The sequence below is a fragment of the Paenibacillus mendelii genome, assembly GCF_024498075.1.
In the GTDB taxonomy this organism is placed as follows: domain Bacteria; phylum Bacillota; class Bacilli; order Paenibacillales; family Paenibacillaceae; genus Paenibacillus_Z; species Paenibacillus_Z mendelii.
Genome location: NZ_JANHOF010000027.1, coordinates 1 through 53,774 on the forward strand (window position 1 = coordinate 1; position 53,774 = coordinate 53,774).

Consider the following 53,774-nt stretch of genomic DNA (forward strand, 5'->3'; position numbering starts at 1 on the left):
ACGGGGCACCGAAACCGTCTCTTCATGAACCTTCACCTTCTTATCTATTAGTGTATCTGAAGTTGGTGAAGTGTCCAAGTGGATTAGGGGGCTATATAGAAAAAGGGCGTTACAGCTCCTTTTTTCGTTGGCCTAGTGCAGGTAAGTCCGCTTTTTACCGTTACAATGAGAAGTCCCGATAATTTCGGCACTGACGAGTGATCAATGTTCGTGGTCACCTCCCACATATACGCGGATCTAGAGATGGCTGCGGCAGCTTGGTATTGAATTCGGGTATGATTAGCGACATAATACAACATGAGGTAAATAATTCCAGAACAGCAAGCAGGGAGTGGAAAAGATGGATAATGATCTATCCATGCTGCGCGAGGCCATTCAATTCTATGATCTGGACCCAGCAACACTTCAAATTGAGGATCGGCTGCATGGCATGTATCACAGTGATTATCATTATAAAATACGAGTTGAAGAAAAGTGTTACTCGGCACGATTCATCGGCAAACGTCGATATGAGCATGATGTTTTCTTCGAATTAACCGATCAGGTGTTAGCGGAACAGCTGGATTTTATCGATCATTTGAATCGTCACGGCATTCCCTTCATGCGCCTCCAACCGGCTTCAACGTCCAAGTTTGTGACAGTGAGCTGGAAGAATGTTGATTACCGCTTCCTATTATTTGAGTGGATCGAGGGCAGGCATATTACGCACTGTACCGAAAGCGTATCCTTCAAGTTCGGTGAGATGGCGAGGAAGTTTCATGAAGTCGCTCTCCATTACAGATGTTCGCTACCGAAACAATCTCAATTTGTAGGCACCAAGCAGCTGCTCGCTCTTCTCGAGTGTGCATGCTCAGCGGCAAGCTTGACGACAGAGAATTGGGATTTACTTCAGAATTATATTCATCTGGCCAATAAGCATATCAATCGCGCGTATGCAGGTGAACTTGAATTTACGATGCAATCCGATATGAACCCGCTTAATATACTATGGGATGAAGATGAGAATATCGTTGGTATCATTGATTTTGAACATATTGGATATTGCGATCGAGTTGAGGGATTGGCTTGGTTAATAAAATGGTATTCGCGAACAAAGGGGTTGAAATCGCATGAGGTCTCGCCTGCACTCACAGAAAGTCTTCTCTTGGGGTACAGGGCACAGGACTTTCTAAGACAAGAAGACCGACAACGGCTGTCATCTCTATTATGGCTTACAGGCTGCTTAAACTGGGGATTTGTGGATAAAACCAAGAAGATTCTAGAAAGTAAGGACCATAGTCAACTACATGAGCATCTAGCAAAATTTCGAGATCGCGGTTTGAATCTTTCTGCATTGATTTCAATATAATGGGAGATCTGAATGCTTGCCATACAGCGTGAAATTGATTTTAATAGGGAAGAAATTGAAGTGCGGTTGAAAAAGAAATGCATTCGCGGAGAATGAGGAGACGTCATATGAACAAGAGAACAACAGGTGTCGTATTTATATGTATTGCTGCATTTTTATATGGAATAAGGTACTTGAGCGCGGCGATATTTGCTTCCAATGTGTCATCGTGGAATGCCAACCTCTTCAGAGATATGTTAGGGTACGTAGGCAAAGGTCCGCTGATCTTAAGCATCCTATCTCTGGTTGTTGGAATTATCTACATCCTGATTGCTGAGTTTGGTCAATCGATGAAGGGAGCTTCCAGTCCACTCACCGATAAAATCAGGGAAAACTGGAATAAAGAGAAGTAGCTCTCATTAATGAGCTTAGGTCAAGTGATAAGCACTAACCCACAGAGAGAATGCCTCTGTGGGTTCTTGGACCTGCATGCATCATCGGGCTAACCTTAGTAAGCTAATTTCGAGGCGCCCAAAGCATGATGGAGACGCCAACCACGCAAACGGCTGCTCCGATCCAATCGTACATGTCGGGTGTTTTCTTATCGATCCCCCATCCCCACAGCACAGCCAGAACAATAAACACACCTCCATAGGCGGCATAGACGCGGCCAAAGGTTGGAAAGCTTTGCATCGTTGGAATGATCCCGTACAGCACTAGGATTAAACTGCCTATAAGGCCATACCATAGGGGCTTGGACTCCCGAAGCCAGAGCCAGACCAGGTAGCCTCCGCCGATTTCAGCGAGTCCGGCAATGACGAAGATGAATATAGACAACAGCACAGGTAAAGTGCTCCTTTCCGAAGGGGAGAAGTTGATTCCTTTAAGTGGATTTTGCATGATATGATGGTAATAATCAACATAAGGATAGTCTATTACAAAGTGAAATCAGCATTTCATTAGAATGAAGATGAACGAGGAGGGGATGAATACGATGACTCAACCTGCGCGAACCATCATGGACAACCTTCGATCGCAAGACCGGACGGTACAGAACGAAGCTTATTATACCATTCTAGAGCAGACGGATCAGAACGTGGATTGGGCATATGAGATCTGGGATGAACTTGTACAGGATTTGAGCCATGCCGATAATCATAGCCGCTCAATCGCTGCGCAGATTTTGTGTAATTTGGCCAAGAGCGACCCTGAGGGAAGGATATTCGATGACTTTGCTGCTTTGATGGAAGTGACCAAGGACAAGCGTTTCGTCACGGCAAGACATTGCCTTCAATCGCTTTGGAAAATCGGAATGGCCGGCCAGCCTCAGAAAGAATTGGTGATGAAGGGTCTAGCGGAGCGATACCGGAATTGCATCGAAGAAAAGAACAGCACCTTAATCCGGTTCGATATCATCCAAGGTTTATGGAATCTATATCAATATGAACCCGACGAGACCATTAAGCAGCTAGCGCAAGATTTGATTGATAGGGAGGAGGATGTGAAGTACCGCAAGAAGTATGCGGGCGTATGGAAAAAGAAATAAAGGGAAGAAAACGGAATTTCACAAAGGACAAGCTGCTGCAGACCTGTAAGGAGGATTGAGGGTCGATGAAAATTGATTCATTCCTGATTCCAAATGAGTTGTCCGCTCTGATTCGTGAGGGTTGGGAGAAGATTCATGCCCCATACTCCGGTGCAGCAACCTATCGTGTTGAACAAGTTTCAGGGATTACGGGATATCTCAAGATTCTACCGGTCCCGCATCGCGAGCCTCTTGAGCAGTACAGCCAGAAATTACAATGGCTCGAGACAAGGCTGCCCGTTCCAGCCGTGTTACATTATTCGAAGGATGAGCGGTTTGAATACCTGTTGATGTCAGAGATAGAGGGAATCGATGGATCAGACTCCGTGTTCAAAGAGGATCCGGCGTTCATAATACGGAAGCTTGCCGAGGCCTTAAAGCAGGTCCACGCAGTCGAAATTAACGATTGTCCCTTTGACTACACGCTGAGTAAGCGCCTGGATGAAATCAAACATAAGATCGAAGCAGGATCAATCGATAAGAAGAAGTTAGAAGAGGAGTTCGGGGATCGGTTCGACAATTTGTATCAGTGGTTGATACAAAGCCCTTATTCATCATCTGAAGAACTTGTGTTTACGCATGGCGATTATTCGGTACCGAATATCATTATCCGCGGCAAGGACATTAGTGGATTGATTGATCTGGCCGATGCAGGGGTAGCGGATAAGTATAGGGATCTTGCGGCCATGCATTATAGCATTATCCGCAATCACGGTGAACAATGGACCGGCTTATTGTATGAGGAGTATGGGATATCCAATGTTGATTTAGAAAAAATCCGATATTATGAGCTATTGGAAGCCTTCAGTTGTTATGGATAGAACGGCAGTAGGAAAACAATAGATATGCGAAAAATCAAGCGGAAATCACCCGTAAGGGCGAATTCCGCTCTTCACTATATGCTGGGAGTTGCCGGCTGTACAGGGAGCAGGATATGGCTGGGGTAACGCTCCGAATGATAGATTCGGTTCAACGCCGGCATCATGTCTGCCGCTCCTTCTTCGGCGATTACGCCTCCGGTGTGGGTATTCGGCTCGAATCGCGGGAAGCTGCTGCTTGATATCTCCACGCGAATACGGTGCCCGGGCAAGAATACATTTGCCGTCGCCCAGAGGTCGATAGGAAACTCGTAAACTTGCTCCGGCTCCAGCAGCTCTTGCTTCTCGAATGAATGTCGATACCTCGACCGCACAATGCCTTCCGTGAGGATGAGGGCACGGCCGTCTGGATACACATCGATGAGCTTCATGATCCAATCCGTGTCCTTCGCCGAAGAAGAGGCATATAACGTTGCGGTAATAGGACCGGCCACTTCCAGTGGTTCTGCCATAGGCTCTGACGTGTAGCACAGGACGTCGAGCCGTGATTCGATCTGTTGTTGATCCAGCGGCCCGGAATTCTCCGATTCTCCGTCCGGGGGTAGCAGCGTCTGTCCGCCTCTGGTAGGAACGGGGAGGCGCGGATCGCAGAGATATCGGTCCTCAAGCTCCTCTCCAGGGCATACCCAATTCAATGTCCCATCGCCGTGCAAGGTGTTCGCCTTCCCTCCGCTGTGCAAATACATAGCTGTCATTAGCGTCTCGGCAGGCGGCCACTTCTCAGTCGTCTTCCACACATTGTCGCCCATTAAGAAATACTGGACATTAGGTTCAACCGCCCAGCCGTTATCGATGTTCCTCAGCCAATAATCGAAGAACCGCAGCATGATCCCATCGCTGTCAATCGCCAGCATAGATGAGCGTTCACCAAACTGAATGTCCGGAAATACCCCTGTAAATGAAGAATGAGACCACGGTCCGATGATCAGCCGGTTGTCTCCCGTCATCTGCTTTCCTCTTGTTTTGCCCAGATCATTATAGCTATCGACGGTCATGCCGAGAAATAAATCAAACCAACCGACGAGATGAAGAATCGGGAGGTCTAGATCTGGAAGAGTCTCACTTGCGGAAATTTGTTTCCAGTAGTCATCATAATCGGGATGACGCAGCATCTCCAGCAACCAAGGCGTATATCGCTTTATCAATGGATGTGCAATCGCCGGCCGATAGCTCAAGGCATCCCGATAGTTTTCGACAAACGTAGTGAAGACATCTTTATCCTCCGCGGGTGCGCTTCCGGCTTGGATGTGCCGATCCATCACATCCACACTAAGCCCTAAACTCCATAACGTTATGGCGGACTGAAAGCCGCCGCCCTGCCTTGCTACAGGATAAAAGTTGGGCGTCGTGAAGAAAGGCGCGATTGCCTTCAGATGAGGCGGTTTCTCCATCGCTGCCAGCCACTGGGTCATCCCGACATAGGAACTGCCGAACATGCCGACAACACCGCTTGACCACTGCTGGGCAGCAGCCCATTCAATCGTATCGTAGCCATCGTCCCGTTCATCGGTCAGCATATTCGTGCTTCCGTCCGAATCATAGCGTCCTCTCGTATCTTGAATCACGACCACATAGCCATGCGCGGCGGCGCGGTGTGCAAATTCGCCTGCCGATATGTTTTTACTGTAAGGTGTTCTAGCCAACAGTACCGGTGATGGCGGAGCATCCTGCTTCCGATATAGATCGGCGCGTAGAATCGTTCCGTCTCTCATCGGTATTTCTACATTGTGTTCTGTAAGTATGGGAATCGTCGTCATGCGGCAGCACGCCCTTCCTGAGCACCTATATGTATGTTCTTGATCATATTAGCAGCGTAAGTTCAATAGTGGGGGAAATCACAGCAGGATGGATAGATTCGTTATAAACGTACTCTACCATAAGCGGCATGGTAAAATATACAAATAAAAACGCCAAATGGCCCCCACCTCTACGGTGGGAGCAGGAGCTTGTTTGCCAGTTATTTCGGCATCTGTTCGCAGCCCTTATCCCGCTGCCGCTGCCGAATCTTCATGTTTTTGCTGTCGTTCCTACTTCACCCTCACGCTCTGTCTCGGGCTTGGCAACCGGTTTGCCCGCTTCCACTAACGATTTGTTGCCCAACAGGAAGAACGCTTGGATAAATAATAGCGCGCCTGACACGATCAGCAGCCATTCGATATCCACTACATCCGCCAGCGGCCCGAAGACGAGCATGCCCATCGGCATCGTTACGCTGGAGATCATCCCCATTACGCCGAATACCCGGCCCATATAATCCACTTCTACCTTCTCTTGCAGCAGCACGGTCGCGGGCGTGTTGAACAGGGGCATCGAAACGCCGGCCAAGCCCATAAACGCAATGTAAATCCAAAAATTCGGCACGACCCCCAAGGCAACCGTGCATAGCCCGAACATCAGACAGGACAGAGTCATCGTATGGATTTTGTTGCTGAAGCCGCCCCAGGAAGCGATCAGGGCGCCGCCCAGCATCATGCCGATGGAGAAGGCTATCTCAATCGCCGTCAATCGCCACACATCTTCACCGAATGTCCGGGTAACCTGAAGCGGCGTCAAGAATGCGGCGGGCGCTACCAACAGCATGAAGAAGGTCATGAACAAAAAGAACTTTTTTACATAACTGTGCTCTTTCACGTAGTCGAAGCCTTTGCGCATGTCGGCAAAATAGCTTGTCGTCTGCTGCTCGGCTGCTTTGGCATGTGTCTTGACCCGCACGAATAGTAGCAGGATCGCAACAGCAATCGCAGCCGTAACGACATCAATCAGGAAGATGATCTCGATGGAAGCCATCGTAAGCAAGGCTGCACTGAGCATCGGTGCTGTAAGCATGACCAGAGCCTGAATGCTGCCGTTGACTCCGTTCACTTTCGTAAGCTTATCCTCCGGGACAAGCAGGGGCAGGATCGCCCCGACAGCCGGTGTCTGTACCGCTGTGCCGAGTGCCCGAATCGCCGATGTGACAAAAAGCAGCCAAAGCGCATCATAACCGTTCATAAAGAGAATGGCTAATATTAACGTAGACAAGGCAATGAAAGAATCTGACAGGATGATGAGTTTTTTGCGATTGTAGCGATCAGCCCACACACCCGCAAATGGCGAGAGAAAAAAGGTAGGAAGGAAGCCGCAAACGATCGAAATCGTCATCATCACGCCCGATTGGGTTGTCAGCGTAATATGCCACATGATCGCGTATTGAACGAGCGCCGTCCCAAAAAGCGAGATCGTCTGGCCGGATAAGAAGAGGATGATATTCTTTTTCCAATTGTGGTCCACGATTATTAATTCTCCCTCTGGTTATGTTCATTGCTAACCTTTACCATTATAAACGATTTCACGACCTATATATCGTATTTCGTCAATAATAGCAATCCAAAAGAAACTTTTCCTACAGTCTCTTTCGCCTGCAGAGGCGTGGGCGGGGAGGTTGCAGCTTCGCTATTCGAACGGTTTCCCGGGACATGGGAGATACGAATGCTTATACGTTCTGGAAACATGTAATCTCCACGTACAAGCGGCAAGGCGCCTACGAAGAGAAGCTGATCCAAAACGAACATTGGAATGGACCTGTGTTTGTGCTCCAAGCCTAAGCTGTCATAAGGTAGGCAGGCAGCTTTCCGGATAAAATGCAGCATTCCTAGAAAGGCGAAAGCACTGCTCAGACACTGTTGACGATATTTCGACAACTGGACAAAAGCATCAAAAATAGCTTTACTCTAGCATGAATGTTTGGTAATCTGGTTCCAATATTCAAATGCGATGATGAGAAAAGTAAGTAAAGAAATCTTTCACAGAGAGCTCCGGCCGTTGAGATGGAGCAAAGACGTTCTTTACTGAAGAAAGCCTCTGAGCAGTGCAAAGGAACCGTAAATGGGGATGGTGCAACAGGAGCTCCTGTTACAGAGCTAGAGTATACGTATCTGCAGGATGGCAGATGCCGTACTTGAAGAGGCGGATATGGCGACATATTTGCGAATTTAGGGTGGTACCACGAGCATACAAATCTCGTCCCTGAGACTAACGTCTTGGGGGTGGGATTTTTTTATTTGCCTATATTTATGAATTCAACGTGTAACTGACGGCGCCATATTGCAATATTTTATTAGTGACTATAGAAGGAGTGAGTGATATGTCTCGGTTAAAAGCGGCAATTGTTGGAGCAACAGGAATGGCCGGACAGCAATTTGTTCAGGCCTTATCCAATCATCCGAGTTTTGATGTGGTTACGATGGTGACATCCAGAACGGTAACAAACTACGAAGAAGCGTTACGGGACCCAAGCGGATCGTCACGCTGGACTCAGAGTACGCCGGTTCCAGATGATATGCTGGGCGTTCCGGTCGTTTCGTCGAAGGAATTCCGTCCGGACGCAGTGGATGTGATCTTCACCGCGATTGAATCCGATCTTGCCCAGGAGCTGGAGCCTTGGTTCGCTCAGACGACCCCGACCTTCTCGACGGCATCTGCATTTCGTTACTTCGACGATACGCCGCTGCTCATTACCGGTGTCAATGACGATCATTCGGAATTAATCCGCAAGCAGCAGCAGGCTCGCGGCTGGCAAGGCTTTGTCCTGCCTGTACCGAATTGCACGGTTACCGGCTTGGCGATTACGTTAAAACCGCTGCATGAGCATTTTGGCATTAACAATGTTCTAATGGTCTCCATGCAATCGGTCAGCGGCGCAGGAAGAAGCCCGGGCGTCCGCACGCTGGACATTCTGGATAATATCATTCCCTACATTCCGAACGAGGAAGGGAAGGTTAGAAAAGAGCTTCTGAAGATACTCGGTCAATATTCAGACGAAGGAATCGAGCCTGCGGACATTAACATCAACTGTATCTGTACAAGAGCCAATGTGCTGGACGGGCATACCGAATCCGTGTTTGTCGGGTTAGATAAGCAGGCGGATTTGTCCGAAATTAGAGAGGTCATCGACCGCTATAATCCGTTCCAAGGTAAAAATCTGCACTCGGCTCCCGAGCAGATGATCCATATCTTTGACGATCCTTACCGTCCGCAGCCGCGCCTGGACCGCGAGCTCGGCGGCGGGATGACGACAAGCATGGGGAGACTGGAAGAGGAACCGGTCCTAGGCGGCGTTAAATATGTGCTGGTTTCGCATAATACGAAGATGGGCGCAGGCAAAGGCGCCGTTCTGCTCGCGGAATCGATGCTGGAACGGGGTTTGCTGAACAAGGGTACGAATTAGGAGCGATCATGGAGGGGCTGCCGGGAGGCAGCTCCTCTTGTCTATTAGGCCTCGCATTGGATGAGAATTACTTCAAGATGTGTGGGAAGTTCTGGAACATTAGAAGCTATAATCCCGTCTATGGATTGAGGTGAGATAGATGTGGATGAAGCGGATGAGGCTGGCTTCGTTGGCTCTAATTATTGTGGCTGCCACGAGTTGTGGTTCGGTGGAAAACAGAGAAGAATCCTCGCAATCGCGTACGGAAACCTGTAAGGAGATCGTCGAGTGGGTCGATTTTCTCATGATCAATAACGTGAAGTACAGCTATAATTATGATGGAACGAAGGAAGTCACAGAAGAACAGCTTGGGGAGAAGGTGGGTGAAGTCTCCTACATGCTGAATGAGCATGCTTGTTCGGGTCATGTGTCGAAGAATGGGGATGCGGCTTACTTGCCCGTCGGGACGGAGATCTATGCCTTGAAGGGATATAAGCCGGAATTCCGGGTTGCGGCAGGTAATAAGATTTATCAAGCGGGGGATAACCCGAATGCGGCCACGATGAAGGATTTATTAGACATTGACGGGAAAGTGGACAAAGTCAGTCTGGTAAGCGGTATGGATGGCAGTCTGTTAGGCGATTTCAGCGCTGAAGCATCATCTGCATTTATTCGCGAGCTCTTGCCGCTTCCTTACGAGGGTTTCGATGCGATCTACGAGAAAACCAAGCATGAATCAGGCATATTCCTGCGCATCCATCTGAAGGATGGGACCTCCTTCCGGATGGTTTACTATGCGAAGGGGAACGGATTTACGGCAGGCGCCTTCGGAACGGACCGACTGCAGGAATTAATTCTGTCTGAGCGGCAGCGAATTAAATCGGCCGTGGCAGGGTAATCGGCGTAGAGGTGAAACTTTGACGACGTCCATTCGTTCGTTTAGAAAGGGGAATGTGTTATTGAAGAAAAACCGTATCTTCTACATTTGCGCAGCTGCTATATTGACTGCCATATTCGTGTTGAGCTTCTCGGATCGCACCCGTCCGACATATGGTGACGATAGAGAATCCATAGAAAAAGTCATCCAATCGATTGACGGCTACGAGAATGAATCCATTCAGATCCTGGAGATGAAAGACATTGACGATGTGAGGGTGGTCGGATTTTTAGCGAATAATAATCCGGCTTACATTCAATTTACTAAGAATAAAGAAGGTCATTATGAATGGAGGCATGCAGAACGAAGTAACGGGCAATCCTTTGCAACCTACCTTATCCATGTATCGAAGGAAGAATCTGCAGCTGCCAAATTCATGATTGTTACGAATCAAGAGAATGATATCGCATCCATGGAATTGGGTGTGAATGAACAAGTCATCGAGCAAGAGTTCCCTGTGAATCAGAATTCGGTTACGTTGATGGATTTACCTGAATCAAACGATGGAAGCTACCGCTTCCACTACAAGTATTATGATGCGGGTGGTACTCTGATCGGTGAACCGGGATCAGGATAGAAGAGATTGGCCCGACAATAGTGAACCTTCAGCAGCGAAGACTCGCGGGTGTGAAAGCGCCGCGGACTTCGCTTCTTTGGGTTCCGGGTTTACTTGATGCTCATCACTTGCCCGCTTGTCATCGCGACTAATTCATCGGGCGTTAATTCGAATACGGCTTTCGGATGTCCTGCCGCAGCCCGTAGGGTTGGGAAGGAAAGCAGGTCTTCGTCAATGATCGTCACGCGTTGTGCGCTATCTTTCAACTGATTCATTGCGGCTTCCTCTCCTTAGGCATCCAGCAGGGCTGCATTAATACCGTTCAGGAATGCCGTTGCGCTTGCCTTGATGATATCCGTGTCCATCGCGCGTCCGGAGTATATTTTGCCTTCGTACTCGAGCCGAATGTTGACGCGTCCGATCGCTTCTTTGCCTCTGGACAGGCTGTTGATTTTATAATCCTTCAATTGAATGTCCAGACCCACCAGCGATTTGATGACGCTGTACAAGGCGTCGATCGGGCCGTCGCCAACCGCGCTGTCGCGGATCGTCTCGGAGCCTTTCCTCAACTCGACGGTTGCGGTAGGGTGGAGGTCGTTGCTGACCACCTGGAAGGACACAAGCTCATAGAGATTCTTGCTGCTGTCATCCAGAGTGCGGTGATTTGTCACCAGGTAGAACACGTCATGGTCATAGACTTCTTTCTTCGCGTCGGCTAATGTAAGGAATTTCTCAAACAGTTGTTCGAAATCCGCACCGTCGCCCGTGTCAAAGCCCATTTTCTCGACGGCGTTCTTGAACGCGTGCCTGCCGGAGCGGGCGGTCAGGATCAATTCCATACTGTCGGCGCCGACATCCTCGGGCGACATGATTTCATAAACCTGCTTATCCTTGAGCAGCCCGTCTTGATGAATGCCGGAAGAATGCGCGAAGGCGTTCTCGCCGGTAATCGCTTTGTTCACCTGTACATCCAGTCCCGTCATGTGACTCACCAGCCGTGAGGTTCTAAGCAGCTCGTTCGTACGGATATCGGTATGGCAGTTATAGTAGTTTTCCCTTACTTTGAGGCCCATAACGACTTCCTCTAGGGATGCGTTCCCGGCCCGTTCGCCGAGACCGTTGATGGTGCACTCGATTTTCTCGGCTCCATTCTTGATTGCGCTCAGCGTGTTGGCAGCCGCCAGCCCCAGATCGTTGTGGCAATGGACGCTTAGAATGACGCGATCGTTCAGATTTTTAAGCCGTTCGTTGATCCTGCGAATGAGATCGCCGAATTCCTCCGGAACGGCATAGCCCACGGTATCGGGCACGTTAATCATAGTAGCCCCGGCCTTAACGACGCCCTCGATCGTTTTCCACAAGTATTCGAAATCCGATCTCGATGCATCCTCCGTCGAGTATTGCACATCGGGCAGCAAGGTTTTGGCATACTTGACGGCGTCAATCCCCATCTGCATGACGGCTTCCTTGGAGCGGTTGAACTTCTTCTCGACATGGATGTTCGAGGTGCCCAGAACGATATGAATGAGCGGATTTTGCGCTAATTTGATGCTTTCATACACGGCATCGATGTCGTTCTTGACCGCACGGGCAAGCGCTGTGATCGAGACGGAGTCTCCGACGCTACGGGCAATTTCCTGTACCGCTTGAAAGTCGCCTTGTGAAGAGGCGGGAAAACCTGCTTCGATGATATCTACATTAAGCCGCTTAAGTTGCTGAGCGATCTCTATTTTCTGATGCAAATTCAGCTTGGCGCCTGGTACCTGCTCTCCGTCGCGCAGCGTTGTGTCAAATACGATAATTTTCCGATTCATATTCATTTCCTCCTAATTGCTTCGTATTTATATGTGAAGCGGGGTTGGTTAAATCCGGTTTTTAACCAACAAAAAAACCCCGTCTCTATGTATAGAGACGAGGTTGAACCCGCGGTACCACTCTAATTCATTTCCGTAAGGAAATGAGCTCATTCGATGGCCATCACCATCTATCCCTGTAACGGTGGAATTCCGGCATACCCTACATTATCAGGCAGCTGTTCATAGACGAGTTCGAGATGAACGACGATACCGTTTCGCACCAACCAACGGCTCTCTGAAAGGTCATTTCACTTCTACTATTTCTAATCATAACATTTGCGTATCAAATTATTGTATAGTATATGGCACCTAAATGGGTTTTGTCAACACTCGTTAAGGGGCAGATTCATCGATCGTAATCGCTTCTGGTATTTGCAAGGCTTCCCGGCGTTCGATAATTAAGGACTCTTCGTCGAAGCCATGCGTTTGGATCCATTCTTTCCGCTTTGCCTCAGCCTCGGCCTCGGATTTGTAGTAACCGGCTTCCACGAAGAAGGTGTCCTGCTTGTCTTTCATGATGCGGAGTCCTTCAATATTCACATGTTTCTACAAGCAGAGGCGAACAAGCAGCAATCGAGAAGAAACAACATCAAATGTCGTGTGTTACAATCAGGGGGAATTTGAAACCATTAGGAAGCAAATTTTAGACGAAAGCATGAAAGGAAGAGAAATTTGAAAAGACATATACTTTTCATCCAGGGTGGCGGGCAAGGGGCATACGAAGCGGACGAAAAATTGGCTATGCATCTGCAGGATTCACTGGGTTCGGATTACGATGTATTGTATCCGAGGATGCCTGACGAGGAAAAGCCGGTGTATGAGGCATGGAGAGATGTAATTGCCGAGGATCTCGCTGGACAAGATGGAGAAGTAATTGTCGTCGGACATTCGTTGGGCGCTTCATTTTTACTCAAATACCTTTCAGAAGAAGAATTCACGACACCTATTGCAGGAGTGTTCCTTATCGCGTCTCCGTATTGGGGGGCTGAGGATTGGGAAGTCGGTGAGTATATGCTTTCTGAAGATTTTGCATGGAAGCTCTCCGGAATTCAACGAATATTCTTTTATCATAGTCGCGACGATGTATGGGTGCCATTTGCCCACCTTGCAATGTACGCAGAGAAGCTCCCCAAGGCAGTCCTTCGCGAGTTTGATGGACGCGGACATCAGTTTAACAACGATATGACTGAGGTTGCTCAAGATATTAAAAGTCTTTAGTTTGTACGAAGTGTATGAATCACCCAAAACAATGGAACTCCCACTCTGAAAAACAAATATTGCGGGCAGCTCCATTCATACTCTCGTCACACAAAACAGCCTTAGTCTGGTACATGGTACAGTTCTAAGGCTGTTTGTGCGGTATTCATCTTCGCATCTCTCTATACGGAGGCGCCGTGTTTTCGTAAAATTTCGAACACTTCGTGATTTCCAGACGCTTTGCTTGGTAGAGCTGCCCCCGCTTGAATTAATGCTTCGACAACAGCACCGTGATGTTTGGCATGAGATACGTTACAGTGCACCGAGCCGTGAAGTGCGCTTTCTAGAGGAGTTCCACCATAAGCATTCTTGACAGATAATGAAGCGCCTCTGTCGAGCAGAACGCGCACCGTTGTAAGATGACCAAACCAGGATGCGATGTGCAGCGCTGTGCCATTTGCCCGACTAACTTCCTTGTCGAAACCGACTTCAAGCATGAGGCCGACGGCATCCGCCTGCCCGCGTTCGGCTAATTCAAGCAGCATTTCATGATCTTCGTCTGTCAGGGAGGAAAGCAGGGACGGGTTTTCTGAGAGCATGGCATGCACTCGTCCTGCATCTGCCGCAGCGCAAGCACCGATGAACAGGTCGGTTTGGCGGGTATCGATTGTTGCACCATGACGGATTAGCAGATCGGCAACGTCGGTTTGCCCGAATCGCACGGCTAGCATGTAAGGCGTTTTTCCGTCTGTTCTTCTGGCATTGATCTCGGTCCCATGCTTCAGAAGAAGTTCAATGATGGATAGGGATCTTCCCCGATAGACGGCCCAATGGAGCGGCGTATTTTGTTCTTTGCCTAACGTAAGACTCAGATCGGCCCCGTGTTCTAGAAACCAGCGTACACCTGCTTCATCGTCGTAATCGAGCTTCCGAAACATAGCAGGTGTTGCATTCACATCTACCCCATATATATTCAACAGATCGAGGCAATCAATACGGGGCAACTCGGCTGTATGATAAAGCGTCTCCCCATCATTTGGATCGGCGCCGGCTTCGAGGAATATTTTGCCTACTTCAACATTGCCCGCCTGCCCTAACACTCCAAATAATACAGGCAGTTTGCGTTCATAAGGATCGTCCGGGTCTATCGTATAAGCGTTCGGATTCGCACCACTTTCGAGCAACAGCAGCGCTGTTTCCACGAAATTTGCGGTTTGTGCAGAATCTCTTAAGAAACAGGAAAACGCCAAATAAAGAAGTGGCTCTGCTTTAATTGGACCTCCGCGCTCCGTGGCTGAGTCAGGATTACTTTCGATCATCCGCTGAAGGGCATTTGCATCACCTAGGGCTGCAGCCGCATGAATGCTAGTATTGGCCAGACCGGGATTGGCCGTTAGAATTGTTTTAGCGGTCGCTTCATTTCCCTCTATAACTGCTTCCAATAATTCATCCAACCAGTTTCGGTTTATTTGCATCTCCATCACCCCAATTATTTGTTGTAGTGTTTCCAAGCTATTACCTATTCCTTCTTCTACTGCTCTTTCGGTCTCCCGAATAGCCAGAACGGCCAGCTGTAGGCTCCCAATCTTCCGTTCTATCCATTCACGCTGCATGGAGAGGAGATCCGATATATGAATATCCTTCCTGTCAATGATCCTATGGATTTGCTTCAGTGAAAAGCCGACGAACTTCAAGGTCACGATTTGTTGCAACCGGATGAAGTCGTCATTTGTATAAAAACGTTGTCCCGATTCCGACCTGTGCCTGGGAGTCAATAATCCGAGACGTTCATAATGTCTCAATGCTCGTGTGGTCACACCCGCAAGTTCAGCAAACGTTCCGGTGCGATACAAAACTTCTTCTTCGCTCATTCCCATCTCCTTCCCTTCGTATCAATTCGAATCCGATTCTTCGTCATCAATGTAACATGTGACCTAACGTCAGAGGCAAGACCGGATTTATCAATGAATTAATTGGCGAATTAAGACGCGAATATGGGGATGAAGTGATTGCGTATAAACGGGCATACCTGGGGCATGTACTTAACCTCTCGTTTTCACTAGCTACAAAAAAAGAAAGCACTGATTTTTGATCAGTGCCTCCTTAATTCGAATTAATTCAGATAACGGCGAAGCTTAATAATTATTCTCCCATCTACTTCAAAAACATAGGTAAGCTTCAAATTCTCTATTAATTTTTCGATTATAACCAACGCATGAGTATATGCATTGTACAAAGCACCTTTGTCTAGAGTAGAGGATATTAAAGAATAATCTTTATATCCTTCCTCATTTAAATCATTCTCTAAATTCTTCGTACTATTTAGCCACCGTTCTACATTCTGTTCCTTAACTCGTAATAAATGCAATATATGCTTTTGCACATGCGTAAGAACTTCTAAAGAACGAGCCAGTTCTCCTCTTTTTAGAACATTGATGCCCATCAACCAAGCATTCACAAAATTATTAAAAGCGAAATTCACATTCTCACTTGTCATTCGCTCAGGACCATCCCCAGCTAAATAATCCAGACATGGCTTCAACCTTCCAGTTGGGGAGAATACAATTAAAAAGAATATTTACCGCGAGGGTCGCTCTCGTGACTGTTACAATGAGGAAAGAACGGCCAACAAAGGGGAATTTACCATGAACAGCGGTTTTCAGATTGATACCGAGATCAACCGCCGCCAGACGCTGAAGCAAACGAAGCAAGCGGCGCTAATTGCCTTGCAGGAATATGATACAGATTGGAGCTCCATTCATTTCATTCAAATATCCGAGCATGTCACCTTCCGCATAGCGGCCGAAGGAGAACAGTTTCTGCTCCGCATTCATCCAGCGGGCAAACCGCGCGAGGAAACCATCTCCGAGCTGGAATGGTTGGCTGCGCTTAGAGGGAAGGGGCTTATCGTGCCCGAAGGCGTCCCGAATCGGGATGGATTTCTAGTCACGGATGCGGCGACGAGAGTCGGACCGTCTTATACGACCTTGTTGAGATGGGTCGAGGGAGAAATTCTGGATCGAGAGGCGCTAACCGAGGAGGCATTTCGAAGAATAGGAGCGATGATGGCGAACCTTCACGAGGCAAGCGCCGATTTTATTCCATCCGCAGGCTTTGCTCGCCCTTCCTGGGGAAGCCAAAGCTTTCAACGGGACTGGGCTCACCTGCAGCTGCATTACAGCCATTTCATTACGGATGCAGACTTTGAGCTGTACAGCATGGCCGCAGCACAAGTGGCGGATCGTCTCCGTATGTTGACAAGTCATGAGCGAAACTATGGGATGATTCATGCGGATTTACATCGTGGCAATATCGTTATTCGGGACGATCAACCGTATCCCATCGATTTCGGCAGGTGCGGCTTCGGCTATCATCTCTACGATATGGCCCAGTCGATCATGGGACTTCATCCGCCACAGAGAGCTCTCTTTCTTGAAGGGTATGAGCGGATCAGGACAATGGACGACGATGCTATTCCAATACTGGAGAGCTTCTTCATTATGGCGATTATCGAGGCATACAGCTTCCATGCGGAGAATCCGCTTGAGACGGAGGGCTTGATGGAAGAGCAGCCCTATGCGCAAGCGATATTGAAAGCCTACTTAAACGGGGAGCCGTTCTTGTTTCAGCCGCTTGAAGTCACTTAGTGCAAACCCAAAGTTCCTCCAACTCGCCGGGGAGCTTTTTTTTTGCGGGCTAGTCAGCTTGCGTTCATTATCAGAAAAATCACTTGATCTCCGTATTCTCTTCTGTTATCTTTGATACTAACAAATTGTTATTATCAATTTGTGACGAAGAAAACACCGGATCTCGACTGTGCGGGGTTCGGCCGAAAGAGGCGGAGGGGATGCAAGTGAGAAAATCTTTGGGCAATTGGAACTTATTCGAAATCGCTTGGCTGGGCCTGTTCTCCGGAATCGCTATCGTGTTGACGGTGATTATGAAGGATACTTTATTCGGTTTCACGGTCTTCCTTACGGGCGTGTTATGCGTGGTCCTCGCGGCCAAGGGGAACCTGATGACTTATGTGTTCGGTATGTACAATACGTTCGGTTACGCCTACTTGTCTTACGTCAACGGATTGTTCGGGGAGGTCATGCTGAATTTGCTCTTCTTCGTTCCTATGAACGTGATCGGCTTCTTCATGTGGAAGAAGCACCGGCATGGCGGCCAGCTGGCTATGCGGCAGATGGATCAGAGAGGCTTGTTTCTCGTAGCGGTTGTTTGTGCGATAGGCAGTCTGTCGCTCGGTTTCGGACTATCGTTCATTCCGGCGCAGAATTCGCCCTATATCGATGCCCTTACGACCGTGTTGTCGGTCGTGGCGACCTTTTTGATGGTCAGAAGATTTAAAGAGCAATGGCTGGTCTATATGATTCTTAATATTTTTACGGTGCTGCTGTGGGTCATACGAACACTGGACGGGAGTCCGGACGGCGTGCTGATGATCGTCATGTGGAGCGCGTATTTGATCAACGCGATATACGGTTATTACACCTGGAACAAGGGAGCTAAGGGGGTTCTGCAATGAAAACATTGGGTTTAACATTGGGAAAGTTCGCGCCGCTGCATAAGGGTCATCAGTTCATGTTCGAAACGGCCCTGCAAGAGGTCGATGAGTTGATCGTCGTCATCTACGAGACGGAGGTCATGACGATTCCGCTTCATATTCGGGCGAACTGGATCCGGAAGCTCTATCCAGCCGTGAGGGTTATCGAGGCTTGGGACGGTCCGGACGGATATTCGAATGACCGGGAGCATGAGATTCGGGAAGAGCAGTATATTCTGGGCTTGCTGCAAGGCGAGCAGGTGACTCATTTTTACTCCAGTGAATTTTACGGCGAGCATATGAGCATAGCTCTGAGCGCGGTGGATCGACGGGTGGATGAAGACCGCAAGCTTGTTCCGATCTCAGCGACTATGATCCGCTCCGATCCCTATAAGCATCGGGAATTTATAAGTGATATCGTGTACCGCGACCTCATTACGAAAGTCGTGTTCGTGGGTGCGATGTCGACCGGCAAATCGACGATAACCGAAGCGATGGCGCAGCGGCATCGGACGACATTCGCAAGTGAGTACGGACGGGATTATTGGACCGAGCATCATGTGGACAGAAGAATCGGTCTAGCGGCTTTCGACGAGATCGCAGTCGGGCATCTCGAGCAGGAGGAGCAGGCTTTACTTGAAGCGAACCGGTATCTCTTCGTCGATACCAATGCGATTACTACCTACATGTACGCATTGGATTATCACGGCCTAGCACCGGAGCTGTTAACCCGAATTGCGCTGGAGAACGCGCAGCGATACGACTTGTTCTTCTTGTGCGACGACGATATTCCCTATGATGATACGTGGGATCGCAGCGGGGACCAGAAGCGGCACATTTTTCATAAACAGATTATCGCGGATTTGAAGGAGCGCCGGATTCCATATGTCACCTTAAGGGGGAGTCTGGAGGAGCGGATGCGGAAGGTAGATGAAGTATTGGCAAGGTTCAAGCCGTACGACAATTATTTTGGAGAGCGTTAATAACTAGAATAAACGAACGGGTGGCGAAAAGCGTGGATATGCTGGATCGTGACGGACTGACGGAACGTGAATTCTTGGAACAGTATCGGGTAGGAGATTACGAGCGCCCTTCGGTGGCGGCGGACATGGTCATCTTCACGGTCACGGACGCGGACGAGGACAATTACCGCAAGCTTCCGGAGAAGGAACTCAGGGTTCTGCTCATTCAGCGGGGAGGGCATCCCTTCCTGGGCAAGTGGGCGCTGCCGGGCGGCTTCGTCCGGCCGGATGAGACGACGGAACAGGCCGCGGCTAGGGAACTGCGGGAAGAAACCGGCGTGGATAACGTCTATCTGGAGCAGCTGTATACGTTCAGCGATATCGGACGCGATCCCCGAGCTTGGGTCATGAGCTGCAGCTATATGGCGCTGATCGACAGCGGCCAAGTGCAGCTGAAGGCGGGAGACGACGCCGTAAGCGCCGCGTGGTTCAAGGCTTCCTATCGGCTTCTGCGGGAGCGGAAGGAGCTGATCGAGGGCGGATACGTTAAGAAGCTGCTGCACGAGCTAAAGCTGAGCTCCGATCACGGGGAGTTGGTCGCCACAGTGGAATGGACCATGACGGCAACGGAAACCTCGACGGCTTCGTCTTACGCTATCGTATCCAATGACGGGCTGGCTTTCGATCATGCGAAGATTATCGCCTATGCCATCGAACGCTTGCGGGGCAAGGTGAATTATACCGATATTGCGCTTCACTTGATGCCGAAGCTGTTCACCTTGACGGAGCTGCAGCAGGTGTACGAGGTGATCTTGGATAAAGAGCTGCTGAAGGCTGCATTCCGGCGTAAAGTGGCGGACCTCGTTACGGAAACCGATCACTATACCGAGAATGCGGGCCACCGTCCATCCCGCTTGTTTCGTAGAAGGCTGGAGGAAATTCGATGATTTACGGAATTGAAAAATTACGCGGCGCGTATCGCGCAGGAAAGACGTTCAGGTTTCTGTTCTTCTGGGGACATACGCCGCCGAGTGACGGAAGTGTAGATAAAAGCTGCTTCAGCCAGTGGTGGATGAGTCCGTTCGTTGTCGAGGGTACGGAGTATTCTTGTGCCGAGCAGTACATGATGGCTGAGAAGGCTCGGCTATTCGGAGATAACGAGATGCTGGCCGCCATCATGCAGGCAAAGCATCCCAAAGAAATGAAGGCTTTCGGGCGTGCAGTGAGCAGCTTCGACCAGGATCTCTGGGAGAGTCAATGCTATGAGATCGTCAAGCGGGCCAGCTTGGCCAAATTCTCGCAGAATCCGCAGCTCGGCGATTATCTGAAATCGACGAAAAACCGCATTCTGGTCGAAGCCAGCCCGCAGGACCGCGTATGGGGCATTGGGTTGTCGCAAGCTGATCCGGGTGTGGAGAATCCAATGAAATGGAGGGGAAGAAACCTGCTGGGTTTCGTGCTGAGCCAGGTACGGGACGAGTTATTGTTGAAAGAAGGGGAAGGCAATGAATCGAAAGGAAATTGCACAGGAGACCTTGCGAATTCAGCAGCAAGGGTTCTATGAATATGATGGGCGCCGGGTGGACTTTGCGAAGGCGCAGAGACATTCGGAGGATAACAGCCAACTGATCGATCCTAATCAGGGGGCGGCGATTGTAGGAGAACGGCATTCGGTGTCCTCGTCCCGGCAAGGAGCCGTATATACCGTCGCCAACGAAGCGACCGTGAAGGCGGTGGTAGATTATGCGGAAGCGGGGAGCGAGCGGGTCGGCGTTCTCAACTTCGCCAGCGCCAAAAATCCGGGCGGCGGATTTCTGAACGGAGCTATGGCGCAGGAGGAGAGCCTGGCGGCATCCAGCGGATTATATGGAACGCTGCTGCGCAATGAAGGCTACTATACGGCCAATCGGGCATACCGATCCATGATGTATACCGATCATGCCATTTATTCGCCGGATGTGGTCTTCTTCCGGGACGAGCGGTTTAACCTTATGGAACGGCCGGTCACAGCTTCGGTATTGACGCTGCCTGCCGTGAACTATGGTCAGGTCCTGCTTAAGGGTGAGGATTCCTGGGAAGCGGAACGCGTGATGAAAGACCGCATGCGGCTGGCGTTGGCCATATTCGCACACAAGGGAGACAGGAGCCTCGTCCTGGGAGCGTATGGCTGCGGCGTATTTCGGAACGATCCGGAGAAGGTGGCCGGTTGGTGGCATGAACTATTGAATGATGACGGCTTCGGCTCGCTGTTCTCGGAAATCAAGTTCGCCGTACTGGATACGTCGAAGAACGGCAGATGCATACGCGCATTCGAGAATGCGTTTCAATAAATGGGAGTTGTGAAAGATTATGAAGCAGAGTAAACAGGATATTGAATTAGGCCGGTTCCTCAGCCTGGTTCTGCGCCACCAGCCTTCGGCTGCGGGAATCAAGCTGGATGCCCAGGGCTGGGCGGATGTGCGGCAGTTGCTGGCGGGATGTAATCGCGTTGGCAAACAGATCGATAGGGTAACGCTGGAACGTATCGTGAAGGACAATAGCAAGCAGCGGTACCGTTTCAACGATGATCGGACCAAGATTCGCGCCAACCAAGGGCATTCCTTGGCGGTGGATGTGGAGCTCCAGGAGACCACGCCGCCAGATGTGCTGTATCATGGAACCGCTTCGCGCTTCGTGGAGAGTATCCGTGCCGAGGGCATCAAGAAGGGATCGCGGCAGCATGTGCATCTATCGAAGGATATCGAGACGGCTATTCAAGTAGGCGGACGCCATGGGAAGCCGGTCTTGCTTCCTGTGGATGCCGCGGCTATGTACCGGAGCGGGCACAAATTTTATCTTTCGGAAAACGGGGTCTGGCTGTGCGACTATGTCCCACGTGAGTATGTGCTGAATGAAGAAGCATAACTTTGACCTATGCGGCTGAGTGTCTCTTCGGTGGATCTTGTTCCGGTCGTTCAGTGGCAATCGGTGGCTGTAAGACCGAAAAAGGGCGTTACAGCATATGTTCCCGTGGAAGATAGGAGCTGTAACGCCGTTTTCTACCGTTACAGCAGTCATCAGTCGCCTCGTGACGACAATCGGTGGCTGTAAGACCGAAAAAGGGCGTTACAGCATATGTTCCTGCGGAAGAGAGGAGCTGTAACGCCGTTTTCTACCGTTTCAGCGAGTGCTCTTCAGCCCGAGGCGCGGCGGTGGAATGGTGTGATGTTGGGATCATTAGTCCATTGTATTCCAGAAGGTCACTTCTTCGATCGGCAGCCGAGTCGTCGGGCGGCCTTCTTGTGCGGCTTTGCCAAGTGCAATCACCATGATCGGCATATATTGATCCGAAATACCGAACAGCTCTTTTAGCTTGACGGGATCGTAGCCGCCCATCGGCAGCGTGTCATAGCCTTTTGCCCGCGCTGCCAGCATAAGCTGCATTGAGACTAGTCCGCCGTCGACCAGAACGATCTCCTTGAGTTTGTCTTGAGGGATCGACCTGTATAAGTTGAGCGAACTTTTCACGAACTGAGTTTTGTTTTCCTCGGTCATGTAGCCTGCCTTCACGGCCTGGTCATAGATCTTTTCCGCCTTCTCATAGCCCTTCAGATCTCCGAGGAGGACGATGCCGACCGATGCTTCGGCCACACGCTGCTTATTGAAGTCGAGAACGGCTGACTCCAGCTTGCTCTTGCTCTCCTTATCATGCGCGACCAAGAAGCGCCAAGGCTGCATATTGGACGAGGATGGCGCCAGTGTCGCCGTCTCCAATATTTCTTGCACGTCTTCCTTCGAAATTTCAGTCGGTTCATAAGAACGGACCGAACGGCGCCCCTTCGCGACCTTCATAAAATCTTGTGTATCTTGTACTTGAACTGTCATTATAAGTAACCTCCCATTGTGAATTCATAGGTCACAAAAGATTAACTGTAATCCGTATGAGTACAGTATATTCGTTAACTGTACTCAAGTCAATTACAGTATTATAAGAGTAGCGGTGATGCAACGGCCCTGTAAGCACACCTATTTGACCTTTATACATCAAGAAGCCTCCGGTACATGCGATAAGTTCCTGAGGCTTTTCCTTGTAACCAACGCAACTTCACACAGATCATGGCGTATAAACTGGATAATATTTCAATATGTAAAAGGTGGAGGTAAATCATGCGTAAGTTGATTCCATTTACTTGTCTAATTATGATCCTCTTTCTTCTCACAGGTACCGCATTATCTCAACCTGCAAGCAACGGCGGTGTACAACCGATGCCGCTGTTAATTAAGAATCATTTTGTATTATTCCCTGGGGAATCGGCGCCTTTCATTAAGAATAACCGGCTTATGGTGCCACTGCAGCCGCTCGCTGACATTATCGGGGCCAGCGTCGATTCCTATACGTCAAAGAAAGGGACTTCTTACACTATTATGGCTCAATCCAATTATGAATCGGTAACGGGTCTGCGCGAAGGAGTGGATTGGGCTGTCTATGAAACGGACCTGGGTTATTATTTCGAAGCAGCCCCGGAGATGCGGGCAGGATCATTATTTATTCCTCTGACATCGGTACTGCAGAAGCTTTACTCCTACAGCTATGAAGTGCGTACGGAAAACGGCAGGAAGGTGCTCGCCATTATAGATCGGGAGCAGGGGAGCAGACCGCTGAGAGATATCATCAAAGATAAACCGATCGAGTATCCCCATCTGCTGGCGGATCCGGCTTACCCTTTCATTCCGCTCTCGCTCGAGCAGGAAATTGTGCAGCCGGAGCACAACAAGAATCCATACGAGCTGACGCTAACACTTGAACGGACGAAGGATCAATACGGTCAGCCGATTCAGCAAGATTTCATAATAATTGCCGTGGACAGCAGCGGCAAGGTGATGGAGCGCGTCATTCCATGGACAATGGGAACCGGCCAAGGCACATCGGACTCCATCATTACCGTGAATTTTAGCTTACCCGCCAAAGCAGCGTATGTCCTGTTCCGTGCAGCCCCGGGCGTTGAGAGTGAAGTCATTTACCCGTCGGGACTCAATCTCGAGCTTACGATGGGCCGTATGCTGGATAGGTTATTCGATACGGAACAGCTTTTCGAAGATCTGGATATTCAGGTGATGACTAGTTCCATCGAGAATGGCGAGATGAAGCTTGTCGTACGCCGGCTGTGGATTCATGATCAAGCACTTCCAGCAGAGGAGGTTAATCGGATCAAGCAAACCTTGTATGAGTTTGCAGGCAGAAGCTTTCCGATACAGATTGAACAAGTGGTCATATCCCCAGAGCCAAACATGACGGGGGTTATCCAATCGATTAACAAAGACGGCACCATACTTATCGAGAATCCTAACAAGTTGATGGAAGACGGTAAGCCGGAAGTAATGCTGATTATGTTGGAACAGGATGCGCTTATTGAGCGCAAAGATAGAGACATCCGCCTAAGAATCGACCAATTGAAGGTTGGCATGGAGGTCGATGCTTGGACCCAGGGATCGTTAATGACGAGTAACCAGACAATCGGCAAGGTCGTTAAGATGCAGGTTAACGCAAAATAAGATAATAGAAACGCAGCCCCTCTGGCTTAATCAGCTGGAGGGGTTAAATACCTTACAGCTGCATGGCCTGAGGAGCCGATCTGCGGCGGGCAGTTGTGCATTGACAGCGAATGCGAGCCGGCGTGCAAAGGAAAATGTATAATAGGTCTAAAAAGTGTTAGAGGGAGTGGGGAGCTTCAAATGCAAAGAATTGCCATTGATATGGACGAAGTCGTAGCTGATTTTAACCTGAAGCATCTGCGGGTGTTTAATCTGGATTACAATGAGAATCTCACGATCGAGGACTTGATGGGAACACGTCTTAGGGAATTGCGTCCTCATTTGAAGAATGAGATTCGAGCCTACTTGAACGACCCTGTATTTTTCCGTGATTTAGATGTCGTGAAAGATAGCCAGCAGGTCATTCAAGAATTAAGCGATAGGTATGAAATTTTCATTACGACAGCGGCAATGGAGGTTCCAAGTTCCTTCACCGCCAAGTATGATTGGTTGAAAGAGCATTTTGGGTTTTTGAATGAGATGAATTTTGTTTTTTGCGGGGACAAGAGCATTATCCGCGCGGATTATCTGATCGATGACAATGTCCGGCAATTCAAGCGCTTTGCAGGTCAAGGGATACTGTTCACATCGCCGCACAATATCAACGAAACCGGCTATGTCCGGGTTAACAACTGGCTCGAGGTAAGGGATTTTTTTGGGTTAATGGTGGGAATGGGTACATGTAGTTAATGTAGGCCATCTCTTCTGCGCCAGAACCATGGGAATATGGCCTAACTTTTCGTAATGAACAATGAATGTGGCAGGTGAGCTTGATGCTTCAATCGTATTTATTTCCGATTTCAATCGCGTTCCTGACTTTTCCGGTCGCGGCTCTGTTCTTTACATTGCCCTTCTTGATCGTTCAATACCGTAAGCATGGATACATTAATAAGTATCGGGCTATCCTGCTCTATTTGTTTCTTTTATATATGATGAACGCATTATATCTTGTGATTCTTCCGCTTCCGGCAACAATACACAACAAGCCTCTCCATGTTTCGTCCTATATGCAGTTGATCCCCTTCCATTTCATTCAGGATATTATACGGGAAACCAATGTTATGATCGATCGTCCCGCTACGTATATTCGATTGCTTAAGGAACGGGCCTTCTTGCAAGTCATGTTTAATGTTATGCTTCTGGTGCCGTTCGGCGTCTTCTTGCGTTATTACTTTCAGGTAACATGGGTAAAATGTCTCTTTGCCTCCCTGGGTTTGTCGCTTTTCTTTGAAATAACGCAGGTGACGGGCATTTTTGGTATATACGATTATCCTTATCGATTATTAGACGTGGATGATCTGATAACCAATACAGCCGGCGGCATGACCGGTTTTATGGCAAGTGAATGGATTTCAAGACATCTGCCCCGCGTAGACAAACTGGATGAGAATTTGGATCTAACGAAGAAAAGGGTGTCTTATACCCGCCGGGCATTGGCTTTTCTCATTGATTGGTTCATTTTACTGCCGATTCTGATCGTACTTATACTATTGAACTCTCCGTACCCTTATGTGTCGATTATCGTCATCTACTTCTTCGGTATCACGTATGTAACCAATGGTCTCACTGCCGGTAAATGGGTCGTCCGCATACGGTTGAAGGGAAGCAGCGAGCGCATCAAATTAAGCGAGCTCGTCACACGATACGGACTTCTTTATCTTCTTGTGGGAGGAATGAATATCTTCTACATCTGGGCCGGGATAAACCAGCTTTCACCCCTTTTCCTGATCGTGCTCACGTTGGGCATGTTTGGTTTCAATTTGATGAGTGCCATTCATCTGCTACGTTGTGTATTTAATCCGAAGCGGACTTTGTTTTACGAAGCGAAGAGCGGGACATCTCATGTTATTATCTAACGACTGGAATGGAACAGATTGCACGAGCATCTGAAGTCGATCCGGAAGTGCGGTTAATTCGGAAATCTACAGGCATCAAGGAACGGAGAATAAGGAGTGTGAATTCAGTGGACCTTTTGCCATCAGCAGAGCTTGAAAGAATATTGAAAAAACTAGGGAAATCTGATTTGATAACCCTCCTGACTGAACAAATCTCGGGAAGCGATTTAAATACGCTTCTTTTGAAGCTGTTTCAAGAAAAGGTTCATAAGTCTTCTCCGGGTGACCTGCTGAAAAGATACAGAGAAAATCGTTTTGTACAACCGGCAGCGGTGGATGCGCTTCAGCTCAAACAACTGGAGATGGACGTCCTGAAGATTGCAAGGAATCATGGCGTTTCTCCTATTCAATTGTCGCCTGTCGCACCTCTAGGCAGCACCTCCGTAGTGGGTACAGTTGATCAAAATAAGGTCATATCCGCATTAAGAGGAACGGAAGTTGTATCCGATGCAACCAATCTCTTAGCCTTGCATATCAGTGATTTAATCAAGAAAAATAAGAATAAGAGAGAAGAATTTATTCGCTTCTGTACGACTCATAGACATGTCCGCGCGCAATTTTTTGGAGATACCCCGGGGATGCTGCCGCATTTCCATTTGTTTTGTATGGTGACTTCGGGAATAGACCGAGGTTCCTACAGCTTCGAGAAACAATCGTTTTGGGAACATATACAGGTTTACCGAAGCATCTTCAAGACTCTTTTCGAATCTGAAATCGAGTTGATTGTTAGCGAACGTGACGGGTACAAAGATCCTGCAGGACTGTTGTCCAGGATTATAGAACATGGGGCTGAGAACTCCATGAATGTGTCGATACGTACAGGTGAGCCCAATAAGGAAAACCAGTATTACAAAGGACTCCAATTTACCATTAAGACGGTTATCGACGGAAAGGAATATTACATTGGTGATGGCGGTTTTGTAGATTGGACACAAACCATGCTGGGAAACAAGAAAGAGCGGCTATTCATCAGCGCAATCGGACTGGATAGACTTATTTAACGAGCAAGCGCGGCAGCCGCTCCAATTATTGAACTAGTCCTGTGAGATTCATCACATAAGCCTCCTTCCGATTCTGATAAGCTAATCGTAGTAGCAATAATAGCGAATCAACGAATGGAGGATGGATCATGTTCTGTTACCAGTGTGAACAAACATCTAAGGGCGGCTGCAAGATTATCGGGGTGTGCGGTAAAGACGAGACGATCGCAAGCCTGCAGGATACGATCATTTTTGCATTGAAGGGAATTGCCGCTTATGCAACGCATGCCCGGCAGCTTGGTTATTCCGACCCGGAAGTTGATCGAATCACGCACGAAGCACTTTATCTGACATTGACCAACTCCAATTTCAATCTGCAGGAGCACCTGGATATGGCCATGAAGGTCGGCAATGCCGCAGTGCGGATCATGGATGTGCTCGATCGTGCGCATACGACGCACTTTGGTATTCCGCAGCCGGTAACGGTGCCGCAGAATAAGATCGAGGGCAAATGCATCGTCGTAACGGGGCATAATCTGTTTGCGCTGGAAGAGCTGCTGAAGCAGACGGAAGGCAAAGGCATCCATATCTATACCCACTCCGAAATGCTGCCGGCCCACGGGTATCCGAAGCTGAAGCAATATGCACACTTGAAAGGAAACATCGGGAAAGCCTGGTACGACCAGCGCCGGCTGTTCGAGCAGTTCCCGGGGGCGATTCTGGCGACGACCAACTGCGTTATGCCGATCCGGGGCACGTATGCGGATCGATTCTTCTCCTATGAAGTAGCCGGACTTGAGAACGTCACGAAAATCGTCGGCGAGGATTTCTCGCCGTTGATCGAGCGGGCACTCGAGCTGCCGGAGGCGGATATTGACTCCGAGCAGGTGCTCACCACCGGCTATCACCACGAAACCGTCATTGGGCTTGCGCCGGAAATCATTCAAGCGGTCAAAGATGGCCTGATCATGCGCTTCTTCGTCATCGCCGGCTGCGATGCTCCGGGTAAGGGCGGCGAATATTACCGTGAGCTGGCGACCTCGCTTCCGAACGATACGGTCATTCTGACGACGTCCTGCGGCAAGTTCCGCTTTAATGATGTGGATTACGGTACGGTTGCCGGCACGGATATCCCGAGGTATATCGATTTGGGCCAATGCAATAACTCCGGATCCACGGTCAAAATCGCGCTGGCGCTCGCCGATGCCTTTGGCTGCAGTGTTAACGAACTACCGGTCAGCATCGTGCTGTCGTGGTTCGAACAGAAGGCCGTCGCTATTCTGTTAGGCTTGTTCAGCCTCGGAATTCAGGATATCCGGATCGGCCCGAAGGCGCCGGAGTTCATTAACGAAGGTGTCATGAACGTACTCGTTGAGAAATTCGGCCTGAAGCTGATCGGCGATGCGCAAGAAGACATGAAAGACATGCTTTCGCTGAACTAATCTGGTCATTGACGTGATCCAGACGATGATCCCCTGTTTCGGCAACTGCGTGCTGAAACGGGGGCGTATCCGGCAGCGAAACGGGATGGAATAATAATGGAGTAAATGAGGCTGCCAGGGTGAACTGGCAGCCTCAATACGTTAACGGGAAGTTTACACGAACGAGGATTTGTTCTTGTAGTGATTAATATATCACATTGAAAAGTTACCGGTGAACTTGGACAGGCAGGCAGGTCAGCGTTTGTCCGGCCGCAGACGGAGTCAGGTTATCTTCCAGTCTGAAGCCGGGAACAGGTTCGATTCGAGGGAAGCGATCCATAAACATGCTTATACCCATGTTTGCCTCTAGTCGGGCTAATGGAGCACCCAAACAGAAGTGAGGACCATTTCCGAACGTTAAATGCTTTTTGTTGTTGTGTCGATGGATACTCAAGGTGAAAGGGTCTTCAAATACCTCTTCATCCATATTGGCTGCACTCATCCATGCGACTACGACGTCGCCTATTTTTAATTCAACGCCAAGCAGATTATTGTCTTTTTTTACGGTCCGATCCATTTTTGCAATGTTAAACCGATAGCGGAGCATTTCTTCTACCGTATTAGGAAGCAGCTCCCGGTTAGCCTGAACCTCCGCGTAAATCTGGTCGTTATCGTATAAGAACGAGTAGAATGTACTGGATAATAGATGACTCGTCGTTTCAATACCGGCACCGAGAATAAACATCGTCGTTCTGACAATCTCATCATCCGATAATTTGTCCCCGTCAACCTCTACCCGAATCAGGTCTGAGATGATATCGTCGGCCAAATTCAACCGTTTCTGTACAATGTGAGGATAAAGGTAGTTGTAGTATTCCTTGGCGGCGTGTCGTTTCCGTTCATTGACGTCTTCCGCGTTATTCTTGGGCAGCGGAAGAAATAAATCGTCTACCCATCCTTTAAACAAAAGCCGGTCCTGAGAAGGAACGCCCAGCAGGTCGGCTATGACGATCGTGGGCAGAGCGCCGGCAAAGTCCTTGACGATATCGATGACGGAAGCGTTTCCGATATCATGTAGAAGCTGGTTGATAATCTCTTGAATGCGCGGTTCCCACAGTCTTAAGCTGCGCGGAGTAAATGCGGCGGAGATCAGGGAACGGCTTTTTAGGTGTTCCGGTGGATCGGATGCAAGATTAATTTTGCTCATATGTTGGCCTTCCTCGTTATCGGCACCAACGCTAATGGTCGTACGCTTCCTTACGTTGGAGAAATGCTCATGATCGCTTAGCACTCTTTTGACATCATGATAACGGAATACATTCCAGGTATTGGTTGCTTTATTGTAACTGACAGGCTCATTCTGCAATTTGTGCTTATACCAGGCATACGGGTTGAATTCTTCGATTGGCGATTGAAATTGAGTAATTTCTTCTAAGGAAATGATTTCATTGTTCATAACTTTCCCTCCAATTCAAAGTTGTATTAGATTAACATATGTTAATTTAACATAAAAAGTGGATTGGAGACACTTTCCAATGACCTATGTCCAAAGATATAGCTGCAGCGCCCATTCTTGTAGGAAGTTGGTTGAAGAGATAACCTGGAGTTGTTATGCTAGGAATTCAGGAGAGACAAAAATAGACGACGAGAGGGCAGAGGGTTCATGTATATCGATCTACTCATTCTACTTCAGATTGAGAAAGCCCCAAAACATGGTTATGAGATAAAAAAAGAAATACAAAAGGAACTCGGTTATATGATGGATGTCAATCACAATCTATTATATCCGACGCTGCGCCGGTTCACAGAAGAAGGGGTTATTACTAAAAAAAAGAATGAGCAGGAAGGTAAACCGAATCAGTATGTGTATGAAATAACAGAAGCAGGGGAAAAGAAAATTGTTAATCTTATTAATGAATTCACCGAGAAAGACGCAAAGCATCAAATTGATTTTATGATTCGAGTATCGCTATTTGATCATATATCCCAGCATAGTCGGCTTCGTATATTGAACATGAGAAAAATAGATCTTGAAGGCCTGTTAGTCGATATTGAGAAGAGACAGGAAAACTGCGCTAATGACATATACCGAAGAGAAGTTCTCCAATACTCGATGTCTCAGGCGAGGGGAGAACTTATTTGGATCGATGAGCTAATCCGGAAGACAGAAGGTTAGATATGTTAGGGTAGCAACTGGCTAGAAGTACGAAGTTATTTTCTGAGTGAGTTGAAGTAGAACACGGGACACGATAGCCTAATAAGAACAGAAGGAACAGCCGCGGCTGTTCCTTTATTTGTAGTGGGGCAAACCGATGTATCGCCGCACTTCATATTACAATCCGTCATAACAAAAAATGCAAAGGCAGCCAGCTCAAATGGCTGCTTTGCTCAATGAAAGGGCAACGCTCTAATATTAATTTGACAATGTAGTGGGATCAATCCCTTTCGGGAATGTTTCTTCAAAGCGATTCTTCTCCTCGTATATGTTATACCATGCTTCTGCAATGACATCGGGATCTCCTGCTGTACCTGCTTGTATGAAAGTTCCGATTGAAAGATGTCCTACAAATATCCCTTTTTCTTGCAGCTCATTATGCAGGTTTGTCGCATAGTTACGAAGACCGGACATCACGATTCCACCATTCCCGACACTAGGCAAAGGGAACATGGAAGATAAGCCTGTTGTAAACAGAATCGCCCCTGAACCATTGTTTAGCATGCCTGGCAATACTTCATTGACAGATAGAACCGCAGGAAGCAAATAGCTGTTGACTTGTTCCATGACGCTCTCAGGTGTTGTTTCTAAGACGTTTGTGAATGTAGTCCATCCCGCATAAGGGCTAAATTCGAGTACATCAATATGGCCAAAATCTTTTTTAACAGCCAGTAAAGCTTGTTTTAATGCGGTCGAATCAGTAACATCCGCGACATAAGACCGTGCCTCAATATTCAGCGTTATTAGCTCATTCACGATAATTTCCAATTTCCCAGGGTTACGAGAAAATCACAGCTACCTTAAATCCGTTCTCCCCGAACTTTTTCGCGAGAGACAATCCTAATCCAGGTCCTGCACCAATTATTGCAATGGTTTTCATCTTAATTTAGCCCCTTATTTGTGGTATAGTTTAAAGCAACATATGTTGTTTTAATAAGCATAAAACCAATAAGGAAGCAGAGCAACCAACAATGTTCAAAGAATGTTGCTATAGCAACAATATGAAAGAATTGTCAGGTGGGGAGAAGGAAATGGGGACAAAAGTAAGGAACATACGAATGACACCGACAAAGCAATCATTGATTCATGCCTTTGTTAACTTAGTGAATATTAAGGATTTCGACAAAATATCAATAGCAGATATCACAACTGGAGCTCAGGTGAATCGTGCTACTTTTTATGCACATTTCAATGACAAGTACGAATTGTTGGATTACATGATTAATGATTCTGCTTCTGCTGTGATTGAAAAACGCACATTAGGAGTGGTGAAGTTCGATGAGAACAACATCATTCAACTCGTTCTAGCTGTATGCGACTTTCATCAACAGCCGAATATTCAATGTCGCCGCAGCTACTTAAGCCTCGCACCTCTATTGAAAGAAAAAATGTTAACTGAGTTGAAAAAATATTTGCTGCGAAGTTTAGATAAGCTATTAACAGATGCAGAGAAGAGTTTTTACGTATCGATTTATGCCAATATCATACACGAGGCTGGCTATTTATGGGCCTCTGGGAATACACCGTTTGACAAAGATGAACTAGCCAAGAAAGCCTCGTTATTAATAGCAGGAGATCAGCGATTTTTTGAAACCTTTGAGAATCATATTGCGTCTGATTTTCAAAGGAGTTGAGAAGCATGAGAAAACAACAATGGTTTCTTTATCTCGCTTTGATTTGTAGTGCTTTGCTATTGGCATCTTGCGGCCAGCGAAGCAATTCTGGGGACATAACAAGTCCGGTAACCGAACAGGAGACGAAAGCGGTCAAGGTAATTGACAAGGGGAACATTATACACAAGGAAGGGAACCGTTGGTTAATCACAGCTTATGTTGAAAAGAATGGCGATCCCTATATCGATGCCTATTGGTTCACGGTGAACGAGCAGACGGTGCTGCAAAACAGCGGCGGCCAGGATGTTCAGCCCGAGAAAGTGGCAATCGGCACACAAGTGGAAGCATGGCATTCAGGGGCAGTCCAAGAATCGTACCCGGCACAAACCACTGCCGCTAAACTCATCATGCAAGATATTTCGCAGGAGGCGCCGGCAGATATGATCGGCCAAGCGGATGCCGTCCAAGCCGCACTTCAATCGCAATCCGGGGCGACCTCCGCAAAGGCTGTCAAATTAGCCTCACTAGATGAGGAGAACGGTTATTGGAATATAGAACTCGTCCGGCACGAAACCATCAATCAATCAGTTGCCATCAAAATTGACGCCCGCTCCGGACAAATCATCCCGGCACCCGTGGCGGAAAATGATGCTTTCCGCGTATTTTCACCACAGTCTGGGACAGAAGCCGGCCCTACCTTCACAGTCGAGGGAGAAGCTCGCGTATTCGAAGCCGCCTTTAGCTGGACGTTGGAAGACGGACACACCATACTAGCCGAAGGGCACGAGATGGCTGAGGCGGGGGCGCCGGAATGGGGCCGTTTCCGCTTCGACGTCAGTTATGACAAAGCTTCGCAGTCTAATTTAATGCTAATCCTATTCATTCATAGCCCTAAGGATGGAAGCGTCGAGCATGAGCTGATCATTCCGCTGAAGGCTCCCCAGGATCGCGTCAAAGCCACAGTTGAGTGACCTTATTCCAGCTCCGCACAAGTAACATTCCAATCCTAAAGAATTAGGGTCAAGGCTTTAAACAGTCGGTGGAATTCTAATTCGATCACCGGATACTTCGTACGATTAGGTCAGCCAGAGGTCTCTGGTTGGCCTATTTTTATAACGATATTAGGATGGCGGTGGCAAGGAGAACATGCGGATCCTACCCCCACTTATCTTACAGGCCGATAATATAAATTTAAAGCTTGAAAGTGACGCAGCGTCATTTTGTATAATTGATGAGTAACCCTTACTCAAGGGGGATAAATCACGAAGGGGATGCTGGCTGTGAAAAAAGGAGATATCCTCATATATGGATGTGTGATTGTCGGAGCAGGATCTAACCTTACTTTCTCCTGCCGACGGAATTAAATCCAAGAAACGAAACTTATTTTAAATATTCCTTTACAGGAATATTCCCACTATGGTATATTGATTTCAGGAAGAGAATACACACGCCAAACACTAACGAAGGACGCATACAACTACAAGCAAGTGAACGGATGATGACCATGAATATTAACGTCATGAGTGCCTTGGCAGAGCCTAACCGCATGCAGATTGTTGAGCTTTTGCGCGAACGTCCGCTCACCGTAGGGGAAATCGCTGAACGGCTGCAGCTGCGCCAGCCTCAAGCATCCAAGCATTTGCGTGTTCTAAGTGAGTCTGGCATCGTGGAGGCACAGGTGGATGCGAATCGCCGAATCTACAGGCTGCGTCCGGAACCATTCCGGGAGCTGGACGATTGGCTAAAGAGCTACCGCGACATCTGGGAGGAGCGGTTCGACCGCCTGGATGACTATTTGCAGAAGCTGCAGAACAAGGAAATACGAACAGAGCAGCATGACTGAGCTTAGGATCATGGATGAGTGATGTAAACGATTTGGCAGGACGATAGGTACGGTAGGAACAAATTCGAGGAGGAAGATGAAAATGACAAATCAAATGCTATCCAAGGTAGAGGGAAATGTTCTTATTCTGGAGCGTGAATTCAAAGCTCCTCGCGAGCTGGTGTTCCAGGCCTTCACGCAGGCGGAGCATCTGAAGCATTGGTGGGGACCAAGAGGCTGGACGCTTCCGGTTTGCCATCTTGATTTCCGCGTAGGCGGGGTTTGGCATTATTGCATGAAGTGCGAGGACAAGAACCTAGGCGATTTCTATGGCATGGAATCATGGGGCAAAGGTGTGTACCGTGAAATCGTCGAGCCGGAGAAGATTGTATATGTGGATTATTTCTCCGATGCAGAGGGCAACGTGGCGGATAATATGCCGGCAACGGACGTGACGCTGACCTTCATCGAGACGGATAGCGGTACAAAGATCATTAACCGCGCGGAATATGCCTCGGCTGAAGGACTGAAGCAGGTCATGGATATGGGGATGCTGGAGGGCATCACCGAAACCTGGAACAGACTGGTGGAGCATCTGGAGTCGATTCAGAAGAACGGGTAAGGGTAGAGCGGCGGCAGAATCGCGAAGCTGCAAGCATCAAGGAACTGAGAAAAAGGTCAATCCTCTTCGGGGGATTGATCTTTTTCTCCATGAGGGCTGCCGCGGCCCCTATCTACACTATATTAGATGGAATCATTCCGGATCCATGAGCTCGTTCGTATTTTGATGCAAACGGAATAGAAGAGAAAGCTGCTTGGCGAGAAAAAGCGGCGTGTAGGGTAAATCATTGCGAAGCCAGCAGACAATTGTACCGATGAAGGCCGAGGACCCGTACCAGATTGCAATATCTCTCGGAACGATCACAGCCGAGTCAGACGAGGAAGCGTCCCGCTGCTCGGCTCTGTTCGTGATGAGATCAACAATCAGCTTCGTAAGGCGATCATTGAATACCGGTATGCGTTTGGACGAGAGCAGCACCTTGTAAAAATTCGAATTTTCCGCAATATGCTCCAGCATCTTGACCAGTATGGACCAATCCGTTTCCTTAGTACGGGACTGATCCGGAACATCCCCCAAGGCAGCATGAATCTCATTAATCATATCATCCGCCATTCTTTCCAGCATATCCGGAATATCCCGATAATGAAGATAGAAGGTGACACGATTGATGGTTGCGCGTTCCGCAATACGGTTCACGGTTATTTTCTCGAGCTCCATCTCCTGAAGCAAATCGATTAATGCTACTCGAATCAATAGACGCGTACGAAGCACACGTGGATCCGTACGCGGTGATGTTGTTGACATGGTACTCATTTCCTCCCCCTATATTGATTGCACTTCAATTTCATCCTAATTCGTAAATAATGTTTCCGTTGTACGACACAATAAGCAAAAATGTCTACTAACATACATTTTTCAAAAAGGTGTAGCTTGTGATGTATTAGTGAGTTGACTATAATCTTTACATTGAGTTTATTATACTACAAAGTGTTTATTAGTTTCACGAAATTTGAAAGGATTGAGCATGATGAGTACAATTTCATCTTTTGACAGTAGTTCCATTAAGAAAGGTCCCCTGTTGTTTGTTATGATTCTAGGGGCGTTCATCGCCGTTTTGAATCAGACGATTATGAGCGTTGCGACGCCGGAGCTGATGGTCGACTTTGGCATTGCAGCGTCTACGGCTCAATGGCTGACTACGGGCTATATGTTGGTAAACGGGGTTCTTATTCCGATCACCGCTTATCTCATGCAGCGCTTTACGACCCGCGAGCTTTTTCAAGCTTCCATGGTTATTTTTCTAGGCGGAACAGTTGTTTCGGCTTTGGCGGATAACTTCGAGCTTCTGCTGGTAGGCCGCCTGATTCAAGCAGCCGGAGCGGGTATTATTATGCCGCTGCTGATGACTGTCGTCCTGACCATTTTCCCTCCCGACAAGCGAGGGGCCGCAATGGGGATGGTCGGTTTCGCCATAATTTTTGCTCCCGCTATTGGGCCAACGCTCGCCGGTTATATCATGGAGCATTATTCCTGGCGTACGATGTTTTATGGAATGATACCATTCGTCGTTATTGTTATTGCGATTGCCTTTATGTATTTGAAAAACGTCTCCGAACGCAGCTACCCTAAGTTCGACGCGTGGAGCGTCATTCTTTCGACGATCGGATTCGGCGCAATCCTCTACGGTTTCAGCAGCGCGGGAGGCAAAGGCTGGTCGAGCGCGGAAGTGCTAGTATCCATTGCCGCGGGAGTTGTCTCCCTGATCCTGTTCTCCTGGCGTCAATTGGTCTCCAAGAGCCCGCTTCTTGATCTCAGGGCGTTCAAATACAGCATGTTCTCCCTGACGACCATTATTAATATTGTGGTTACGATGGTCATGTATGCGGATATGATGCTTCTCCCTTTGTATTTGCAGAATGCGCGTGGATATACTGCTATAGAGTCTGGACTGCTGATGCTTCCTGGTGCGCTTCTTATGGGATTTATGATGCCGGTAACCGGAAAGCTGTTCGACAAGTTTGGAGCAAAGTGGCTGTCTATTATCGGTTTGGTCATCACGATCTTGACGACGATCGGTTTCGTCAATCTAACCGATTCCACGAGTTATACGTATTTGGTTCTGATGTCAACGGGACGACGCTTCGGTATGGCCATGTTTCTGATGCCGATCACGACGGCGGGACTGAACCAACTGCCCGCAAGACTGAATGCGCACGGTACGGCCATCTCCAACACCATTAAACAGGTGGCCGGCGGGATAGGTACCGCTCTGCTTGTCACGGTTATGACGACCAGTACCAAGACTCATCTTCAGGATATGGTTACTGCAGGCGGATCAGGGAATCTGTCCAAGGAGCAAATGATGACAGAGGCGACGATTCAAGGTATTAACGATGCGTATCTTGTCATTATTGGAATCGGACTTATCGGTCTGCTGCTCTCCTTCTTCATTAAGCGTACGGGGCAAGCCAAGGAAACCGGAGTCGCCTTGAGCCGGGAGACAGCTGCTGAAGCATAGGAAGAGGATGGGATGCAACACAATGCGAAAGAGTTTCCTGCTTCGTAAAGCTGGAGAAACTCTTTCGTTTCGCCTTACAGATGATACCGCTGAATCCTCATATGTTCATACAGGCGTTCCCAGCATGCGTTTCATATGTGTGCTCGGGAACGTCTTTTTTCGCATTCAACAGCTTCTCCTAACCGCATTTTCTATGCGTGTTCGAGATCACTGGATGCGCTAGGCGGACAATTCCCTTGGCTTACGAAAATGCCATCTGTTGCATCATTATTATCCATAATGTGGTAATATATGGTATAGTTCGATGTTTGCTAGTGAACAGAGATTTAAATCGGTGAGTCACCAAAATCAATATATAACGGAGGCATGGATGATCATGAATATCCCAAATGAAAAGCTTTATACAGGAGACCTAGCAAACTCGATTTTTGAAAATGCTAACCTGAATGAAACAACGATTAAATTTGCAAACATGCAAAAGGCACAGATCATTCATGTGGATCTAACGGGTTCTACGATCCGGGCAAGCAATTTATCAGATATGCAGGTTGAAGGAAATGCATGGTGGGACATGAATATGGTGGACTGTGATGTGTTTGGATTAACTTTTGGCGAGGGTACCTTTAAGGATTTGACCATCACGAATTCGAATTTGGTCAATGTCGAGTTAGACAATTGCAATATTGAAGGATTACGCATAAACGGCGTCTCTATTAAAGAACTGATTGAAAACCACCCTGATTATAAGATGAACACTGCAATTCAATGCCGGTCATATGACAGCAATCGAAAAAGAGTAACGGAATAGAAGCGGGAATGTTCTTAGAAGGGGCTGCCTTACTGCTAGCCGCACTAATAATGCGAATCATTGCTCTTTGACAGTCGGGTCGTCGGCTGTCTTTTTCACATTAACGGGCGTACCATAATTTTATGGGGATATGTACATTTGATTTGAATGAAGTTTTGAGAATTTCAAGTCTTATACTATGATTTTAGAGAACAGTATACCTAAGGAGTGGTAGCAATGGCGCGTGTTTTATTTATTAATGGTGGATCAGAGGGACATATCAATCCAACTATTAGAGTTGTGCAGGAGCTTATTTCGCGTGGAGAAGAGGTCGTGTACTTTACTATAGAAGCTTTTAGGGAGCGCATTGAGAAGACGGGAGCTTCAGTACGAACATTTGACGATCACAAATTTATAAAAGCCTTTATCTCAGGTGGAAGAGATTATTTACTCGAAAGAATCAACGGTCTGTTACTTACGGCAGATATCGTCATACCAAGCGTTCTTGATCAGATCAAAGGAGAGCATTTTGATTACATCATCCATGATTCTATGTTTGGTTGTGGACGTCTACTTGCTCAAATTCTCAAGCTTCCTGCAATCAACTCTTGTACTTCTTTTGCGCAGACAAAAGAATCATTCGATAAAATATTGGAACAATTTTCTATAGAAGTCCCAACAGAAATAGTTAAACCGATATACGATAAATTTCAAAGTCTGACGGTAATGGTGAAGGAAAAATATGATGTGGAGATCCATTCACCGTACGAAGTGTTTTGTAATCCTGCACCACTTACAATCGTTTATACAACAAGGGAGTTTCAACCTTATGGAGAAGCATTCGACCAAACTTATAAATTTGTAGGTCCATCCATCTCTTCACGATGCACTCAGGAAAACTTCGATCTTACTGCAATCAAGGGGAAAAACCCAATTTACATTTCACTGGGTACGGTCTTTAATCAAGCAATTGATTTCTATCAAATATGTTTTGAGGCATTTGGGAAAACGGATCATACTATTGTTATGTCTGTAGGGAATAACACCCAAATTTCTGAATTAGGGGAAATTCCTAAAAACTTCTTCGTGAAAAATTATGTTCCACAAACGGATGTACTGCAATACACGAAATTATTTATTACACATGGTGGAATGAACAGTACCCATGAAGGTCTCTATTACGGGGTTCCGCTAATTGTAATCCCACAAAGCGCGGATCAGCCGATAATTGCAGGGCAAGTCGCCAATATCGGAGCAGGCATTACATTACAAATGCGAAGCTTGACAGCAAATCAACTACGTGAAGCCGTAGATCATGTGTTAAGCCACTCGTCTTACAAGAAAGCTGTTGCAAATATTAGGGAATCCTTTCGAAAATCAGGTGGGTATCATCAAGCTGTTGATGAGATTTTCGAATTTAAAAGTCAATATCATAACTAAGTTAATAGGTTGTCACCGCCGTTACAAGGTCGGTTGTTCGCGTTTGGAAAATAGGTTAAACCAGGTTCAATCAATTGCCTTAACAAACAATACCCTATCTTGATTTATACCATCATAGTCAGAAAAAACGGATACTCCATCTACCTCTTTGTCACCATTTTCGATCATAAATCCCATCTTGGTATGATAAGCGATTGAAACCTTGTTGGATGGTGAAGTTACTGCACGTACAATATTTCGATTATTCTTCTTAACCACGTTGAAAAATTCATTATACAGACGCTTCCCAACATGATGTTCACGGTACTCAGGGTGAACGCCAACAAAATGTATGTAGGCAACGTTCGAATTTGATTGAGACAAAAAACCAACTAAAAAGCCGACTGTTACACCATCTTTTTCAGCAATGAAACTTGTATCGTGAAAATGAACAAAAAATAACTTAGGCAACATGTCCGACATTTGTCTGCCGCCCCACCATTCATTTATCAAAGGCGATATAACGCTAAAATCGGAACTTTTCACATTGCGTATTTTCACATTTAACACCCTTTCACAGTTTATTATGAAATTTTTATGATAAGAGGAACCTCTAACGATCATTAGCTTCATATAGTCGTATTGTACCGTTGTCTTGGAAATGTTTTCAATGAGTTGATTTTGCTTGTCCTGTACCTTAAACTTCATAGTAGAGCGACCTCCTGATGGGCTTTTTGAGGCAATGACCTCGTGCGTAACCCCATCGTACAGAGGCGCTCGTTTTTGTTCAAAACGCCAAATTATTCATTTTACAGGAATATCATTTCAGCCGCAGCCTCGGCAGGAAGTATTCTTGCCAATATCCATAAAAAGATTAGGTATTAGTCGCCCGAATGTAATATAGAAGAAGTGGATTGGGGAATCCTAATTTATTCAAGGAGATGGAGATATGACGGAATTCTGGGAATCAAGTTTTATAGAAAAACAAACGATGTGGGGATTTGAACCTACAGACTCCGCAATCGTAACAAAGGACTTTTTCCTTGAAAGGAATGTTAAGGACATACTGGTACCAGGTATTGGATATGGCAGAAATGCAAAGGTTTTTATTGACAATGGAATAAATGTAACAGGTATTGAGATTTCAAAAACAGCGATTGATTTGGCGAGGCAAAACGGGCTTGATGTTAGTATTTTTCATGGTTCAGTAACTGACATGCCTTTTGATAACAAACTCTATGACGGTATATTTTGCCATGCACTTATTCACTTATTGAATAATCGTGAGAGAGATAAGTTTATTAAAGATTGTTATAATCAGTTAAAGCCAAATGGATATATGATTTTTACAACGGTTTCGAAAAAAGCCCCAATGTTTGGAAAGGGCAAACAATTGGATAAAGACTATTTCGAGATAATGGAAGGCATAAAAATGTTTTTTTATGATTCTGACTCCATAAAACAAGAATTTGAAAAATATGGGCTGGTAGAGTTTTCAGAAATTGACGAGCCAAGTAAGGACATGAAAAATAAACCTCCCATAAAATTTATAATTGTAAAATGTAAGAAAAAAATATAAAGATAATCAGATAGCTTAATAAAGACACGGCGGCAGCTGGTCAGACGATTCGGCCGCCTTTCCATAGGAGAATAAGTAACCAACAGATCACAAGGAGCAGTTTAGGCAACTGCTCCTTGTTTTTATTGTGCTACAGTTTTTTGCAACTATCATGCTTGTACGTTCGTTCTGATCATTAATGGGGGTGGCAAAATGAACCTGGCGCATCCGGTGAGGTGGAAGGAGACGGCCCGAATTCCATTCCTGCCATTCTGACCCGAGCCATGAACACGGAATTGACGGGAATGCTTAAACAAGCGCTTGAGCGTTCGGATACCGTAGTTGCCACCGTCTGCGGGGGTTCTCTGGTACTGGCCATGGGAGGGCTGCTGGAAGGAAGGCTGGCGGTGACAAACCGCTTAGGGATGGATCTGCTTGGGGCGACGGGGGCCATCCCTGTTATGGCTCGTGTAGTCGACGACGGAAACCTCGTTACCGGAGGCGGTGTAACCTCAGGGCTCGATGTCGCGATCCATCTGGTGGAGCGTGAGCTCGGGCCGCGTATTGCGCATGCGGTAGAGCAATTGTTCGAATTTGAACGAAGAGGAACGGTCTGGCGTAACACCGGTATTACCCCGGTCGTGTATCAGGGGGCGGCGGTCAGTATCCCGAATACCGCGACGGTTCTTGACGGCCTTCAAGGCACATCGGTGAATGTCACGCTGGGGTCGGCCTTCGACGGGGATTGGGATACGACGATCGCTACTCCGGTTGGAAAGCTGGCGGTTAAGCTTCACATCGCAACCGTTAATGGCATCATTCAAGGTACGGCAGCACAAGGGGAAGAGGTTAGTGCATTTATCGATCCTGAACTTCAAGGCAACAGGCTTCGCTGGTCGCTACGAATTACGAAGCCGATGCGTCTGAATCTGAAATTTGAAGCTGCTGTTGATGGTAACCAGATGATCGGTATCGCCAAAGCCGGCGTATTGCCGGCCTCCAAATTAACAGGGAAGCGGATATAAGCGGGGTAACCGATGGAGAAACGACAATCCTTCTACAAGCTGATCGCGTGCGTCAGTCTGATTTACATTTTGTATGCCTTGGTTAACAATTACATTATAGATCCTGGAGCCGAGGCGTTTCTAAGCTATAAAACGGATCTCAAGCATGAGCTTAAGACCCGGGTCTGGATAACGGTCATGTACATTCATGTGGGATTTGCCTGCGTTGCCATGGCAGCGGGGCTCATCAATTTCTCTGCTCGCAGCTATGAGAAGCACCGCCGTTTTCATCGAGTGAATGGCTACGTGTATATAACATCCGTGCTTGTTGTAGTGCTGACCTCCGGATACATGGCGCCTTACGCCACGGGAGGGAAAATAAACAGCATGGGCTTCAATCTGCTTAATATTCTTTGGCTCGTCTTGACGACGACAGCTCTTGTCCACATCTATAAGCAACGGATACTCCAGCACCGTCGGTGGATGGTCCGGAGCTATACCTTTTGCTATTCGAATATGCTGATCCATCTGTTCACCTTCATACTTCACCAGATGATCGGCGTCGCTTACATAACCAGCTACACGATTGGACTATATGGCTCGATTGTAATACTGTTGGTTGCTCCGGAAGTGTTTTTTCGAGTGGAGAAGTATGTTGGGGTATCTCTCCATAAAAGAAAATAGCAGCGGCCGCCATTATTCAAATAGGACTGGTGTGCGCAACAAATCCCAAACTTTGCGTGAAGATACAAATAAAAAAATGGAGTTTACAAGAAGCTATTTTATAAAGGGGAGCTTGTGCGGCAGATAGAAGAGGATTATGAGGATCATGTCCACCGTGAAGGATGGAGAGTTGATCTTCATACCCAACGGCGGTCAGATGCTCCGGGTGTTGAACACCTCTAGTCTTACGATGTTCGAAATCCTCCTTGTAAAAGAATTCGCATAAGGCATAGGCTTCAATGGCAGTTCCGTTCATCTAAAAATGGAGTTATAACAATTTCCAAAATGGTTATCATTTTCTTGACTTACATGTAATGAATTTTTTTTAATCTTTGTGGAAAAATATATAAGAATAATATGTCTTACAACCAAGGAGGGCTAAATGTGATGATGGAAAACGGTGATGTTCTCACGTTGGTGGACGATGAGGGTTCTGAACAAGAGGTCGAGGTGTTGGGTTCTCTAGATTTGGAGAACCAACATTATATAGCAGTTGCATACTTGGACGAGCTTGAGCTTGAGGATGGGGAGAAGGAAAAAGAAGATCTAAATATATTCTTTCTGCAAGTCAATGAGAGTGATGAGCTTTCGGTGATCGAAAATGATGAAGAATTTGAAAAAGTTTCTTCGGCTTTTGAAGCAGCTTTAGAGCAAAGATAAGGGAAGAATATTTTCGTGGATTACGAATATGCAAGTCCAAAAAACACTAAGATGAGTTTACTTGTATATTGTGGTGACAGAGAACGATAGTGTAATGATAACAGGCTGCCGATAATATCGGCAGCCTGTTCCAGTTTAAAAGTATTCCTTTAATTCCTGCCCGTTGCAGCGCGTCTCCGTCTATGTCATAAATTAATCGCACATTGTGAAGGTTTGAAAATAGGCATAAGCTTCCTCCGTTACATTTGATCACGAAGCTAGTCATAAGTCTTAGATACTTTTCCTCCTTCCTTTTTAATACCCTTAACCGTCAGCACACAGCCTTGAATGTATGCCAAAAGAAAGTACAGATCAAGTAGTATCGATCCATGTTGAAGATAAACCGTAAAAAATACACCTATTCTGAGACGTTAACTCCCCTTATAACTCCTGTTACCAACGAATGAATAAATAGAAAGGTATATTCGTACATGGGGGTCTGACGCTGAAATGAGAAAACGTAGCTGTGTTATTTTACTGTGCTTGCTTGCCTTTGGTTTACTAACGAATCATGTATTTGCCGCTGAGCCCACAAATGAAAATAAGCTCGTTCCTGAAGAAGGGGAGTATGGATTTTTTGTTTTTGAAATCGGCAGTCCAACGATGATTTTCAATGGGAAGACAGAGGAAATTGATCCTGATTTTAAAACAGCGCCGCTGCTGATAAAAGGGACTACCTTACTGCCTATAAGAATCATTATTGAAAAGCTGGGGGGTACCTTGAAGTGGGACGAAGCTATGAATACTATTGACATCAAGTACAACGGAAAAAGCATAACTCTACAAATCGGCCATAAAACGGCCCTTGTGGATAACGAAGAAAAAATGCTTCATGTAGAAGCGGTCATCTTGAAGAACAGAACAATGATACCGCTGCGGTTTGTGGCTGAAAGCCTCGGTCTGAAGGTTTATTGGCACGGGGATCATAAAATATCTATAAGCACAAACGCCTTGAAGGATACGTTTTCCTCTGATCGTTTCAGCACAGAGGATTTGTCCATATATGATGCGGTCTTGAAAAAGCAAATTCGTCTTGGCATGGCGAAAAAAGAGATCGATAATTGGTTTGGATTTCAGCCGGAAAAGGATTACATGGGCACATATAATTATGAGGGTCTCGAAGTGTATTACAGGGATGGCAAAGCAGCGGGGCTAATGGTCAGCTCGGGAAATAACTTATCTACAAGGTTTTCTACGGTCCGAAATGTTAACCTGCTCACCACCAAGAAAGAGGTCCAGCAAAAATATGGGGTGAGTGTTGAAAAGGACAGTGGGGACAGTGATCTATATGCCACCTTCATCTTTTTGAAAGAGGATCAAGGCGTTGACGGCTCATTAGTCAAGCTGGAATCCTTGCCTTTGCCTAATGAGCCGATGAAGAACAAGTATTATATATCGTTTTTGTTCAACGGCAACAAGCAAAAAACGATCTCGCACCTACTTATTAGCGACTTTGAGTTTGCCATGTATTCGAAGTAGTATAAATAAAGAACGAGGCGTTGTGAATTGAATATAGACAAAGACAATCATTCTCTATGTCTGAGATGATTGTCTTTTTAAGACGTCAAATCCTCAAGCTAAAATCCATTACAGCGTGACGCGCTTCAGCTTCCATACATCCAATTGCTTGAGCTTGACGGTACCCTTCGAGGCATACACATCCAGGCCTTGACTGTTCGGGTGGGGGTAGATCCGATTCGAGCTGACAAGCCGCCCTTCATTCATGAAGATCTCCACGGAAGAGCGGTCCATAATAATGTGCAGCTTAATCCGACCACCCGACATCGGAAGCAATGAACATGATTTGCTCCCCGTGAAGCCACTTCCCGACTTGTCACGATTGAAGGTCAAGGTTTCCGTCTCGCTGCTGTAGGTGATAATTGTTTCCTGGTCATGTAGCTCGGAACGGCGCAATGAAATCGAGAACTCGGCATCTGGTTCCGCATCGCCTAGCTCGAATTCGGCGATGATCTCAAGGCAATCGCCGACGATATCTCCCCAAGCTCCACGTATCCCTTCCTGAAGGTTTACCTCTTCGAAATGCTGATGTCCCTCACGCAATTGCTGCAGCTCCGGTGCCGGTGTGAACTGGACGCTCCCATCGGGGAGTAAGGTCATGATTCGCGGCACGGTCAACGAGCCGAACCAGTTGCTGACCGCTTCAATGCGCGGTGCGGCATGCCAGTCCATCCAGCCGATCAATATGCGCCGGCCTAGACCGTCGTGGAATGTTTGGGCAGCGTAGAAGTCTAACCCGCAATCCGTCTCGCCTACGAATGTGCTGTTGAATTTACCTTGCTCATAGTTCAATGACCCGACCATATACAGGTTCTTACCACCTGTAATGGCTTCATTCTCGATGATAAGCGAGGAGGTGAGGAATACATGTGTATCCCGCTCGAATGGGAACATGTCCGGACACTCCCATACCTGTCCCATGGATCCGTCGCTTTCCGCCGCTACCCCGATGTAATCCCATTGACGCAGATTCTCGGAACGGTACATGAGCGTCTTTCCGTAGCCGAATTTGGAACTTCCGACAACCATGTACCACGTATCTTCATGTCTCCATACCTTCGGATCGCGAAAATCCGCCAATGATCCATCCTCGGGAGGATCGCTTATGACCGGATTGTTCTCATACTTATGAAATACAATACCATCCTCGCTGAACGCTAGATTTTGCATCTGAATGGCCGTCCGGTCTCCTTCCCGCTCAATATAACCGGTATAGATCAGCGTCAGTATACCGTTATCGTCAACCGCGCTCCCCGAGTAACAGCCGTTCCGGTCATATGACTGGCTTGGCGCTATTGCCACCGGAAGGTATTCCCAATGTACCAAGTCTTTGCTCTTTACATGCCCCCATACCTTCTCGCCATCGTGGACGCTGAACGGAAGGTGCTGGAAGAAGGCGTGGTATTCACCCTTGTAGTAGACAAGCCCATTGGGATCATTCATAAAATAAGCCTGTGGCATGATGTGAAAGCCTTGGCGGTAATAATCCTTGGATACGCTTTCATGTGCTTGCGCAGCAGAAGCGGTCGCTTGCTGGATCAGGATCTGGTGCTGCCTATCGTGTTCGTTCATCGAATCACCCATCTCATTGGAATTGAGTTTCAAAGCTAGTTTACGGTATTTTGTGGATATACGCTACGATTGTCTTCATAGCGCCGCACAGGAATATGAGGATCGGCCTACGCTTGAGGGGGGTCATAGGAAAATGCAGCGTAAACGGGCACGGCTCTGCAACAATACAAGGCTAGATTCGTCTAGTTAGATGTGGGAATTCCCTCCAAACTGATGAGGTGATGATAATGTGGAAGAGAACAACAACGGTTATACTAGGTTTTCTGCTCGTGTTCGGTATGTGGGTTGCGGTCGTGCCTGTAACTGTCCATGCATGCTCTTGCGCACAAGTCCCAAACATAGAAGACCAGTTGAATCGAAAAACGGCCATCTTTACGGGGAAAGTAGTGAGCTTGACCAAACCTGTTCAAGGGGAGATACAGTCTTCCGCAGATCCTGTTGAAGCTCAATTCGAAGTGAAAACGGTATGGAAAGGTGAAGTGGGTTCTCAGACAGCGGTTTACACCGCATTGAGTTCGGTAAGTTGTGGATATGAGGGATTCGAAGTGAATAAGGAATACATCGTTTATGCTTATGGTGGTCCCGATCGGCTCGAAACCGGGTTCTGTGAAGGAACGAAGACCCTTACATCCGCGCAAAATGATCTTAAAGCATTAGGAACAGGATATGAACCCGCTAAGATCAACGCTAAGATAATGATTCCTCAAGAGGCGCCGTTAGAACTATCAACGATGGATACAGAACCAGATAACCGATTGGCATCAAACGGCATCGTTCTTGCAATTTCTCTATCCTTGTTAATCTTGCTGGTTATCTTCATAAGAAGGCGAGCCCGATGATAGCAGCTGTAGACCCTTTATACATTTACACACTACAAGCGCGATAGGGTCTATTTATCAACGCTGAGCCCGGTTAAGCCCACTCGAAGCCGACTTCACCGTTTCCCCCCAGAAGAAGGTACCGGCGAGACGTACATGCTCGAACGGAAGCCGGGGATTGGCGATTCTGCGGAGCATCAATTCCGCGGCGCGTTCCGCGGCTTCACGAATAAGCAAGATCGGTCTTGATATACCTGGATACAAGGGATGGCTGTCGTGGTCAGTTGTGATCAATGAAATGGAATCGGGTACCGAAAGCCCGAGCAAATGTAAAACCTCCAATAACAAATTGACGTCCTCATTATTCCTGCATAGTACGGCTGTGTAGTCTCCTGACAGCAGCTTGGATCTTAAACGCTCCAGCCTCTCCGCTTGGGGTACGGTGACCTCCGTCATATGCGCTGCCGGATCAATCGGCAGCTTCAGTCTTGCGCAAGCGGCTTGGAACGCTTCCCAGCGAAGCCGGAAGCCTCGCTGATCATGGATGTCGCCGATAAATAGGATACGTCTGTGCCCGTAATCGTACAATGCGTTTACGGATTGGTGTACCGCATGCTGGACATCCCAAATTACGCTGTCGGCTTCGGCGCTGTCGGGAGGATAATTGATCATTACTTTCGGGAGCGGCAGCCGCAGAAGTATGGCTTCGATCCAATAAGGCAATGCAGGCGGTGTGAACAGTCCATCCATATACAGAACCCCGCTGCGCTCCAGCCACTCCATAACCTCTTTTTCACTCGTGAAATGATTCGGCAGCACCATGGCCGACAATACATGTCCCAGTTCATTCATTCTTTGCTGCAATCCCTGGACCTGCATATGGTAGAAGCTCTGATCCGCTGCCATCAGCATGGCAAACCTTCGCGGCTTGCCCGCACCAACCCAGGGGATTTGCTCCGCGGATAACCCCGCCGTCTGCGCCTTTGTCAGATAACCGAGCTGCCTGGCTGTTTGGCATATTTCCCGGCGGGTGGATTCCGACATCCCGGGCAAGCCTCGCAGCGCCTTCGATACCGTATGAACCGTAACACCGAGCTGGTCGGCGATAACTTGCAGTGTGACGACTTTCTTCCGGGGCATCCATTATCCTCCTTGATCCCTTTCCTATGTACTCATAATGTAACAAAAATGAAACTTTAATGTAACTCGTTTCACACGTATACTGAAACCACTTTCAGTATCGGGAGGTTGAGGCATGAGTAAGGTTTCATTACAGCGTAATGTCGAGATCTATGATGACGCGGACATCGTCGTCATTGGCGGAGGTCCTGCAGGAACGGCTGCTGCGATCAGTGGGGCAAGAAGCGGCAAGAAAGTCGTGCTTCTGGAACATTCGGGTCAATTGGGCGGTATGGGAACGCTCGGTAATGTAAGTATTTTCATGGGGGTAGGCAACGTGACCGGGATCTATCGGGAGCTCGTGTCTGAGGTCATGCCGAACTATTTGCCGCAATCGCACCAAGGCTCCATCTGGCCGCAATACTCCCCTTTTAACGTACGTCATTATTTGAATGCCAAGCTGGAGAGGGAAGGAGTTAAGGTTTATTATCATACAAGCTTTGTTGCGGCAATCCAAGAAGGCGATACGGTTACAGGGGTAATCGCCAATACGCGGGAAGGGCTGAGAGCGTTCCTTGGCCGATCGATCATTGACTGTACCGGGGATGCGCGGGTGGCTCAGGATACGGGTGTTCCAACGCATTCCGGACGAGAGGGCGACGGTCTTACCCAACCGATGACATTGATGTTCATGATGCAGAATACCGGCAAGCCGGTTAAACCCTATTTGCCGGATGACTGCTATTATTACGAATCAATAAACGATTTGCCGCAGGGTCGGCACCTGTATTGGGAGTATAACAATGATGGTATGCTGCTCGTCAACATGACGCGGGTGAAGGGGAACGGCGCCAAGATTGAAGACATCAATCACGCCGAGAAGGAAGGTCTTCGTCAAGTGTTCTCCGTCGCGCATTATTTGCAGCGAAACGGATTTGAGACGTACACTCTATCGCATATTCCCGGCCAAATCGGCGTTCGGGAAACGAATCAAATCGAAGGAATGTATACGTTAACGGAGAATGATCTGACAAGCGGCCGACGCTTCGAAGACGTTGTGGCCCAGACGAACTATGAAATCGACATTCACAGCCCGGACGGCAAAAAGACGTGCGACGAGCGTCAGCTCAGCGGTTACGATATCCCTTACCGCTGTATGATTCCCATTCAGGTTAAGGGCCTTCTCGTGGCCGGAAGGTGTATCTCCGCCACTCATGTAGCCATGTCCTCCATGCGCGTGCAAGCTACCTGCTATGCGCTCGGACAAGCGGCAGGCATAGCGGCGGCGTGTGCGGTCGAGGGAAATATTCATCTTGATCAAGTCTCCATTCCGAAGCTGCATCAACGATTGGCTGACCAAGGCGTCGTTTTTTTGAAATAAGACCTATATCGAAACATAGCCCGTTACTTGATTAACGGGTGCTTGGGTTGAACGAAACAAGGAGCAGTTTGCCTCGCCCGGCAGCTGCTCCTTGTTTTGTATGGCTCTTCGGAAAATATAGTTGAAGGACGCTCAATAACATTGTATATATCTCATCATTTCTGTTATGCCATTCATTTGCTTTTCCAACTGCTCATTCAGCTTCTGAAGAGCCACTTTGAAGGAGCGTTCAATCGTAGTTAGATCATGTGTCTCTAAAGCTTCAAGCAACTGTTTCATGCTTTCAATGAAAAAGAAGGTTTTCCTTAAACTGCTTAGCACAATAATCTTTTTTAATTCCCGCGATGTAAAGACTCTATATCCGTTTTCCGGATTCCGCTTAGCGCGAATAAGCCCCTCCTTTTCCCAGTGTCGAATAGCGGATGGGTTTACCCCAGCGATAACGGCGACCTCTCCGATTTTCATTTCATCCGTGACCTGAATATTCCTATACATGGAGAAATCAGTTTGATGAATGAGGCTCATGACCTCCTCGACTCGTTGCTTCTCTACCTGAATGTTGTACTGTTGTAAATTGATCATCCAAAGTGCTTGTTCAACGCGACCTTTTTTTAATAAGTTCATGACATCGTAGGCGATAGGCAGATCGAATCCTTTGATCAAGGACCGTAAAGCAAGGAAAGCTTGAGCATGCAACGGAGTATAATATCTTCTATTACTGGCTGTCCGAGGTACGTCAGGCACCAAATCGAGATTTTCATATCTTCGCAAGGTTGTGGTGCTGACATGAAGTCTCTTGGCCATCTGCTTCGGCGTAAAGGTTTTGTCCACCTGCGACACCTTCCTTAAAGTCAAACTCTAAAGTACGGCAACAATATTATAAGAGACAATGGCCGTCCACACAAGGATTCTTGGTATATCAAATGAAATCTTGCATGAATGTTATATGATCGAAGTTAGAATGAAAAATCGAGGAGGAAAGCTAAATGGAAAAGGGTCATTTTGCTTTAACTTACCGGAACCTAAAGCCCGGCGAATTCATTGCGTTCGGCACGTATCCGCAGTCTGTAGACGGTAAAGAACTGGCGATTAAATGGCGTGTTCTTCAAAATTCAGGAAGCGAGCTGTTTGTTTTGAGTGAGTATATTTTGGACTGTAAGAGGTATCACGGCAAGAGCGCGGATCTGAAGTGGCGTGATTGCATGGAAATTACGTGGCATGACTGCGATTTGCGCGAGTGGCTGAATGATGAATTCTATAACGCCGCATTCAATGCCACCGAGAAGCAATTCATAAAGACGACTCATTGCACGGACAACGGAGAGGGCTGCCCGGATACGGAGGACAAGGTCTTTCTACTTAGCGTTGCTGAGACAAATGATTTATCTGAGATCCACGGCAAGGAGTTGAGGCGCGCTGTTGGAACCGATTTTGCCAAGACGAAAAAGCCCGATGGATGCAGCTTATATGTATATGATAAAACGAACAAAGATAACTATATCATCAGAGACGGCGAAGAAATGGGCTGTTCCTGGTGGTGGCTGCGAACACAAGGAAACAAGCCTTCACGTGCATTTTTTGCAGGTACAGGTTGCAGTATTCGCAGCTACGGGAATAACAATATAGACGGTTATGGTGTGCGTCCTGCTTTAAATATAAATCTTCCATGATAAAGATGGAAAACGAAAAAGCCAACTTTGAATGTAAAGTGAAGGAGTTTTTAATATGGGTAAACGAATGATTTTCAGCGAGATCCGAGACTCTAGGTTCGTCACTATGCGTCGCGGCGGTACCTTGCAGGATACGGACCATCATCTTCTTGCAATATGGGCGGCCGATTTTCAAGGAGGTAAGACATGGATTACATTTCTCCGAAAGAAGCGGCGTTAAAGGTGAAACGCTTGCCTAAAGATACCATAGCGGCGGGTCGTCGTCATACCGTTGGGCTTAAATCTGACGGCACGGTGACGGCTGTGGGTGATAATAAATATGGCCAATGTGATGTAAGCGGCTGGCGCGATATTGTGGCGGTCGCGGCTGGTAATGTTCATATGGCGACAAACACGGGTAATGCCCATACAATCGGTCTTAAATCGGACGGCACGGTGGCGGCTGTGGGGGGGAATAAGCATGACCAATGCGATGTAAGCGGCTGGCGCGATATTGTAGCGGTTGCGGCGGGCTGGTGTCGTACCATTGGGCTTAAATCGGATGGCGCGGTGGTAGCAGTGGGCCGAAATAATGAAGGTGAATGCAATGTAAGCGGCTGGTATGATATTGTGGCGGTCGCGGCGGGTGACTGGCATACCATCGGTCTTAAATTGGACGGCACGGTGACGGCTGTGGGTAATAATCGGTATCGCCAATGCAATGTAAGCGGCTGGTGCGATATTGTGGCGGTCACGGCGGGTTATCTTCATACAATCGGTCTTAAATCGGACGGAACGGTGACGGCTGTGGGACTGAATAAACATGACCAATGCGATGTTAGCGGCTGGCGCGGTATTGTGGCGATAGCGGCGGGCAGTAATCATACCATCGGCCTTAAATCGGACGGTACTGTGGCGGCTGTGGGTTGGAATGAGCATGGCCAATGCAATGTAAGTGGCTGGCGCGATATTGTGGCGGTTGCGGCGGGTTGCACTCATACCGTCGGGCTTAAATCGGACGGCACGGTGGTTGCTGTGGGTGATAATGAATATGGCCAATGCGATGTAAACGGGTTACGCGACATTGAATAAGCTGGTTGACATCACTCGGAGTATCCGATCTCGCAGGGGGGGCGGGAAATATGTTTCTAATCAGTCGTTACACTAACGGACACGATAGTTGAATCGAGCACAAACGAGCAGGCGCCGCGGTAGCCTGCTCGTTTTATTGAGCTAGAGAGAGATTAGCTTAAATAAAAACCTACATCAAAAATAATAAAATTAGAAAAAAGATTTAGGAAATTTTCTCTTTTTAGAATAATATAATACGTTTATCATAAGCAGGGTAAGTTCCTTATTCTTTCCTACAACTATTCTCAAGCGAACAACCAAAATCATATTAAGAAGGTGGGGTATCAGAATGGCTACAATAATACCAGAAGTTGTTGATAAATCTATGCGAAAGTTATGCGAATCGCTACAATTCCGCATCCCAAATACCGTCGTATCTGTTTATGTTTATGGCTCGACTGCTCTAAATGCTTTTATTGAGGGCTCAAGCGATATAGATTTTCTCGTATTTGTTAATCGAACGTTAACTCCATCTGACATCCGATTGATTTCGGAAGCGCACAAGGATGTTGAACAAACGCTTTCTGGATTAGATATTATGGGGGCCTATATCCGACAAGAGGATTTGGGGAAGTCCGTCGGAGAAATCCCACTCGTTCCCACCTATTTCGATAAAAAAATACAATCTGATGGAAACGGGGATTTAAATCCGGTCACATGGTGGATCCTTAAGAGATACGGCATCTGTGTGTATGGCCAGCAAATGTCCTTCAATTATGAGATATCATCTAACGAACTTATCAAATACGTTATTAATAATATGAATT

General features: G+C 47.4%; 53 protein-coding genes, 1 pseudogene and 2 other annotated features. Of the genes and pseudogenes, 38 read left to right on the forward strand and 16 right to left on the reverse strand.

Features of this window, described 5'->3' with window-relative positions; genetic code table 11:
* Positions 1-358: 358 nt before the first annotated feature.
* Together NNL21_RS34080 and NNL21_RS34085 are read left to right on the forward strand one after the other, a co-directional pair.
* Positions 359-1,348, forward strand: coding sequence for a phosphotransferase enzyme family protein (locus NNL21_RS34080; RefSeq protein WP_204822277.1), 990 nt, complete (start codon positions 359-361; stop codon positions 1,346-1,348).
* Between the two features lie 107 nt (positions 1,349-1,455).
* Positions 1,456-1,740 (forward strand): hypothetical protein, encoded by a 285-nt coding sequence (locus tag NNL21_RS34085; RefSeq protein WP_204822278.1) that lies wholly within the window; start codon positions 1,456-1,458, stop codon positions 1,738-1,740.
* A gap of 103 nt (positions 1,741-1,843) precedes the next feature.
* Here NNL21_RS34085 and NNL21_RS34090 read toward each other — a convergent pair whose 3' ends face one another.
* A complete protein-coding gene (locus NNL21_RS34090) occupies positions 1,844-2,170 on the reverse strand; it encodes a YnfA family protein (RefSeq protein WP_204822279.1) in 327 nt (108 codons plus the stop codon).
* Positions 2,171-2,321: 151 nt separating this feature from the next.
* Between NNL21_RS34090 and NNL21_RS34095 the strand changes: the two genes are divergently transcribed.
* A complete protein-coding gene (locus NNL21_RS34095; protein WP_204822280.1) occupies positions 2,322-2,873 on the forward strand; it encodes a hypothetical protein in 552 nt (183 codons plus the stop codon).
* Between the two features lie 65 nt (positions 2,874-2,938).
* Positions 2,939-3,733 (forward strand): APH(3') family aminoglycoside O-phosphotransferase, encoded by a 795-nt coding sequence (locus NNL21_RS34100; RefSeq protein WP_204822281.1) that lies wholly within the window; start codon positions 2,939-2,941, stop codon positions 3,731-3,733.
* 74 nt (positions 3,734-3,807) lie between these two features.
* On the opposite strand, the gene NNL21_RS34105 is transcribed toward NNL21_RS34100, so the two are convergent.
* Both NNL21_RS34105 and NNL21_RS34110 read right to left on the reverse strand, forming a co-directional pair.
* Complete coding sequence (locus NNL21_RS34105; RefSeq protein WP_204822282.1) at positions 3,808-5,547, reverse strand: CocE/NonD family hydrolase; 1,740 nt, start codon at positions 5,545-5,547, stop codon at positions 3,808-3,810.
* 250 nt (positions 5,548-5,797) lie between these two features.
* Positions 5,798-7,060 carry an MFS transporter gene (locus NNL21_RS34110; protein ID WP_204822283.1) on the reverse strand — a complete coding sequence of 421 codons (1,263 nt, stop codon included), beginning with the start codon at positions 7,058-7,060 and terminating at the stop codon, positions 5,798-5,800.
* A gap of 474 nt (positions 7,061-7,534) precedes the next feature.
* Positions 7,535-7,800, forward strand: a binding site (T-box leader).
* A gap of 113 nt (positions 7,801-7,913) precedes the next feature.
* Between NNL21_RS34110 and asd the strand changes: the two genes are divergently transcribed.
* The 3 genes from asd to NNL21_RS34125 all read left to right on the forward strand — a co-directional run bounded on the left by asd (position 7,914) and on the right by NNL21_RS34125 (position 10,489).
* Positions 7,914-8,996, forward strand: a complete 1,083-nt coding sequence (gene asd, locus NNL21_RS34115; RefSeq protein WP_204822284.1) for an aspartate-semialdehyde dehydrogenase — start codon at positions 7,914-7,916, stop codon at positions 8,994-8,996.
* 145 nt (positions 8,997-9,141) lie between these two features.
* The gene (locus tag NNL21_RS34120) at positions 9,142-9,873 is read left to right on the forward strand and encodes a hypothetical protein (RefSeq protein ID WP_204822285.1); all 732 of its coding nucleotides are present in this window, start codon (positions 9,142-9,144) and stop codon (positions 9,871-9,873) included.
* A gap of 61 nt (positions 9,874-9,934) precedes the next feature.
* The gene (locus NNL21_RS34125; RefSeq protein ID WP_204822286.1) at positions 9,935-10,489 is read left to right on the forward strand and encodes a hypothetical protein; all 555 of its coding nucleotides are present in this window, start codon (positions 9,935-9,937) and stop codon (positions 10,487-10,489) included.
* 89 nt (positions 10,490-10,578) lie between these two features.
* Here NNL21_RS34125 and NNL21_RS34130 read toward each other — a convergent pair whose 3' ends face one another.
* The 3 genes from NNL21_RS34130 to NNL21_RS34140 all read right to left on the reverse strand — a co-directional run bounded on the left by NNL21_RS34130 (position 10,579) and on the right by NNL21_RS34140 (position 12,840).
* Positions 10,579-10,743 (reverse strand): YbaK/EbsC family protein, encoded by a 165-nt coding sequence (locus NNL21_RS34130; protein ID WP_204822287.1) that lies wholly within the window; start codon positions 10,741-10,743, stop codon positions 10,579-10,581.
* A gap of 15 nt (positions 10,744-10,758) precedes the next feature.
* Positions 10,759-12,282, reverse strand: a complete 1,524-nt coding sequence (locus tag NNL21_RS34135; protein WP_204822288.1) for a 2-isopropylmalate synthase — start codon at positions 12,280-12,282, stop codon at positions 10,759-10,761.
* 90 nt (positions 12,283-12,372) lie between these two features.
* Positions 12,373-12,604: a binding site (T-box leader), on the reverse strand.
* A gap of 53 nt (positions 12,605-12,657) precedes the next feature.
* Complete coding sequence (locus NNL21_RS34140) at positions 12,658-12,840, reverse strand: hypothetical protein (protein WP_204822289.1); 183 nt, start codon at positions 12,838-12,840, stop codon at positions 12,658-12,660.
* A 156-nt stretch (positions 12,841-12,996) separates the two neighbouring features.
* On the opposite strand from NNL21_RS34140, the gene NNL21_RS34145 reads away from it, so the two are divergent.
* Complete coding sequence (locus NNL21_RS34145; protein ID WP_204822290.1) at positions 12,997-13,542, forward strand: RBBP9/YdeN family alpha/beta hydrolase; 546 nt, start codon at positions 12,997-12,999, stop codon at positions 13,540-13,542.
* Positions 13,543-13,703: 161 nt separating this feature from the next.
* Here the strand turns inward: NNL21_RS34145 and NNL21_RS34150 are convergent, their stop codons facing one another.
* Together NNL21_RS34150 and NNL21_RS34155 are read right to left on the reverse strand one after the other, a co-directional pair.
* Positions 13,704-15,392 carry an ankyrin repeat domain-containing protein gene (locus tag NNL21_RS34150; RefSeq protein WP_204822291.1) on the reverse strand — a complete coding sequence of 563 codons (1,689 nt, stop codon included), beginning with the start codon at positions 15,390-15,392 and terminating at the stop codon, positions 13,704-13,706.
* Between the two features lie 242 nt (positions 15,393-15,634).
* Entirely contained in the window at positions 15,635-16,018 is a 384-nt protein-coding gene (locus tag NNL21_RS34155; RefSeq protein WP_204822292.1) for a hypothetical protein, read from the reverse strand.
* Positions 16,019-16,166: 148 nt separating this feature from the next.
* On the opposite strand from NNL21_RS34155, the gene NNL21_RS34160 reads away from it, so the two are divergent.
* From NNL21_RS34160 to NNL21_RS34190, 7 genes are all read left to right on the forward strand, one after another.
* A complete protein-coding gene (locus NNL21_RS34160; RefSeq protein ID WP_204822293.1) occupies positions 16,167-17,168 on the forward strand; it encodes a phosphotransferase enzyme family protein in 1,002 nt (333 codons plus the stop codon).
* A gap of 206 nt (positions 17,169-17,374) precedes the next feature.
* Entirely contained in the window at positions 17,375-18,052 is a 678-nt protein-coding gene (pnuC, locus tag NNL21_RS34165; protein WP_256555669.1) for a nicotinamide riboside transporter PnuC, read from the forward strand.
* Complete coding sequence (locus NNL21_RS34170; RefSeq protein ID WP_204822295.1) at positions 18,049-19,053, forward strand: AAA family ATPase; 1,005 nt, start codon at positions 18,049-18,051, stop codon at positions 19,051-19,053. Before pnuC ends, NNL21_RS34170 begins: the two co-directional genes overlap by 4 nt.
* A 32-nt stretch (positions 19,054-19,085) precedes the next feature.
* Complete coding sequence (locus tag NNL21_RS34175; RefSeq protein WP_204822296.1) at positions 19,086-19,979, forward strand: NUDIX hydrolase; 894 nt, start codon at positions 19,086-19,088, stop codon at positions 19,977-19,979.
* A complete protein-coding gene (gene ybiA / locus NNL21_RS34180; RefSeq protein ID WP_204822297.1) occupies positions 19,976-20,596 on the forward strand; it encodes a riboflavin biosynthesis intermediates N-glycosidase in 621 nt (206 codons plus the stop codon). Before NNL21_RS34175 ends, ybiA begins: the two co-directional genes overlap by 4 nt.
* Positions 20,538-21,362 carry a TIGR02452 family protein gene (locus NNL21_RS34185; RefSeq protein WP_204822298.1) on the forward strand — a complete coding sequence of 275 codons (825 nt, stop codon included), beginning with the start codon at positions 20,538-20,540 and terminating at the stop codon, positions 21,360-21,362. Before ybiA ends, NNL21_RS34185 begins: the two co-directional genes overlap by 59 nt.
* Positions 21,363-21,381: 19 nt before the next feature.
* Positions 21,382-21,936 (forward strand): RNA 2'-phosphotransferase, encoded by a 555-nt coding sequence (locus tag NNL21_RS34190; RefSeq protein WP_204822299.1) that lies wholly within the window; start codon positions 21,382-21,384, stop codon positions 21,934-21,936.
* 312 nt (positions 21,937-22,248) lie between these two features.
* On the opposite strand, the gene NNL21_RS34195 is transcribed toward NNL21_RS34190, so the two are convergent.
* Positions 22,249-22,896 (reverse strand): nitroreductase family protein, encoded by a 648-nt coding sequence (locus NNL21_RS34195; RefSeq protein ID WP_204822300.1) that lies wholly within the window; start codon positions 22,894-22,896, stop codon positions 22,249-22,251.
* A gap of 282 nt (positions 22,897-23,178) precedes the next feature.
* On the opposite strand from NNL21_RS34195, the gene NNL21_RS34200 reads away from it, so the two are divergent.
* The 5 genes from NNL21_RS34200 to hcp all read left to right on the forward strand — a co-directional run bounded on the left by NNL21_RS34200 (position 23,179) and on the right by hcp (position 28,920).
* Complete coding sequence (locus NNL21_RS34200; protein ID WP_204822301.1) at positions 23,179-24,564, forward strand: stalk domain-containing protein; 1,386 nt, start codon at positions 23,179-23,181, stop codon at positions 24,562-24,564.
* A 180-nt stretch (positions 24,565-24,744) separates the two neighbouring features.
* Positions 24,745-25,293, forward strand: coding sequence for a 5' nucleotidase, NT5C type (locus NNL21_RS34205; RefSeq protein ID WP_204822302.1), 549 nt, complete (start codon positions 24,745-24,747; stop codon positions 25,291-25,293).
* 83 nt (positions 25,294-25,376) lie between these two features.
* On the forward strand, positions 25,377-26,459 hold the full coding sequence (locus NNL21_RS34210) for a VanZ family protein (protein ID WP_204822303.1): 1,083 nt from the start codon (positions 25,377-25,379) through the stop codon (positions 26,457-26,459).
* Positions 26,460-26,557: 98 nt separating this feature from the next.
* The gene (locus tag NNL21_RS34215; protein ID WP_204822304.1) at positions 26,558-27,499 is read left to right on the forward strand and encodes a hypothetical protein; all 942 of its coding nucleotides are present in this window, start codon (positions 26,558-26,560) and stop codon (positions 27,497-27,499) included.
* Positions 27,500-27,627: 128 nt separating this feature from the next.
* A complete protein-coding gene (hcp, locus tag NNL21_RS34220) occupies positions 27,628-28,920 on the forward strand; it encodes a hydroxylamine reductase (RefSeq protein WP_204822305.1) in 1,293 nt (430 codons plus the stop codon).
* A gap of 205 nt (positions 28,921-29,125) precedes the next feature.
* On the opposite strand, the gene NNL21_RS34225 is transcribed toward hcp, so the two are convergent.
* Positions 29,126-30,355 (reverse strand): cytochrome P450, encoded by a 1,230-nt coding sequence (locus NNL21_RS34225; RefSeq protein WP_204822306.1) that lies wholly within the window; start codon positions 30,353-30,355, stop codon positions 29,126-29,128.
* Between the two features lie 207 nt (positions 30,356-30,562).
* Between NNL21_RS34225 and NNL21_RS34230 the strand changes: the two genes are divergently transcribed.
* Positions 30,563-31,075 (forward strand): PadR family transcriptional regulator, encoded by a 513-nt coding sequence (locus NNL21_RS34230; RefSeq protein WP_204822307.1) that lies wholly within the window; start codon positions 30,563-30,565, stop codon positions 31,073-31,075.
* 237 nt (positions 31,076-31,312) lie between these two features.
* Here NNL21_RS34230 and NNL21_RS34235 read toward each other — a convergent pair whose 3' ends face one another.
* Complete coding sequence (locus tag NNL21_RS34235; RefSeq protein WP_256555671.1) at positions 31,313-31,870, reverse strand: SDR family NAD(P)-dependent oxidoreductase; 558 nt, start codon at positions 31,868-31,870, stop codon at positions 31,313-31,315.
* Between the two features lie 275 nt (positions 31,871-32,145).
* Here NNL21_RS34235 and NNL21_RS34240 point away from each other — a divergent pair, with 275 nt between their 5' ends.
* The 4 genes from NNL21_RS34240 to NNL21_RS34255 all read left to right on the forward strand — a co-directional run bounded on the left by NNL21_RS34240 (position 32,146) and on the right by NNL21_RS34255 (position 35,171).
* The gene (locus tag NNL21_RS34240; protein WP_204822308.1) at positions 32,146-32,748 is read left to right on the forward strand and encodes a TetR family transcriptional regulator; all 603 of its coding nucleotides are present in this window, start codon (positions 32,146-32,148) and stop codon (positions 32,746-32,748) included.
* A 5-nt stretch (positions 32,749-32,753) separates the two neighbouring features.
* Positions 32,754-33,698 carry a Gmad2 immunoglobulin-like domain-containing protein gene (locus tag NNL21_RS34245; RefSeq protein ID WP_204822309.1) on the forward strand — a complete coding sequence of 315 codons (945 nt, stop codon included), beginning with the start codon at positions 32,754-32,756 and terminating at the stop codon, positions 33,696-33,698.
* Between the two features lie 524 nt (positions 33,699-34,222).
* The gene (locus NNL21_RS34250) at positions 34,223-34,570 is read left to right on the forward strand and encodes an ArsR/SmtB family transcription factor (protein ID WP_373567634.1); all 348 of its coding nucleotides are present in this window, start codon (positions 34,223-34,225) and stop codon (positions 34,568-34,570) included.
* 82 nt (positions 34,571-34,652) lie between these two features.
* A complete protein-coding gene (locus tag NNL21_RS34255) occupies positions 34,653-35,171 on the forward strand; it encodes an SRPBCC family protein (protein WP_204822311.1) in 519 nt (172 codons plus the stop codon).
* 132 nt (positions 35,172-35,303) lie between these two features.
* Here NNL21_RS34255 and NNL21_RS34260 read toward each other — a convergent pair whose 3' ends face one another.
* Positions 35,304-35,915, reverse strand: a complete 612-nt coding sequence (locus tag NNL21_RS34260; RefSeq protein ID WP_204822312.1) for a TetR/AcrR family transcriptional regulator — start codon at positions 35,913-35,915, stop codon at positions 35,304-35,306.
* A 223-nt stretch (positions 35,916-36,138) separates the two neighbouring features.
* Between NNL21_RS34260 and NNL21_RS34265 the strand changes: the two genes are divergently transcribed.
* From NNL21_RS34265 to NNL21_RS34275, 3 genes are all read left to right on the forward strand, one after another.
* The gene (locus tag NNL21_RS34265; protein ID WP_204822348.1) at positions 36,139-37,629 is read left to right on the forward strand and encodes a DHA2 family efflux MFS transporter permease subunit; all 1,491 of its coding nucleotides are present in this window, start codon (positions 36,139-36,141) and stop codon (positions 37,627-37,629) included.
* Between the two features lie 376 nt (positions 37,630-38,005).
* Complete coding sequence (locus NNL21_RS34270) at positions 38,006-38,437, forward strand: pentapeptide repeat-containing protein (RefSeq protein ID WP_204822313.1); 432 nt, start codon at positions 38,006-38,008, stop codon at positions 38,435-38,437.
* 216 nt (positions 38,438-38,653) lie between these two features.
* Positions 38,654-39,856 carry a macrolide family glycosyltransferase gene (locus NNL21_RS34275; RefSeq protein ID WP_204822314.1) on the forward strand — a complete coding sequence of 401 codons (1,203 nt, stop codon included), beginning with the start codon at positions 38,654-38,656 and terminating at the stop codon, positions 39,854-39,856.
* 66 nt (positions 39,857-39,922) lie between these two features.
* On the opposite strand, the gene NNL21_RS34280 is transcribed toward NNL21_RS34275, so the two are convergent.
* A complete protein-coding gene (locus NNL21_RS34280; protein WP_204822349.1) occupies positions 39,923-40,396 on the reverse strand; it encodes a GNAT family N-acetyltransferase in 474 nt (157 codons plus the stop codon).
* 388 nt (positions 40,397-40,784) lie between these two features.
* On the opposite strand from NNL21_RS34280, the gene NNL21_RS34285 reads away from it, so the two are divergent.
* From NNL21_RS34285 to NNL21_RS34305, 5 genes and pseudogenes are all read left to right on the forward strand, one after another.
* On the forward strand, positions 40,785-41,414 hold the full coding sequence (locus NNL21_RS34285; protein WP_204822315.1) for a class I SAM-dependent methyltransferase: 630 nt from the start codon (positions 40,785-40,787) through the stop codon (positions 41,412-41,414).
* 197 nt (positions 41,415-41,611) lie between these two features.
* Positions 41,612-42,418: pseudogene (locus tag NNL21_RS34290) on the forward strand (DJ-1/PfpI family protein); the annotation flags it as partial.
* Positions 42,419-42,430: 12 nt separating this feature from the next.
* Entirely contained in the window at positions 42,431-43,081 is a 651-nt protein-coding gene (locus tag NNL21_RS34295; protein ID WP_204822316.1) for a DUF2306 domain-containing protein, read from the forward strand.
* Between the two features lie 426 nt (positions 43,082-43,507).
* Positions 43,508-43,780 carry a DUF1292 domain-containing protein gene (locus NNL21_RS34300; protein WP_256555673.1) on the forward strand — a complete coding sequence of 91 codons (273 nt, stop codon included), beginning with the start codon at positions 43,508-43,510 and terminating at the stop codon, positions 43,778-43,780.
* A 489-nt stretch (positions 43,781-44,269) separates the two neighbouring features.
* Positions 44,270-45,298: a stalk domain-containing protein gene (locus NNL21_RS34305; protein ID WP_204822318.1), complete on the forward strand. Its 1,029-nt coding sequence runs from the start codon at positions 44,270-44,272 to the stop codon at positions 45,296-45,298.
* Between the two features lie 108 nt (positions 45,299-45,406).
* On the opposite strand, the gene NNL21_RS34310 is transcribed toward NNL21_RS34305, so the two are convergent.
* Positions 45,407-46,909: a glycoside hydrolase family 32 protein gene (locus tag NNL21_RS34310; RefSeq protein ID WP_204822319.1), complete on the reverse strand. Its 1,503-nt coding sequence runs from the start codon at positions 46,907-46,909 to the stop codon at positions 45,407-45,409.
* 227 nt (positions 46,910-47,136) lie between these two features.
* On the opposite strand from NNL21_RS34310, the gene NNL21_RS34315 reads away from it, so the two are divergent.
* Positions 47,137-47,748: a hypothetical protein gene (locus NNL21_RS34315; RefSeq protein ID WP_204822320.1), complete on the forward strand. Its 612-nt coding sequence runs from the start codon at positions 47,137-47,139 to the stop codon at positions 47,746-47,748.
* Positions 47,749-47,805: 57 nt separating this feature from the next.
* On the opposite strand, the gene NNL21_RS34320 is transcribed toward NNL21_RS34315, so the two are convergent.
* A complete protein-coding gene (locus NNL21_RS34320; RefSeq protein ID WP_204822321.1) occupies positions 47,806-48,867 on the reverse strand; it encodes a LacI family DNA-binding transcriptional regulator in 1,062 nt (353 codons plus the stop codon).
* Positions 48,868-48,982: 115 nt separating this feature from the next.
* On the opposite strand from NNL21_RS34320, the gene NNL21_RS34325 reads away from it, so the two are divergent.
* A complete protein-coding gene (locus NNL21_RS34325) occupies positions 48,983-50,227 on the forward strand; it encodes an FAD-dependent oxidoreductase (protein WP_204822322.1) in 1,245 nt (414 codons plus the stop codon).
* Between the two features lie 132 nt (positions 50,228-50,359).
* Here the strand turns inward: NNL21_RS34325 and NNL21_RS34330 are convergent, their stop codons facing one another.
* Positions 50,360-51,058: a MerR family DNA-binding transcriptional regulator gene (locus NNL21_RS34330; protein WP_204822323.1), complete on the reverse strand. Its 699-nt coding sequence runs from the start codon at positions 51,056-51,058 to the stop codon at positions 50,360-50,362.
* Positions 51,059-51,213: 155 nt separating this feature from the next.
* On the opposite strand from NNL21_RS34330, the gene NNL21_RS34335 reads away from it, so the two are divergent.
* The 3 genes from NNL21_RS34335 to NNL21_RS34345 form a co-directional block, all read left to right on the forward strand.
* A complete protein-coding gene (locus NNL21_RS34335) occupies positions 51,214-51,897 on the forward strand; it encodes a DUF6273 domain-containing protein (RefSeq protein WP_204822324.1) in 684 nt (227 codons plus the stop codon).
* A gap of 186 nt (positions 51,898-52,083) precedes the next feature.
* The gene (locus tag NNL21_RS34340; protein ID WP_204822325.1) at positions 52,084-52,968 is read left to right on the forward strand and encodes an RCC1 domain-containing protein; all 885 of its coding nucleotides are present in this window, start codon (positions 52,084-52,086) and stop codon (positions 52,966-52,968) included.
* Positions 52,969-53,296: 328 nt separating this feature from the next.
* On the forward strand, positions 53,297-53,774 hold a 478-nt coding region (locus NNL21_RS34345; protein ID WP_256555675.1), incomplete at its 3' end, for a nucleotidyltransferase domain-containing protein.

Excerpts from the sequence above, each read along its gene's own strand:
- NNL21_RS34080 (WP_204822277.1), top strand. The coding sequence starts at position 359 with ATGCTGCGCGAGGCCATTCAATTCTATGATCTGGACCCAGCAACACTT.
- NNL21_RS34085 (WP_204822278.1), top strand. The coding sequence starts at position 1,456 with ATGAACAAGAGAACAACAGGTGTCGTATTTATATGTATTGCTGCATTT.
- NNL21_RS34095 (WP_204822280.1), top strand. The coding sequence starts at position 2,322 with ATGACTCAACCTGCGCGAACCATCATGGACAACCTTCGATCGCAAGAC.
- NNL21_RS34100 (WP_204822281.1), top strand. The coding sequence starts at position 2,939 with ATGAAAATTGATTCATTCCTGATTCCAAATGAGTTGTCCGCTCTGATT.
- NNL21_RS34105 (WP_204822282.1), bottom strand. The coding sequence starts at position 5,547 with ATGACGACGATTCCCATACTTACAGAACACAATGTAGAAATACCGATG.
- asd (WP_204822284.1), top strand. The coding sequence starts at position 7,914 with ATGTCTCGGTTAAAAGCGGCAATTGTTGGAGCAACAGGAATGGCCGGA.
- NNL21_RS34120 (WP_204822285.1), top strand. The coding sequence starts at position 9,142 with ATGAAGCGGATGAGGCTGGCTTCGTTGGCTCTAATTATTGTGGCTGCC.
- NNL21_RS34130 (WP_204822287.1), bottom strand. The coding sequence starts at position 10,743 with ATGAATCAGTTGAAAGATAGCGCACAACGCGTGACGATCATTGACGAA.
- NNL21_RS34135 (WP_204822288.1), bottom strand. The coding sequence starts at position 12,282 with ATGAATCGGAAAATTATCGTATTTGACACAACGCTGCGCGACGGAGAG.
- NNL21_RS34140 (WP_204822289.1), bottom strand. The coding sequence starts at position 12,840 with ATGAAAGACAAGCAGGACACCTTCTTCGTGGAAGCCGGTTACTACAAA.
- NNL21_RS34150 (WP_204822291.1), bottom strand. The coding sequence starts at position 15,392 with ATGAGCGAAGAAGAAGTTTTGTATCGCACCGGAACGTTTGCTGAACTT.
- NNL21_RS34155 (WP_204822292.1), bottom strand. The coding sequence starts at position 16,018 with ATGACAAGTGAGAATGTGAATTTCGCTTTTAATAATTTTGTGAATGCT.
- NNL21_RS34160 (WP_204822293.1), top strand. The coding sequence starts at position 16,167 with ATGAACAGCGGTTTTCAGATTGATACCGAGATCAACCGCCGCCAGACG.
- NNL21_RS34170 (WP_204822295.1), top strand. The coding sequence starts at position 18,049 with ATGAAAACATTGGGTTTAACATTGGGAAAGTTCGCGCCGCTGCATAAG.
- ybiA (WP_204822297.1), top strand. The coding sequence starts at position 19,976 with ATGATTTACGGAATTGAAAAATTACGCGGCGCGTATCGCGCAGGAAAG.
- NNL21_RS34185 (WP_204822298.1), top strand. The coding sequence starts at position 20,538 with ATGAATCGAAAGGAAATTGCACAGGAGACCTTGCGAATTCAGCAGCAA.
- NNL21_RS34190 (WP_204822299.1), top strand. The coding sequence starts at position 21,382 with ATGAAGCAGAGTAAACAGGATATTGAATTAGGCCGGTTCCTCAGCCTG.
- NNL21_RS34195 (WP_204822300.1), bottom strand. The coding sequence starts at position 22,896 with ATGACAGTTCAAGTACAAGATACACAAGATTTTATGAAGGTCGCGAAG.
- NNL21_RS34200 (WP_204822301.1), top strand. The coding sequence starts at position 23,179 with ATGCGTAAGTTGATTCCATTTACTTGTCTAATTATGATCCTCTTTCTT.
- NNL21_RS34205 (WP_204822302.1), top strand. The coding sequence starts at position 24,745 with ATGCAAAGAATTGCCATTGATATGGACGAAGTCGTAGCTGATTTTAAC.
- NNL21_RS34210 (WP_204822303.1), top strand. The coding sequence starts at position 25,377 with ATGCTTCAATCGTATTTATTTCCGATTTCAATCGCGTTCCTGACTTTT.
- hcp (WP_204822305.1), top strand. The coding sequence starts at position 27,628 with ATGTTCTGTTACCAGTGTGAACAAACATCTAAGGGCGGCTGCAAGATT.
- NNL21_RS34225 (WP_204822306.1), bottom strand. The coding sequence starts at position 30,355 with ATGAACAATGAAATCATTTCCTTAGAAGAAATTACTCAATTTCAATCG.
- NNL21_RS34230 (WP_204822307.1), top strand. The coding sequence starts at position 30,563 with ATGTATATCGATCTACTCATTCTACTTCAGATTGAGAAAGCCCCAAAA.
- NNL21_RS34240 (WP_204822308.1), top strand. The coding sequence starts at position 32,146 with ATGGGGACAAAAGTAAGGAACATACGAATGACACCGACAAAGCAATCA.
- NNL21_RS34245 (WP_204822309.1), top strand. The coding sequence starts at position 32,754 with ATGAGAAAACAACAATGGTTTCTTTATCTCGCTTTGATTTGTAGTGCT.
- NNL21_RS34250 (WP_373567634.1), top strand. The coding sequence starts at position 34,223 with ATGATGACCATGAATATTAACGTCATGAGTGCCTTGGCAGAGCCTAAC.
- NNL21_RS34255 (WP_204822311.1), top strand. The coding sequence starts at position 34,653 with ATGACAAATCAAATGCTATCCAAGGTAGAGGGAAATGTTCTTATTCTG.
- NNL21_RS34260 (WP_204822312.1), bottom strand. The coding sequence starts at position 35,915 with ATGTCAACAACATCACCGCGTACGGATCCACGTGTGCTTCGTACGCGT.
- NNL21_RS34265 (WP_204822348.1), top strand. The coding sequence starts at position 36,139 with ATGAGTACAATTTCATCTTTTGACAGTAGTTCCATTAAGAAAGGTCCC.
- NNL21_RS34270 (WP_204822313.1), top strand. The coding sequence starts at position 38,006 with ATGAATATCCCAAATGAAAAGCTTTATACAGGAGACCTAGCAAACTCG.
- NNL21_RS34275 (WP_204822314.1), top strand. The coding sequence starts at position 38,654 with ATGGCGCGTGTTTTATTTATTAATGGTGGATCAGAGGGACATATCAAT.
- NNL21_RS34285 (WP_204822315.1), top strand. The coding sequence starts at position 40,785 with ATGACGGAATTCTGGGAATCAAGTTTTATAGAAAAACAAACGATGTGG.
- NNL21_RS34295 (WP_204822316.1), top strand. The coding sequence starts at position 42,431 with ATGGAGAAACGACAATCCTTCTACAAGCTGATCGCGTGCGTCAGTCTG.
- NNL21_RS34300 (WP_256555673.1), top strand. The coding sequence starts at position 43,508 with ATGATGGAAAACGGTGATGTTCTCACGTTGGTGGACGATGAGGGTTCT.
- NNL21_RS34305 (WP_204822318.1), top strand. The coding sequence starts at position 44,270 with ATGAGAAAACGTAGCTGTGTTATTTTACTGTGCTTGCTTGCCTTTGGT.
- NNL21_RS34310 (WP_204822319.1), bottom strand. The coding sequence starts at position 46,909 with ATGAACGAACACGATAGGCAGCACCAGATCCTGATCCAGCAAGCGACC.
- NNL21_RS34315 (WP_204822320.1), top strand. The coding sequence starts at position 47,137 with ATGTGGAAGAGAACAACAACGGTTATACTAGGTTTTCTGCTCGTGTTC.
- NNL21_RS34320 (WP_204822321.1), bottom strand. The coding sequence starts at position 48,867 with ATGCCCCGGAAGAAAGTCGTCACACTGCAAGTTATCGCCGACCAGCTC.
- NNL21_RS34325 (WP_204822322.1), top strand. The coding sequence starts at position 48,983 with ATGAGTAAGGTTTCATTACAGCGTAATGTCGAGATCTATGATGACGCG.
- NNL21_RS34335 (WP_204822324.1), top strand. The coding sequence starts at position 51,214 with ATGGAAAAGGGTCATTTTGCTTTAACTTACCGGAACCTAAAGCCCGGC.
- NNL21_RS34340 (WP_204822325.1), top strand. The coding sequence starts at position 52,084 with ATGGATTACATTTCTCCGAAAGAAGCGGCGTTAAAGGTGAAACGCTTG.